The sequence below is a fragment of the Parasphingomonas caseinilytica genome (assembly GCF_036663755.1).
GTDB lineage: Bacteria > Pseudomonadota > Alphaproteobacteria > Sphingomonadales > Sphingomonadaceae > Sphingomonas.
The window spans coordinates 57,672-115,342 of sequence record NZ_JAXOJL010000008.1 but is presented as its reverse complement, the minus strand read 5'-3'; the positions used below and the strand labels follow the sequence as shown (position 1 = coordinate 115,342).

Below are 57,671 nucleotides of genomic sequence, written 5' to 3'. Positions count from 1 at the left end.
CTCGACAATGCCCTGCAGCACACCCCGCGCGGCACCACGATCACGGTAACGCTCCGCTCAGATCAGGGGAAAGTCATTCTGATCGTCGCCGATGACGGGCCGGGTGTCGATGAAGACGATGCGGCGCGGCTCTTTCAGCGCTTCAGCCGTTCGGAACGCAGCCGTTCGACAGATGGGCATGGACTTGGTCTGGCGCTGGTGCAGGCAATCGCTACCGCGCATCACGGCCGCGCGCGCTTACTCCCGGCTCCAGGTTTCGCGATCGAAACACTGCTCGCGGACATACATTCTGACAAGAGCAACTGACTCCATGGATCGATGGCACGTTATTTCGTGTCACCGCTCCATTCGTGTCATTCGGTAATCAGTCGTAATCCGCAACTCGGCTAATCAAAGAAACAGTTCGGCGACCGCGTCGATGATTGCGTCGGTGTCGAGGCGATAGCGGCGATACAAATCGGGCAGGTCGCCGGTCTGGCCGAAGCGGTCGGTGCCGAGTGGGCTGACCCGCATGCCGCGCACGCCGCCGAGCCAGGACAATGTCGACGGCGCGCCGTCGATGATCGTCACCAGCCCCGCACCGGGCGCCAGCGCCTCCAACAGCGTTTCGACATGGCTTGGTCCAGGCGCGCCACCGGTCCAGCGCCGCGCCTGCCGGGCCGACCAGTCGCGGTGGAGCAGATCGGGCGACGTCACCATCAGCAGGCCGAGGCCGGGCAGATCCTCCGCCAGTTCGTCCCGCGCCGCCAGGACTTCGGGCGTGATGGCACCGGTGAAGACGATCGCGGCATCGCACGCCCCGCTCGGGCGTTGCAGCCAATAGCCTCCCTTCAGCATGTCCGCTTGCCAGGCGTCGTCGGTCCGCGCGATCTGGGGGATCGTTCGGGTCGTGAGGCGGAGATAGACCGATCCGCCAGCATCGTCCTGCATGTGCGCGAAAGCCCAGCGCATGATCAGCGCGAGTTCGTCGGCAAAGGCCGGTTCGAAATAGGTCAGGCCGGGTTGCCCGATGCCGATCAGCGGCGAGTTGATCGACTGGTGCGCGCCGCCCTCCGGCCCCAACGTCAACCCCGCCGGCGTGGCGACGAGCAGAAACCGCGCATCCTGATAACAGGCATAATTCAGCGCATCGAGCCCGCGCGCGATGAAGGGATCGTAGACCGTGCCGATCGGCATCAGCCGCGTGCCGAACAACGGCGCGGCGAGGCCGAGCGCGGCCAGCATCAGGAACAGATTGTTCTCCGCAATGCCGAGTTCGATATGCTGTCCGGCGCCATGCCCGGCCCATTTCTGCGCGGTGGGGATCCGCGCCTTGGAAAAGACGTCGGCCATTTCCTGCCGGCGGAACAGCCCGCGCTGGTTCACGAACGCGCCGAGATTGGTCGAGACCGTGACGTCCGGCGACGTGGTCACGATCCGGTCGGCGAGCGGATGGCCGGATTTGGCGAGATCGAGCAGGATGCGCCCGAACGCGGCCTGCGTGGACAGTTCGTCGCCATCGGGCACCGGCAACAGATCTGGCACCGGCACGGCCATGACGGGCGGCTTGACCGGCGGCGAGGCCAGCGCGCTCGCCTCGATCAGCGCCCTGGCTTGCGCCGCGACATTCGCGCCCATGCCGCCATAAGGCAGCCATTCGTCACCGGCAGCGATGCCGAGGCGATCGCGCAGCCCCTCGATCTGGCCCGGGTTCATCAGGCCGGAATGATTGTCCTTATGGCCGGCGAACGGCAGGCCGTAGCCCTTGACGGTATAGGCGATGAACAGCGTCGGCCGGTCGTCATCGGCGCGGGCGAAGGCATCGAGCAAAGTCTCGATGCAATGCCCGCCGAGATTGGTCATCAGCGATGCCAGCGCCTCGTCGTCCAGCTCTGCGATCAGGTTCAGCGTTTCGGGCGATCCGCCAAGGTCCGCCGTCAGTCGCTCGCGCCATGCCGTCCCGCCCTGATAGGTCAGCGCGGCGAATTCGGCATTCGGGCATTCGTCGATCCACGTCTCCAGCGCCTTGCCGCCCGGCAGGGCGAACGCCGCTTGCTGCCGCCGGCCATGCTTCAGCGTCTCGACCCGCCAGCCGCAGGTTTCGAAGATGTCGTCGAAGCGGCGAAACATGCGATCGGCCGTAGTGCTGTCGAGCGACTGGCGGTTGTAATCCACGATCCACCAGCAATTGCGGATATCGTGCTTGTACGCCTCGATCAGGCATTCGTAGATATTGCCCTCGTCCAGTTCGGCATCGCCCATCAGCGCGATCATGCGGCCGGCATCGGCCTCGGACAGATCGCCATGCGCGATGAGGTAATCCTGGATCAGGCTGGCAAAGGCGGTGATCGCGACGCCGAGGCCGACCGAGCCGGTCGAGAAATCGACCGGAATGCTGTCCTTCGTGCGGCTGGGATAGCTTTGCGCGCCGCCAAGGCTGCGATAGCGTTGCAACGCGTCCAAACTCTGCTGGCCGAGCAGATAATGGATCGCATGCAGCACCGGCCCGGCATGCGGCTTGACCGCAACCTTGTCGCCGGGCCGAAGCGCGCCGAAATATAGCGCGGTCATGATCGCGGTGATCGAGGCGCAGCTCGCCTGATGGCCACCGACCTTCAGCCCGTCCCGACTCTCGCGCAGATGGTTGGCATTATGGATCGTCCAGGACGACAGCCAGCGCAGCCGCGTCTCGATCGCTTCCAGAATCGCCACCAGGGCCGGGTCTGCATCCGATTTCGGGGAAGATTTCATCATGTCCATCCGGCATGGATAGAACTTCGCCAATCCCAAGCGAAATCAATTTCGGCATAAGCGACTTACGTCAGGTCATCGCCGACGATCGTCGCCCGCCGCGCGACGAACTGCGCGATCAGCCAGCTGCGGAACAGCGCGATCGACGGATCGGACAGATCCTCGGGCCGAAGCTTCAGATAATAGCCATAGCCGTCCTCGATCGCCGCATCATACGGCACGACCAGCTTGCCGGCGGCGATTTCGGACGAAAACATATCGACATCGGCCAGTGCCACGCCATCCGCATGCATCGCATATCCCACCGCGAGCGAGGCCGTGTCGAACGCCAGCCCGCGGCTGGCATCCAGATCGATGCGCGATTGCCGCGCGAACGTGCTCCACAACAACCCGCGCGGTTCGCCCGCCAGTGTGACGTGCAGCAGATCGTTGTCGACGAGAAAATCCTCCAGCGACTTTCCGGTATTCGCGCGGGCCACCTCGGGCGAGCACATCGGCGCGACGCGGACCATCCACAGCAGATCGGTAACGCGATCGTCGATATTGGGCCTGTCGAACACGATCGCCATGTCGGTCTCGTTGCTCGGCAGCCCGGTGACCGAGGAACTCGATATGTCGATCCTGATATCGGGATATTCGGTGTGGAACGCGCGCAGCATCGGCATCACGACATGCTGGAGCAGCGATGGCGGAATATGGATGCGGATCGGCCGGCTCGCATCGGGATTGGTGCTGATGGCATTCATCGTCTGTTCGAGCCGGTCGAACGAACGGCGCACCTCCGGCAGCAGCGACAGGCCCGCCGCGGTGAGTGCGAGCTTCTGGCCGGAGCGATCGAACAGCTTCTGCCCCAGCAATTCTTCCAGGCTGATGATATGCCGGCTGACCGCGCTCTGCGACACGTTCAGCGCCTGCGCACCTGCCGTGAAGCTCAGCCTTTGTCCGACCGCATCGAACGCACGCAAGGCGTTCAGGGGAAGCCAACGGCGATTGACGGCCTTACCGCGTGTTATCGTCAATCTCCCACCCCATGACTATTTACGATACCAACCGCGTTTTTCTATCTGACGCAACCGTTTGTCGAACGCCTTGTCGGACTTGCAGATTTTCACATGCCGTCATGCGCAAATGCGATTTTCCGCATGCGATGTCATCATGCACACCCGGTCCGATGAACAGTTTGGAACAAACTCTGGATCTGGGCAGAATATCGGCGCTGCTGCGCGATCGTCCGATCGGCCATTCGCTGCCTCAAGGCCTGTATAACGACGCCGCGACGTTCGATTTCGATCTGGCGGCGATTTTCGGCCAGCATTGGCTGCTCGCCGGGTTCGAGGTGGAGGTGCGCCGGCCCGGGGATTATCTGTCGTTCATGATCGGGCGTTGGCCGGTGCTGGTGGTGCGCGGCCGCGACGGCGCGCTGCGGGGTTTTCACAATAGTTGCCGTCATCGCGGATCGATCCTGTGCGCGCCCGGCAGCGGCAATTCCCCGCGCCTCACCTGCCCTTATCACCGCTGGACGTACGGGCTGGACGGTCGCCTGCTCGCGGCGGGAAAGATGCCGGACGGCTTCGACAAGGAAGCCTATCCGCTGGGGCAGGTGCATCTGGAGACGATTGCCGGCGCGATCTTCATCTGCCTCGCCGAAACGCCGCCCGACATCGCGACTCTGCGCGCCGAACTCACGCCGTTGCTGGCGCCGCACGATCTGCTCCGCGCCAAGGTGGCGCACAAGGCGGTGTTGGTCGAACAGGCGAACTGGAAGCTGGTGATGGAGAATGGGCGGGAATGCTACCATTGCGCCAGCGGCCATCCCGAATTGTCCCACACCTTCCCGATCGGCGCGTCGGAATATTTCGATCTGGAGGCGGAAAGCGCCAAGGTCTTCGAGGCGCGCATGAGCGATCTCGGCCTTCCGAGCGGGCCGGTGGGCGAGGATTGGTGGCAGGCGGTACGCTTCGCACTGAACCCCGGCACGGTCGCGATGACGACCAGCGGGGAGTTCGCGGTCGACAAACTGATGTGCGATGTCGGCGGGGGCGATACGGGATCGCTGCGCTGGGCGATCGAGCCGAACAATTTCTGCCATTCGACATCGGAATACACCTTCGCCTTCAACGCGATGCCGGTATCGCCGACCGAGACGCACGTCGTCTCGACCTGGCTGGTGCATGAGGATGCGGTGGAGGGCGTGGATTACGACGTCGAGACGCTGACGCATCTGTGGACGCAGACCAATGCCCAGGACAAGGATTTCGCTGAGAACAACCAGATCGGCGTGAATTCGCCGGGCTATCGGCCCGGGCCGTACAACCCGACCGCGGAATCGCTCACGCTCCGGTTCGTCGATTGGTATTGTGCGCGGGCAGGCGATTATATCGATCGCACTGCCGCATGAAGAAGGACGACATGACCGGCTGGCATCCCGAGACGCTCGCGGTACGCGCCGGCTACGATCCCGCCAGTGCATCGAACGCGGCCAAGCCGCCGATCTACATGACCTCGACTTTCGCTTATGCCTCGGCGCGGCAGGCGAAGGATATCCACGAGGCCTATTTCGACGGTACCGGTCCGGAAGTCGGCCGGCCGGGGCACATCTATTCGCGGCTCGGCCATCCCAATCTCGACATGGTGGAACAGCGGCTTGCCGCGCTCGACGGCGCGGAAGGCGCGGCGGTGTTCAACAGCGGCATGGCAACGCACTGCGCGATCGCGCTCGCCCATCTGCGGCCGGGCGACAGCATGGTGTTCAGCCGGCCGATCTATGGCGGCACCAACGGCCTCTACACCAATTTCATGCCGGGCTTCGGCGTGCATCACGCCGAGTTCGCCGACGGATGCGACCGTGCGAATGTCGAGGCGGCGGTGGATACGGCGCTGGCCGCCGGGCCGCTGAAGCTGATCGTGATCGAAAGCCCGGCCAATCCCACCGCCGCGATCGTCGATATCGCGATGATCGTGGCGATCGCCGATGCGGTCGGCGCGCGCACCGGGCTGCGCCCGCTAGTGGTGGTCGACAACACCCTGCTGGGGCCGATGATGCAGCGCCCGATCGAACTCGGCGCGGACCTGTGCATGACCAGCCTGACGAAATATTGCGGCGGGCATAGCGACCTGCTGGCCGGTGGCGTTTCGGGCAGCGAGGCGCTGGTGATGCCCCTGCGGCTGTTGCGCACGACGCTGGGCAGCCATCTCGATCCCTATACGAGCTGGCTGGTGCTGCGATCGATGGAAACGCTGCACCTGCGGGTCGAACGCGCGATGGACAATGCCCGCCGGGTCGCCGAATTCCTGCGCGCGTCCCCCAAGGTGGCGGGCATCACCTATCTCGGCTTCCTGGCCGAAGGAAGGCCGGAGCGCGCGGTCTACGACCGGCAGTGCAAGGCGGCGGGATCGACCTTTTCCTTTGCCGTGATAGGTGGCGAGCCGGAGGCGTTCCGCTTTCTCGATGCGCTAAAGCTGCTGCGCTTCGCGGTCAGCCTGGGTGGATCGGAGACGCTGATCACGCACCCGGCGACGACGACGCATTATGCCATTGCGGCGCAGGAACGCGCAGCAGGCGGCATCACCGATGCGACGCTGCGCCTGTCGGTCGGCATCGAACATGCCGACGATCTGATCGCGGACTTGGCGCAGGCGCTGGACGCGATCTGATGGTCACGGACGTTCACGCGCTCGACGGGAAGATTCCCGGGCCGGAAAGCCGCTTCGACGTGGTGGTCGTGGGCGCAGGACCGGCCGGCACGGCGGCAGCAATCGCCGCCGCGCACGGCGGGGCCAGCGTCCTGCTGATCGATGAGCATCCGGTGCCCGGTGCGCTGATCGGCACCGACGTGCCCTATCATTTCGGCGGGCGTGCGACGGCGGCGGTGCAGCAGCCGGCGCGTATGCTGGAACAGGTCTTCGCCGCCAATCCGGCGCTCGAACAGGCGTTCGAGGCTGGCGTTGATGTGCGGCTGGGAACGATTGCCTGGGGCCTGTACGTGAACGGCCCGGCAATGCGCGCCCTGCCCGAACCTCTGCTCGGCATTGCCGATGGCGAAAGCGCGGCGATGATCGGCTTCGACCGTCTCGTACTGGCGACGGGCGCTCGCGACGTGGTGCTGGGCTTTGCCGGCTGGGACCAGCCCGGCGTGATGGGCGCGCAGGGCTTTGCGGCATTGCTGACGCGCTACGATGCCTTGGCGAGCCGCCGGGTGGTGATCGTGGGCAGCGACCGGATCGGTCTGGAAACCGCGCTGCTGGCGGTTCGGCATGGCATCGAAGTGGCGGGAATCGTTGAAATTGCCGACATGGTGCAGGGGCCGGCGGACCTTGCCGATGCGGTCGCGGCGGCGGGCATCGCGATACATCTCGGCGCGACGATCGCGCGGGCCGAGGGCGGGATCGACGGCGTCGAGCGCGCGATTCTCTCACCACTGGCGGGTGGCGAAGCGTTCACGTTGGCGTGCGACACGGTCGTCCTCGCCATCGGCACGATCCCGGCGACCGAATTGCTGCTCGCGGCGGATGCCGCGCCGGGCGACCTCATCACGCTGGTCGGCGATTGTGCCGACCACACGCCCCCTGCGCCGGATCGCTTGCAGTCCTGGGCAATTGCGCTCGGCGCGCACGCGCCGGCGGACACGATCGTCTGCCAATGCGAGGACGTGACCCGCGCCGACCTGCTCGGGGTTCAGCCGCCCCATTATCTCCACCGCCCCGCACGGATGACCGCACGATCGCTCGCCTCGTTGCGGAACGACGGCCCGGCCCATCCCGACCAGATCAAGCGCCTCACCCGCGCCGGCATGGGGCAATGCCAGGGCCGCCGGTGCCGCGAACAGGTCCGTTGCCTGCTGGCCGAGGCCGATGGCGTGCCGGTCGATCGCGTGCCGGTCGCCAGCTTTCGCGCTCCGGTTCGGCCGGTGCCGCTCGGCATCCTCGCCGACTGGCAGGAACGGGCGGATATGGCCGCCGGCTGGGACGTGTGGTTCGGCATCCCGACGCAGTGGACGCCCTATGCCGTGATCGGCACGCCGGAAGAGGCGGAGATCGTCGCCGGCCTGGGCGGCAACATGCATGTCTGAGGCGGGCCTGCCCAAGGGTGCACAGGTCGTGGTGATCGGCGCGGGCGTCACCGGGCTGAGCGCGGCGTGGTGGCTGGCGCGATCCGGCATCGACGTCGTGGTGATCGACAAGGGGATCGTCGGCTGGGAAGCGTCGGGCCGCAACGGCGGCGGCGCCTCGCATTACCAGAGCCCGCTGTTCGCCGAGGAACAGCGGATGTGGCCGCAGATGGACGAGCTGCTCGGCTATCCGACCGAATACGCCCGGGAGCGGATCATCGTACAGCGCGATCCCGCTTTGCTCGATCATTACCGCGCGGTCGGGCGGATGTGCACCGCGATGGGCTACCGCGTCGACGATCTCGATTCGAAACAGGCGCAGGAGATGGTGCCGCTGACCGACGAGACCTGCCTCGGCGGCATCCATCTGCGCTTCGGCGGGCACGCCAATCCGCAGCGCACGGTGCAGGCCTATGCCTGGGCCTTGCAGGATCTGGGCGGGCGGGTGCTGCAACATTGCCCGGTTATTGAAATCGAGACCGAGGGCGGTCGCGCCAGCGCGGTCGTCACGCCGCGCGGGCGCATCGCGTGCGATGCGCTGGTCGTCGCGGCGGGTCCGCAGACCCAGGCTTTGGTCGCGCCGCTCGGTATCGATTTCCCGCTGGCGGCGGCGCGCGCGGAGATGATCGTCACCGAACCCGCACCGCTGATGCCGATCGGCGGCGTGGACGGCAACGGGCTGTACGGCCGCCAGACGCTGCGCGGCAACCTCGCCTTCGGCGGCGGCCCGCACGAATGGATCACAACCGCGGCGGAAGGCCCGCCGGGCCGCCCGACCTCCCCGCTGGTGCGCAACCTGGCGCGGCGCGTGGCGGAGATGTTTCCGAAAGCGGCGGGGTTGAACGTCATCCGCTCCTGGGCCGGGGTGATCGAGAACACACCGGATGGCCGCCCGATCCTCGATCGTCCCGCCGACCCCGGCAACGTCACCGTGGCGACGATGTCGGGCGTCGGCTTCGGCCTGTCGCCGGCCAGTGGCCATGCGATCCGCGATCTGGTGATCGACGGCACCTGTTCCTTCGCCGAAATCTCCAAGCTCGGCCTGGCGCGCTTCGCCGGCCTCGAACCCGACTGGCGCGAACGGCGCGGCTGGGCTGCGGAGCATGCGGCATGAAGCGCTATTCGGCGCTGGCGCTGCTCAAGGCCGGGCTCAACGGACAGCGCGGCTGGGATCGGGCGTGGCGCGACCCTGCGCCGAAATCGCAATACGACGTCATCGTCATCGGCGGCGGCGGGCACGGCCTGTCCACGGCCTATTACCTCGCCAAGGTCCACGGCATCCGCAACGTCGCGGTGCTGGAAAAGGGCTGGATCGGCGGGGGAAATACCGGTCGCAACACCACCATCGTGCGCTCCAACTACCGCCAGAAACCGCTGCACGATCTGTTCGAATTCTCGCTGAAACTGTGGGAGGGGATGAGCGACGAACTGAACTACAATGTGATGTTCTCGCCGCGTGGCGCGCTGTTTCTCGGCCATTCGGACAGCGACATGACGCAGCTTGCCCAGCGTGGCGATGCGCTGCGCTGTTCGGGCATCGATGCCGATCTGCTGGACAAGGCGGCGGTGCGCAGGCTCGTACCGCTGCTCGACATGTCGGAGAACGCACGCTTTCCGATTCACGGTGGGCTGATCCAGAAGCGTGGCGGCACCGCGCGGCACGATGCGGTAGCCTGGGGCTATGCCCGCGCCGCCGATGCGCTGGGCGTCGATGTTATCCAGAATTGCGAAGTCACCGGATTCACGATGGCCGGAGGGCGCGTCACCGGGGTGCGGACCACGCGCGGCGATATCGGCGCGGGCCGTGTCGGCATCTGCGTCGCGGGCAATAGCGGACCCGTGGCCGCGATGGCGGGGATCAAATTGCCGATCGAAGCGCAGACGCTGCAGGCGTTCGTCACCGAACCGGTCAAGCCGATGATCGACACGGTCATCATGTCGCAATCGCTGCATTGCTATATCAGCCAGTCGGACAAGGGCGGCATCGTGCTGGGCGGCGACCCCGACCAGTTTCCGAGCTATGCGCAACGCGGCCTGCCGGTGCGGATCGAGAAGGCGGCGGCCGAGGCGATCGCCCTTGTTCCGGCGCTGTCGCGGCTCCGCATGGTGCGCTGCTGGTCGGGCACGACCGATATGAGCTTCGACGGATCGCCGATCATCTCCGCGCTGCCGGTGGACGGCCTCTTCCTCAACGGCGGCTGGTGTTATGGCGGGTTCAAGGCGACCCCGGCCTCGGGCTGGGCTTATGCGCAATTGCTGGCGAGCGGGCAGAGCCATCCGCTCGCCGCGCCATTCGCCTTCGACCGTTTCGCGCGCGGCGCGACGATCGACGAAGCGGGGGTCGGCTTCATGCCGCAGCTGCGCTGATGATGCGGATCGATTGCCCATATTGCGGCGCGCGCGCGCAGGCCGAATTCACCTACGAGCGCACGCTCGATTCGATCGTGACGCTCGGCATGCCAGCGGAGGAGGCGATGGGGCGGCTGTACGCGCGGGCCAATCCGCGGGGGCTGGACGACGAATTGTGGCGGCATTCCTATGGTTGCCGGCAATGGATCGTGCTGCGCCGGCATCGCCAGACGCACGAGATCGTCTCGGTCGCGGACTATGTTCCATGAGCGGGCCTTCCCGGATCGGTGGCGATCGAGGCCAGTTGCGCTTCACCTTCGACGGGCAGACGATGCTGGCGCGCGAGGGCGATACGCTGGCCGCCGCCTTGCTCGCCAACGGCGTGTCGCTGGTCGCCCGCAGTTTCAAATACCACCGCCCGCGCGGCATCATGAGCGCAGGGATCGAGGAACCCAACGCCCTGGTCACGGTGGGCGAAGGCGGCCGCACCGAGCCCAACACGCGCGCAACCGATGTCTTCGTCTATGACGGACTGGTCGCCCGCAGCCAGAATGCGTGGCCGTCGCTGGCCTTCGATATCGGCGCGGTGAACGGGCTGGTCTCGCGCTTCCTGCCAGCCGGCTTCTATTACAAGACCTTCTTCGGCCCGCCCTCGCGCTGGATGCTGTACGAGAAGGTCATCCGCCGCGCGGCCGGGCTGGGCAAGGCACCGACAGAGGCCGACCCCGATCGATTCGAACATCGCAGCGCCTTCTGCGAAACGCTCGTGGTGGGTGGAGGAATGGCGGGCATTTCGGCGGCGCTCGACGCTGCGCGGAATGGTGGCCGGGTGATATTGGTCGAGCAGGATGCGATCCTGGGGGGCAGCGCTTGGCAGGATGGCGTCGCCATCGAGCGCGCCGCGCTGGCCGACGCGGGAGTGCGCGTGTTGCTGCGCACGACGGCCTCGGGCGTATGGGATCACGGCTTCGTCACCCTGGCCGAGCGCATCGCCGAACCGGGCCAGCCCCCAGCCCCCGGCCTACCGGCCCAGCGGCTGTGGCATGTGCGGGCCGACCGGATCATCCTGGCGACCGGCGCGATCGAGCGGCCATTGACCTTTGCGGGTAACGATCGCCCCGGCGTGATGCTGGCCGGCGCGGTGCGGGACTATATTCGGCGGCACGACGTGCTGCCGGGTCGCCGCGTGGTGATCGCGACCAACAATGACGACGCTTATCGCACCGCCGATGCCGTCGCCGAAGCGGGTGGCGATGTCGTCGCGATTCTGGATTCGCGGCCTGAACTGAGCGCCGTCGCAGCGAAAACGCGGTTTGCGGTCTTCACCAATGCTTTTCCACTGGAAGCCAAAGGCGGCGCCAAGGGCCTGACGAGCGTCGAAGCGGATATCTGGACGGAAAAATTCAGTTACGATGCCGATCTGCTCGCCATGTCGGGCGGATTCACCCCGACCATCCACCTGCACAGCCAGGCCGGCGGCAAGCTCGACTGGCGCGCGGATATCCAGGCGTTCGTGCCCGGTGCCGGACCGGACTGGATCGCCAGTGTCGGCGCGGCGGCGGGCGATGTCGCGGCGATCGCGCCGACGCAAGCCGACCTGCCCGATCCCAAGCACAGTTTCATCGATTTCCAGAACGACGTGACGGCGTCCGACGTCGATCTCGCCTGGACCGAGGGCTATCGCTCGGTCGAGCATCTCAAGCGCTACACCACGCTCGGTATGGCGACCGACCAGGGCAAGACCAGCAACATGGCGGCCCTGTCGCGGCTGGCCGGGGCGGCGGGGGTGACGATTCCCCAGGCCGGGCTGACGACGTTCCGCCCGCCCTACACGCCGCTGACGCTGGGCACGCTGGCCGGGGCGGATGGCGGCGGGCATGCCGCGCCGAACCGGCGGCTCGCACTGTACGACCGGCATCAGCGGCTCGCCCCCCTGTGGCAGCCGCTCGGCCTGTGGCACCGGCCCCGCGCCTATCCGATCGGGCAGGAAACATTGCATCAGGCGGCCATGCGCGAGGCGCGGGCGGTGCGCACCACTGCCGGGATCGTCGATGTCTCGACATTGGGCAAGTTCGCGGTGAAGGGGCCGGACGCCGCCGCCCTGCTCGAGATCGTCTGCGCCACGGGCATCGCCAAGCTGGCGGTCGGGCGCGGGCGCTACACCTTCATGTTGCGCGAAGACGGCATGGTGATGGACGACGGCACGGTCTGGCGGCTGGACGAAACCGACTATCTGCTGACCAGTTCGACCGGCGGCGCGGAACGGATGGAAGCGCATCTGTCCTATTGCCACCGAGTGCTCGCGCCGCACCTCAGGGTCTCGATCGTCGGGCAGCAGGAGCATTTTGCCGGAATCGCCCTGGCCGGACCTTCCGCGCGGGAGATATTGGGGGCGCTCACCGGGATCGAAACGCCGGCGCATATGGGGCTGGTGCAGGCGACGATCGCGGGGGTCGCGGTGTTGGTGCTGGCCGCCAGCTATAGCGGGGAACGCGCGTTCGAAGTCTATGCGCGCGGGCACGATGCCGGTCCGGTATGGGCGGCGCTGGAAGACGCGGTGCGGGCCGCGGGCGGCTGCCCTTACGGGCTGGAAGCGCTGGAATTCCTGCGCATCGAAAAAGGCCATGTCGTGATCGGTGCCGAGGCGGATGGACGCACCACGCCGCACGATCTGGGCATGGCGAAGATGGTGCGCAAGGCGGGCGGGTTCGTCGGGGCGCAGGGGCTTGCGCGCCCGGCTCTAGCCATGCCGGATCGCTGCCAACTCGTCGGGCTGGTGTCCGACGATGCGATCCCCGAGGGCGCGATGCTCGTCGCGCACGCGGGCGCTGCGGTCGAGGGGCATGTGACGTCCGCAGGGCCGCGCGTCCTCGAAGCGGGATCGGTCGCTTTGGCCTTGCTCGCAGGCGGCACGGCGCGGCTGGGCGAGACGCTCATCGCCACATCGCCGACGCGCGGGCAGGACGCGAGGGTGATCGTCACCGCGCCAATGTTCTACGATGCGGAAGGCACGCGTTACCGTGATTGACGCCCGGATCACCTTCGCGCCGGCCGGCGATCTCGTGTCGCTCGATCTGTGGGAGGGCGACCTGCCCGATCTCGCCAATGTGCGCGCGCTGCAAGTCGAACCGCGCCGCTGGTGGCTGGTCGATTCCGGCGCGGCTTTGTCCACGATCGCCGCGCAAATAGGTGATCGCGGTGCGCTGACGGCGTTCGGCGGCGGGTTCGTAAGTGCGACGATCACCGGCGACTGGCGCACGTTATTGTCGATCAGCAGTTTGATCGACACGGACGCGCCCGCTCTGGCCGTCGGCAGCGTCACGAGCACGGTGATCCACCATGTTCCGGTGCGCATCGCGGTGATCGCAGAGGAAACGTGCCGGCTATTCTACGCGGCGAGCTATGCCGCTACGTTGGAAGAGCTTTGGCTGGGGGCGGTTTCGGGGGGATGACGGGATGATCGAAGGTTCGCCAAAGCTGTCATCGGCGCGTTGGTACGTCGTGTTCATCCTGGGGCTGGTGTACGCGGTCAACATCGCCGACCGCTACGTCGTCTCCACCGTCCTCGAACCGATCCGCATCGAATTCAACCTGTCGGATTCGGGCGTGGGGTGGCTGACCGGCGTATCCCTCGCGTTCTTCTACATCACCATGGGCCTGCCGATCGCGCGCATCGCGGATCGCTCCAACCGGCGCAACATCGTCGCCGGGGCGATGATCCTGTGGTCGGCGATGACCGCCCTGCTCGGCTTCACGCAAAACTATTGGCAATTCCTGCTGGCGCGGATCGGCGTCGGCATCGGCGAAGCGGGCGGCACGCCGCCCTCCACCTCGATCATCGCCGACAATTTCCCGCGCGGTCGCCGCGCCTTTGCGCTGACCATCTACGCGCTCGGCCTGCCGCTCGGCGCATGGCTGGGGTCGAGCGTGGCCGGTGCGATCGTCGAACATTTCCACAGCTGGCGCGCGGCGTTCATCGCGCTCGGCGTGCCGGGGGTGATCTTCGGCCTCATCATCCTTTTGACGGTGCGCGAACCCGTCCGGGGAAGGTTCGAAATGGTGACCGAAAATGTCGCCCGCCCCGCCACCTTCACCGAAACCTGCCGCTTCCTGTGGACGCAGCGATCGGCCTGGCACATCAATGCCGCCGGCACGATCATCTGCCTGTGGGGATGGGGCATGCTGTTCTGGACCCAGACGTTCCTGGAGCGCGCCTACGGCCTGTCGACCGCAGACGCCGGCGCGCGGTTGGGCACGATCTATTTCTGGGCCGGGACGGCGGCGACGATCGCGACCGGTGCCGTGCTCGCCTTGCCGCAGATGCAGGACGCCAAGCGCATCGCGCGTTTCCTGGGCGTCATCGTGATCGCATCGACGATACCGTCCTTCATAATCTTCCATACGCATTCGCTGTCCGTCGCGACCGCGATGCTGTGGATCGTGGTGCCGGCGGTGTATCTGTATGTCGGCCCTACCATGGCGCTGCTGCTCAACTTCCTGCCGCCGACGATGCGGGCGCAGGGCATGGCGATCAGCCTGCTGACCGCCAACGTCGCGAACCTGATCGTCGCACCGACCGCCGTCGGCTGGGCCAGCGACATGCTGGCGATCCGGCTCGGCAACAATACCGAATCGCTACGCTATGCGCTGATGGGCCTGTCGCTGACCGGATTCTGGGCCGCCTATCATTATCTCACCAGCGTGCGGACCTACGGCCCGGACGACGATCGCGTCCGCCAGGCCAGCAGCGCCCCGGCAATTCAATAGGAATCGAGACACCGTGCCGCATTACATCCTGATCCTGTCCTGCCCGGACCGGCCCGGCGTCGTCGCCGCGGTATCGGCGCATATCTTCGCGTGCGGCGGCAATATCTCGGAATCGAGCCAGTATAACGACCCCGACAGCGACCGCTTCTTCCTGCGCACCGCCTTCGTGCTGGCCGACGATGCGCGCGCGGACGATCTGCGCGCGGGCTTCGACGTTCTGGGCGCCGACTATGCGATGGATATCACGCTGCGGCCCTGCGGCACCCGGCAGCGCGTGCTGATCCTGGTATCGAAATTCGACCATTGCCTGGTCGATCTGCTGTATCGCCAGCGGATCGGCGAGCTCGACATGGACGTGGTCGGGCTGGTTTCGAACCATTCGCGCGAGGCGCTCGGCCAGCCCGATTTCGGCGACATCCCGTTCCACCACCTTCCCGTCACGCGCGAGACGAAGCGCGACCAGGAGCAGCGCATCCTCGCGCTGGTCGAGGAGAGCGATGCCGATCTGGTGATCCTCGCACGCTATATGCAGATCCTGTCGGACGAACTGGCGGCGGCGCTGTCGGGGCGGTGCATCAACATCCACCACAGCTTCCTGCCCGGTTTCAAAGGCGCGAAACCCTATCATCAGGCGCATGCGCGCGGCGTTAAGGTGATCGGCGCGACGGCGCACTACGTCACCAGCGATCTCGACGAGGGGCCGATCATCGAACAGGATGTCGAGCGGATCAGCCATGCCGACACGCCCGAGGATCTGGTGCGCAAGGGCCGCGATATCGAACGCCGCGTATTGTCGCGCGCGGTCGGGCTGCATCTCGACGGGCGCGTGCTGATCAATGGTGCACGGACGGTCGTGTTCAGGGACTGACCAAGCGTTGCTGCGGCAACCCCGGCGGAGCGATCCGCCGGGGTTGAAGCTTCAGAACTTCACCTTCACGCGCACGCCGATCGTGCGGGGACGGGCATAGGTCACGCGGCTGCCCGCCTGATAGACCTGATAATAGGTCGCCCGGGCGATGTTCACCACGCCGACGCCGTTGGCGAGATTGTTGCCGTACAGGCCCAGTTCGAACTTCCCGATATCATAGGCGATCGCCGCGCTGAGATTGTGCGATTCGGGGATCACGGCAAACGTCTGGCTCGGCCCGGTCGAGGTCAGTTTACCGCTCACCAGCGTCGTCGTGAAATTGTTGAACGTGGTGTTCTGGGTCGACTGGTATTGATAGCCGGCCTGCAGGTGCAGCGCGCCCGCCCCCATCGGACGATCGTAGAAGATCTGCGCGTTGGCGGTGAACCTGGGGTAATAGGGCGTGCGATCGCCGTCGAACGCGCCAACCGTGGGAATATCCCCCTTAGCCTTCGAATCGTTATACGAACCGCTGAGCGACAGCGTCACCTCGGGCGTGGCCTTGATCATCGTTTCGAGCTCCAGCCCCTTGCTGGTGATCTTGCCCTTGTTGTCGGTGAAGAAGTACGAACAATTGAGCCGCAACCGGGTCTGCACATCGGTCCAGTTGATATAATAGGCACTGGCGTTGAGCGTTACGCGGCCACCCGCGAGCTTGGCCTTTTCACCGATCGTATAGTTCCAGATCTTGTCGGGGCCGAAGGTGAGCGGCGCGGCCGTGTACCCGTAACCGGCGAGATTCTGGGTGCATTGCCCGGCGATGCCGGTCGATCCCAGCGGCACCGGCTGGTTGCCGCCGCCATAGCGGAAGCCCTTGGCCACTTCGCCATAGATCATGAAATCGTCGTCGACGTGATAGGACACGTTGGCGCGCGGATTGACGCCGTTCGATTTCAGCCGGGCGTTCGTGGTGAGCGGGATGTGATTGACCACGCCGTACACGCCGCTTTCGTACAGGTAATATTTTTCCTTGAAGTTGAAATAACGCAGGCCCGCCGTCAGATCGAGCTTGTTGGTCGCATGCCAGGTGCCGTCGGCATAGGCGGCGAACTGATGTTCGTTGACGTCCTGCAGGCCGGAAAAGATGTCGTCCTTCTGGAACGCCTTGTCGACCAGTTGCGAATCGTATTTGCCGTTGGGCGTCGCGAACGGGCCGTAGAAATAGTTCATGTACGACAGGGTATCGAAGCCCGCGACCGGGATATCCTGACGCAGGTGGCGATCCTGCTTTTCGTAGAACGCGCCGACCGTCCAGCTGACCGGGCCGCCCGGCTTGGACGTCAGCCTCGCTTCCAGCATGTAGTCCTTCAGCTTCTGGTCGATCTGATAGAGTTCGGCCGGCAACGAGCGGGCCAGCGCGTCGCTATACGCCGTCGGTGCGTTGAAGATCGGATAAGAATTGGCCTGGGGCGTCGGCAATCCCCCGTAATTCTGGAAGAAATACCCGATCGTCGGCTCGGTGCTGGCGTCGAACCCGATCGCGCGATCGGTATAGGCGCCGGTCACGATCAGATTGGCGAAGCCGGCGTCGTAATCCGCGCCCAGCGTGTAAAGGCGGAAGCGATCGTCCGTGCCCTCCGGTCCGTTCGTCAGGATCGTATAGGGTTTCAGGCCGTCGAATGCGGCATTCAGGCCGTTCGCGATGCTGCGCTCGTACGTGATGCTGCCGTCGATGGTCAAATCGGGGCTCGGCGTCCAGCGCAACGCGATGCGGCCCTGATAGGTGTTGTTGCGGTTGGCGTTATCCTTGTTGCGCTTGCCGATATTGTCGATGAAGCCGCCATCGCGCCCGACATAGAAATTGGCGCGGAGCGCCAGCGTATCGGCGACGATCGGCAGGTTGACCATGCCGCGCGCATTGTAGCTCGCCTCGCCGTGATCGGTCGTCGCCGCGCCGGTTTCCGCCGTGCCGTAGAAGGTCTTGAGATCGGGCTTGGTGGTGACGAAGCGCACCGTGCCGGCCATCGATCCGGCACCGAACAACGTGCCCTGCGGCCCGCGCAGGATTTCGACGCGCTCGAGATCGTAGATCTTCAGGTCGGGCGTCTGGCCCTGTACCGAGATCGGCGTATCATCGAGATAGACCGCGACGAGCGAGCGATCGGACGTATCCGAGGTGTTGTACGTGCCGGTAGACAGGCCGCGCATATTGAATTTGTTGAAGCCCGGCCCGCCTTCGGTGATCGACAGCGACGGCGTGAATTTGGCGAGATCGACGAGGTTGCCCTGGCCCGATTTGGTGATCTGGTCGACGTTCACCACGGCGATCGCGATCGGCACGTTCTGCAGCGCCTGCGCGCCGGAACGGCTGGCGGTGACAACGATCTCGCCGAGCTGCGAATCCGCATCGGACGGGGCGGCCTGCACCGGTGGCGGTGCGGTCTGAGCGGCGGCCGGGCCCGTCAGGGCAAGGGCGGACAGGCCGCTCAGGATGGCGGTGGACACCATCCACCGCGTGCGGCGCGTGGCGACGACCTTCATTCCAGAATCGGCATCGAACGGTATCATCATATAGCCCCCCATCCAAAATCCCTCAGTGAAGTGGCCATGGGACCATCGGTTCGCGCGCACTGTGCGTCTTCGAAGGCCGGTCCCTGCCCCCCAGAGGCAAGGTCACCCCTAATACCGAAACCGAAAAACACTATAATCGGATGAAGCCATCCAATATTGTCATCAGCCTGACCGAAAGCCGTCATCGTTCCGACGCGCGATTGCCTCGAACAATGGCCCGAGCCAGGGCTCGAATTGCCGCCAGCGTCCGATCGCGCCCCGATATAGCGGGCGTCGGACCTGTTCGGAACTGGCGGTGCGAACCGCGCGGGGCGTTTCGAAGAAACGCAGGCAGGCCGGATCGAATTCCAGCCCGCAATGATCGAGCAGACGGCGCGTCTCGCCCTCGGCATCGTCGATCAGCGTCTCATACTCGATCCGCAGCACCCGGCCGGGCAGCACCGTGTCGAAATGCGTCATCAATTCGAGGTAGCCGTTATAGTAAAGACCAAGATCGCCGAGATCGTAGCTATACCCCTGCCCGGCAGCAAAACTCTGCGAAAACAGCGACACGCAGCAATCGCGCGGATCGCGCCGCACGTCGATGATCCGCGCCTCCGGCAGCATCAGATGGATCAGACCGATATGCAGGAAATTGCCGGGAAACTTATCGACGAAGTGCGGTCGATCGGTGCGACGGCGCGCTTTGGTGCGCGCGACATACTCCGCGCCCAGCCGGGCGAACGCATCGCCGGGCAATCGGGCGAGATCGTCCGGATAGACGATATCCCGGGCCAGCGCGCGGGCGATCGCGGTGAGATCCGGTAGCTCGGACGCCCCTTCGACCGCTGGGTGGGAGGCGAGGATCTGCTCGACCAGGCTGGAGCCGGAACGCGGCATGCCGAGCACGAAGATCGGGCTCGGCGTGGAGAAGCCGGCACCGGCACGGTCGGCAAGGAATTGCGCGTCGAACGTCGCGATCGTGCGACGGATGAAGTCGGCATGCGCATCAGCATCGTACGGCACGCTCGGCCGGCGCAGGGCGTTGGCGGCGCTGTAATTCGCGAAGGCCGTGTCCGCGTCGCCGCGATCCTCGTACGCACGGCCCAGCGCGAAGTGGATATAGGATCGCGCCGCCGCGTCGATCCCAGTACTTGACGTCAGGCGATGCATGGCGGCGACCTCTTCGGCGGTAAGCGCGCCGGTCTTCAGGTCGGCCATGCTCCAATAGGCTTCTCCGAAGGAAGGGTCGGTCAGGATCGCCTTGCGATATGCGGCCAGCGCTTCGTCCCGCCGACCGACGACCCGCAAGGCGTGACCGTAACCTTGCCACACCCCCGCGTCGTCACCCGCGAGCAGGGACGCCCGGGCAAGCATTTCGACGGCTTCGTTCTCGCGCGCGAGGCCGATCAAGATCGCCGCGCGCAAGGTGAGCGCCACGACGAGATCGGGGCACGCCAGCAGGAAGCGATCGATGGCGATAAGCGCTTGTGCATCCTCACCGCACCGATGCAGCGCTTCCGCATGACGCAGGATCGCGGGCGGATAGGCCGGCGCCTTGACGAGGGCCGTGCCCAACAGGCCGGCAACCGCATCGTGCAACCCGAGCGTCATGCAGATATCGGCAACAAAATTCGCGCCAGCGATATCGCCGATATCCAGATCGAACCGTTCGCCCGCGGCCTCGTCGCCTCGCAGCACGGCGGCGACAGCGGTGTGCAATGCAGGGTCCGCCATCGCGGCGCTCAACCGATCGTCCGCCAGCCGCTCCCCGGCCACCGTCGCCAGATCGCGCAAGGCATGCGCGGCGAGCAACGACCGGGGGTTGCGATCGATCGCGCGCCGCAGCGCCGCGATCGCGTCCATCACATTACCCGTAGCGCCCAGCGCCAGCCCATGTTCGAAATGCACGCCCCAAGCCCGGGGCAACCTGGTCGCCAACGATCCGAGCAACGCCACCGCGCCCGCGCCATCGCCACATCGACGCCTGGCGGACGCCAGCAGCAGCATGGCCTCGTCCGAAGGCCGTTGCCGATACGCCTGCTCCGCCAGCCGCAAGGCACGGGCCGGATCGCGGCGCAGCACGCTTTTGGCCATGGTCAGGGAATCGGTCGGGATCATAGGCCATGGTCGCGATTATTCTCGCCGGGCTCAAGCGACGTGCGAATTTGTCATCGACCGTGATGCAAATGATATTTGCCGCTGTGGAGATGTTCGATCGATACCGGCACGGCGAGGCTGCACAGCGCATTCGAACCCAAGGAGCCCAACATGACCTCATCGGCAATCGGGTATGCGACGCAATCCGCCGAAGCGCCGCTTGCGCCGTTCAGTTTCGAGCGACGCGACCTTCAGCCGAAGGATGTCGCGATCGATGTCCTGTTCTGCGGCGTGTGCCATTCCGATCTGCATACGGTGCGTGGCGAATGGGGCAGCACGCACTATCCCTGCGTTCCCGGCCATGAGATCGTCGGGCGCGTCACCGCAATCGGGGAAGAGGCCGGTAAATTCTTGATCGGCGATATCGTCGGCGTGGGCTGCATGGTCGACAGTTGCGGTTCGTGCCCGTCCTGTACCGAGGGCGAGGAGCAATATTGCGAAACCACCGGCATGGTGGGCACCTATAACGGTGCGGATCCGGTGCTGGGCGGGCATACCTTCGGCGGCTATTCGGACCATATCGTGGTCGATCGGGATTTCGTGCTGAACATCGGCCATGCCGAAAGCGATCTCGCCGCCGTCGCGCCGTTGCTGTGCGCGGGGATCACAACCTATTCGCCGCTGCGACACTGGAAGGTCGGGCCGGGGCAGAAGGTCGGCGTGGTCGGTCTCGGCGGGCTCGGCCATATGGGCGTGAAGATCGCCGCCGCGATGGGGGCCGACGTCTATGTCTTCAGCACGTCGCCCAACAAGCGCGAGGACGCCAGGCGGCTCGGTGCCAAGGATCTGATCGTCTCCAGCGACAAGGACGAAATGGCCAAGCATGGCGACAGCTTCGACTTCATCCTCAACACCGTCGCGGCCTCGCACGATCTCGACCAGTTCCTCGTATTGCTGAAACGCGATGCGGCGATGACGCTGGTGGGCATCCCCGAGACGCCCCACCCCTCGCCCTATGTCGGCAATCTGGCTTTCAAGCGGCGGATTCTTACCGGCTCGTTGATCGGCGGTATCGCCGAAACGCAGGAGATGCTCGATTTCTGCCTGGAACATGGGCTGACATCGGATGTCGAAGTGATTCCCATCGCCGACATCGAGATCGCTTACACTCGCATGCTGAAGGGTGACGTGAAATATCGCTTCGTCATCGACATGCGGTCCCTGAACGCCGCGGCCTGATTCGCCCGACGGCGACCACAGTCACCGATAGCGCAACGTCTTCTCGAAGCCGTCATTCGTCTTGGTCATCTTGGCGATCCGCCTCAGATGCCCGCGAACGTGGCGTTCGAAACGCACGTCGTCGTAGATCCCCGTCGCGCGATAATCGTCCATGCCGATCAGGGCCTTCACTCGCGCGGCGAATACGGCCTGCCCGTCTGCCCAATCCCCCTTGAGCGCGCTGCAGACCCATTCCTCCGCCGCCGCCAGATCATAATCGTCGCGCGCCTCGTACCCGCGCCTGTCCGCCGCCGCCTGATCCAGTTTCGCCGCGGCGGCGCGGCGATCCAGCCACGTTCGGACCAGCGCCGCATTCCAGGGCTTGGGGGTATCGCTCATACCGGGCGCTCGCCCATGCGCTCACCAAGCTGCACCAATCGCTCCGGCGTCCAGCTCGCATCGAAAGTGATCGTGCCCGGCCGGAACAGCATCACGATCGTCGAGCCGAGCAGGAAGCGGCCCATTTCCTCGCCCTGTGCCAGAACGATGTCCCGGTCGGCGTAGCGCCATTCGGCCACGGCACCGTTGCGCACCGGATTGACGATTCCGTGCCAGGGGGTGGCCATGCTCCCGACGATGGTCGCGCCGACCAGCACCAGCACGAACGGGCCGTGGTCCGGGCTGTCGAACACGCATACCACGCGCTCGTTCCGCGCGAATAGATTGGGCACGCCGCGCGCGGTGACCGGGTTCACCGAGAACAGGCTGCCGGGAATGTAGATCATGCGCCTCAGCCTGCCCGCGCACGGCATGTGGAGGCGGTGATAATCCCGTGGCGACAGATAGAGGTTCGCGAAGCTGCCATGGCGGAACTCGGCCGCCAGCGCGGCGTCGCCACCGATCAATTCGGTGGTGGTGAAACGATGACCCTTGGCCTGCACGATGTGATGATCGTCGATCGCGCCGAGCTGGCTGATCGCGCCATCCACCGGGCAGACGAAATCGGCCGGGGCCAACGGGCGGGCGCCGACCTTTAGCGGGCGCGTGAAGAAGTCGTTGAAACTGGCATAGCTGGCGACGTCCGGGTCGGCGGCCTCGCTCATGTCGACGCTGTATCTGGCGACGAACCAGCGGATCAGCCGCGTCGTCATCGCGCCGCCCCGCGCCCGCGCGACCCGGCCGGCCAAAAGGGTGAGATGCCGTTTGGGCAACGCATATTGCAGCAGGACGGTGAAGCGATCGGACATCTTGAACCCTTGGGTGTCGGCCAGCCGCCGTAACAGTCGATCGCGCCGATGCACGAGTTTTTCTGAAGTTCTTCGGCCATTTGCGCCCCTTGCCTCGGCGCGCCGAAGCGAGCAGATCGGCGGCGCAGCGCAGGAGCATGTCATGACCATCAAGATCGTCGCCTTCATCACCGTCAAGCCGGGCGAGGAAGATACCTTCATCGCGGCGGCCCGGATCTGCGTCGCGGCATCGCGTGCCGAACCCGGCGTGCTGCATTACGATCTGTGGCGCGAGACCGAGGGCGAGCGCCGGTTCGTGTTCAACGAACTCTATACCGATGACGATGCCATCAAGGCGCACATGGCATCCGACCATTTCAAGGCGTTCGGCCAGGCCGCGCGCGGCTTCGCGGCCGCCCGACCCGAAATCATCGCGACGGAAGCGATCGACGTCGCCGACTGACGCCTGTCCGGACGGGAGACTATCGTGCTGACCATCCATCACCTCGGCAAATCGCAATCCGAGCGGATCGTCTGGCTCTGCGAAGAGCTCGGCATTCCCTATGACCTGAAGCGCTACGAACGGGATGGCCGCACGATGCTCGCGCCCGCCGACTACAGGGCGCTGCACGCGCTCGGCGCAGCCCCGGTCATCACCGATGGCGACGTCGTGCTCGCGGAATCGGCCGCGATCGTCGAATACGTCATCGCCCGGCATGGCGGCGGTCGCCTCGCTATGGGACCGGACGCGCCGGGCTATGCCGATTTCCTGTACTGGTTCCATTTCGTCAACGGCACGCTGCAACCGGCCCTTGGCCGTCGCATGGTGCTGACCCTTGCCTCGGTCGCCGACGATAACCGGATGATTCTCGCCACGACAGCCCGCATTCGCCTGGCGCTCGGGTCGATCGAGGAACGGCTGGCCGGCAACCCGTTCCTGGCAGGCGACGATCTGACCGCGGCCGATATCATGATGGTCTTCACGCTGACGACGATGCGCTATTTCGCTCCGTTCGATCTGTCGCCCTACCCCGCGATCCTGACATATCTGCGGCGGATCGCCGATCGGCCGGCCTACCGCGCGGCGATGGCGAAGGGCGATCCCGGCATGACGCTGCTGTTGGACTGATCGATCAGAAGGCGCCGGTCGGCGGCCGGGTCACTCTCCCCAGCCGGCCACATCGTTTCCGCCGAAGATCATGCGGCGGATGAACGGTTGCGCCAGCGACGCGCTGAATCCCGGTGCCGGCGCGCTGGCGGTATCGAGCCGTGCCATCTGGTCTTCGGAAAGGCGGATGTCGGTGGCGGCGATGTTGCTGTCCAGCTGCGACACCTTGCTCGCGCCGATCAGCGTCGAGGCGACACCCGGGCGCGCCAGCGTCCACGCCAGCGCAACCTGCGCCGCCGGCCGATCGAGTTCGCTCGCGACCGCCTGCAGCACGTCGAGAATGTCCCAGTTGCGATCGACGAACTTGCTGTCGCCGAACGGGTTCGCGCCGCTCAGCCGCCCGGTATCGGCGGTATTTCCGCGCGCATATTTTCCGGTCAGGAAGCCGCCGGCGAGCGGGCTCCAAGGCATGATGCCCATCGCGCCCTCGTGTGCCGCCGGGAAGTGCTCGGCCTCCACGTCGCGGGCGACCAGCGAATATTCGAGTTGCAGCGCGATCGGCCCGGGCACGCGGCGTTCGGTGGCGATCGTCGCCGCCTTCATCGCCAGCCAGGCGGGCATGTCCGACAGGCCGTAATAGCGGATCTTCCCCGCGCGGACGAGATCGCCGAGCGTCTGGACGATCTCGTCGACCGGGGTCACGCCGTCCCAGATATGCATCCAGTAGAGATCGATATAGTCGGTGCCGAGCCGCTTCAGCGAAGCGTCGAGCGCGCGGTGGATGTTCTTCGCCCCCGCCCCGCCGGCATTGGGGTTGCCGCGCCCGGCCTGCGCGGCGCTCAGCGGGCTGGCCGAGCCGTTGAACGCGAACTTGGTCGCCAGCACGATCTCGTCGCGGGTGCCGCTGTCGGCGATGAACCGGCCCACCAGGCGCTCGCTGTCGCCGCCCGAATAGATGTCGGCGGTGTCGACGAAATTGCCGCCGGCCGCGCGATAGGCATCGAAGATCGCCCGCGATGTCGCCTCGTCGGCACCCCATGCGCCCGGCCCGAAGGTCATGGTCCCCAGCGCAAGCGGGCTGACGACGAGGCCGGAACGGCCCAGCGTGCGGAAGTCGGTGAGGGACATGAGGCTACTTTCCTAGCGTTCGATACGAAAGTCATGCTATCGGGTTCGCACCGAGTCAATTGATTTCAGAGTGATCATTATGAAATCGTCCGAAGCTGTCGAGACGCACCGCCGCAAATCTGGCCGCCCCTTGTCGTTCGACCGCGATGCCGCACTCGAACAGGCGATGCTGGCCTTCTGGCGACACGGCTATGAAACCACGTCCATCGTCGATCTCACCACCGCGATGGGGGTGACGGCGCCCAGTCTGTACGGCGCATTCGGCGACAAGAAGCGGTTGTTCCTCGAAGCGGTACGCCTCTATGCCGGAGACCCCGGGGAGATGTCGCGGGAGATCGATGGCGCGGCCAGTGCTTATGACGCGGCAAGCATGCTGCTGAACGGCGCCGCGATCGCCTATACCGGCGACACGACCCCCCGGGGTTGCCTCCTCGCCAGCGCGACCGCCAGCGGTTCGGCCGCGTCCTGCGATGTGCAGGAGGCGATCGCGGACATCCGGCGATCGATGGCGGCCAGCCTCGAAGCACGGATCGCGCGGGACATGGCGGATGGCAAACTTGCGACCGCCACGGATGCCGCCGCGCTGGCGGGGTTGGTCATGGCGGTTGCGCAGGGGATGTCGGTGCTGGCGCGCGACGGGGCATCGCGGGCGACGCTGCGAGCGATCGTAGCGACCGCGCTTGCCGCATGGCCGCGGCGTTGAGAGCCGTCAGAGCCAGCCCTTCTCCCTCGCGATACGGCTGGCCTCGACCCGGTTGTTGGCCCCGATCTTGGCGGCCGCTTCGGACAGATAATTGCGCACGGTGCCCGGCGAGAGCGACAGCCTGCGCCCGATCTCTTTGTTGGACAGCCCCTCCTCCGCGAGCCTGAGCGACACCCTCTCGCGCTCGGTCAGCGGATCGTCCCCTTCCCAGGCGGTCGCGGCGAGATCGGGTGCGATCGCCCGGCCACCGCCTGCGACCGTGCGGATCGCGGCGGCCAGTTGCTCGACCGGGCTGTCCTTGAGCAGATAGCCCTTCACCCCGGCGGTCTGCGCGCGCCGGAGATACCCGGCCCGGCCGAAGGTGGTGACGATCACCACGCGGGTCGCCAGACCTTCGTCCGCTATGCCCTGCGCCACCTCGATCCCGGAGCGTTTCGGCATCTCGATATCGGACAGCAGGATGTCGGGCAGCAGCCTGCACACCAGGTCCAGCGCCTCGTCGCCATCCGTCGCGCGCCCGACGACCTCGATATCGGTCTCGTATCCGAGCAACGTCGCGATCGCGCCGAGCACCAGCGCCTGATCCTCGGCGACGACCACCCGGATCATGCGGCACCCGCGGGCACGGATGCGGCAAGCCTGGTGCCCGGCATCGTGTGTTCGAGCATCAGGCTCCCGCCCGCCGCCGTCAGCCGCTGCCGCATCCCCGCCAGACCGGTCCCCTCGGTGAACGATCCGCCGCGACCGTCATCCTCGACGGTCAGCCGCGCCATATCGTCGAGGATCGAGACCGCCATCCGGCAATGCCGTGCGCCGGCGTGGCGGATGACGTTGGTCACCGCCTCGCGCAGCGTCATCGCCAGCACCGCGCCGGCCTGCGGCGGCACGCTGTCCGGATCGCCGGCGAACTCGGCCGTCACCCCCGCCGCCGCCAACGCGCCGCGCGACACCTCGGCCTCCCGCGCGAGCGATCCCCCGGCCATACCGGCCAGCGCCGCGCGCAACTCCCCCAGCCCTTCGCGCGCGACACCGGCGACGCTGCGCATCTCCTCGGCCGCCGCGCCCGGATCGTCGGCCGCCAAGCGGGCGGCGATATCGGATTTCAGCGCGACGAGCGTCAACGTCCGCCCCACCACGTCGTGCAGGTCGCGCGTGATGCGCTCGCGCTCCGCCGTCTGGCTCAGCCGCCGCACCTCCTCCTGCGCCACCAGCAGCGCGTCGTTCCGGTCCAGCACCGCCTCGCGCGACATCACGCCGAACCCGGTCGTCCCGATCAGCAGGACGCCGGGCAGCCACCAGATCAACGGGTGCGAGAGCGTCAGCCCGACCACGACGGTAAGGGCGGCGAACGTGAAGATCGTCCATCCGGCAAACCGGCTTGGGCGCAGGGCACCGGCCATCGCCCCGGCATAGATCGCGAACACCGTCCAATTGCCGCCCCAGGGCGCGAGCGCGACGGCCACAACCATCACCAGACAGGCGGCGGCGAACAATCCCCAGCCAGTCACCCAAGCTCGGCTCAGGTACAGCGGGAGGAAGAGGATCAGCCCGATCGCGGAGGCGATGACGCCGGTGCGCGTCGGCTTCACCCACAGCCACGGCAGCACGTAGAACGGCAGATAGGCGAGCCATGGCAGCGGGCCATTGAGAAAGCGCCGCAAACCGGTTTCGTTGCGCATCGATGGCCGTGCCTGGGTCATGGAACGAGCGTCTCCGTTGCGCAGGTCCACGTCAAGCCGGGCTGCGTCGCCAGCCGGTCCATGCCCAGACGGTGGCCACGCCGACCATCGCCATCACGACCGCGACGTGAACCACCGTGTCGCCGATGAAGGGTGCGCCGACGATTGCGCGTCCGATCTGGCCGAGATGATAGGCCGGCACGACCTCGCCGAGCGCACGCATCCAGGCCGGGAGCAAGGTGGACGGGATCCACAATCCCCCGATCACCGCCGATCCCAGGAACAGCGCATTCGCCATCGCGACGGCCCCCTTTCCGCCCATGCGCATGCCGATCCCGAAGCCGATCAGCGCATAAGGCACCGTCGAGACGAGATGCAGGCCGACGAGCAGCGCCCAGCGCTCCGGCGCGAGCCGGACGCCGGCGACCAGCGACAGCGCATAGATCAGCGTGATCGCGGCGGCGGTCGCGGCGACCGCGGCCGCCAGCTTGGCCGCGACATACGCCGCCGGCGGCATCGGCGACACGCGTTTCAGCTCGATCAATCCCTGCTCCCGCTCCATCGCCACGCCGGCACCGAACCCGAACAAAGCGGGGCCGATCGACGCGAACACGCCGTACCCCGCCAAAGATGCCGCCGCCGCCTCGGGCGACGGTTTGCCGAGCGCGAGCGTGAACAGCGCGTAGAAGGCCGCCGGAGTCAGCACCGAGGGCAGCATGAATTGCGGCAATCGCCACGATCGGCGCAGTTCGGCAACACATTCGCGGCGCCATACGCCGGCGGGTTGGGCAATCGCGCTCATGCCGCGATCCTTTCATCGGCGTGGAGCAAAACGGACAGTGCGTCCTCAAGCGACGCGTCGGCGATCCGCAGATCGGCCAGTTCCGGGTCCGCGCCGAGCAGCGCGCGAACGGTGGCGATGGCGTTGCCCGACTGGACGATGCACTCGGCCCCCGCGCGCTCGATCCGGCGGACCGCAGGCAGCGCCATGAGGTTGGCATCGGCCAAGACCGTGCGGCAGCGCAGGGTCGATCCGCCGACCTGCGCACGGATCGCCGCCGGCGTGTCGTCGGCGATCACCCGGCCCTTCGCCATCACCAGGACGCGATCGGCCAAGGCGTCGGCCTCGGCGAGATCGTGGCTGGTGAGCAGCACCGCCGCGCCCGAATCCGCCGCATCGCGTACCGTGGCCCACAGCGCCATCCGCGCCTCCCGGTCCATCGCCGCGGTCGGCTCGTCTAGCACCAGCAGATCGGGCCGTCCGCAGATCGCCAGCGCATATTGCACCCGCCGCGCCTGACCGCCCGACAGCGCGCCGCAGCGACGTTCCGCCAGATCGCCGAGGCCCGCGATCGCCAGCGTCTCGGCAACCGGCCGGGGATCGGCATAATAGCCCGATTGCAGCGTCACCACCTCGCGGATCGTCAGCACGTCGGGCAGGCCCGCCGCCTGCAGCATGACGCCCATCCGCGCGCGCGCCGCCGGCCGGATCGGATCGAGACCGAACAACACCGCCTTGCCACTGTCCGGGCGCACGCGCCCGGTGAGCAGGCTGACCGACGTCGTCTTCCCCGCACCATTGGGTCCGAGCAACGCGGTCACTTCCCCTGCTCTGACCTTCAGATCCAGCCCCGCCAGCACGGCATTGCCGCCGAGCGCCTTAGACACCCCGACCAGCGCCGCCACGACCGATAAATCCTCGCGCTCCATGTGCATCTCCTTGCTATGAAACAGGTGATGCACCCGGATGCCGCGCGGCGTCAGTGCGCGATGTCATGCGCGGCGGGTGACAGATGTCACTGTTCGCGGACCGGGAATTCCGCGCATCTGTCCCCAGCAATTGGAGGCATGCATGAGAGACTTTCACATCGGATCGCTGGCTTTCACACTCGGGGCTGCGGCGTCGCTCGCACTGGCCATGCCGACACCGGCTTCAGCCCAGAACACGACGACCGCGCCGGCACGGCTCTATGCGGACAGCAAGTTCGTCTCCACCGATCGCATCTCGGTCGAGATCGTCGGGACCGGGCCGGACGTCGTCCTCATCCCCGGCCTCGCTTCGTCGCGCGAGACGTGGCGGCGCACCGCGGATCGGCTCCGCGCCCATTTCCGGCTGCATCTCGTGCAGATCAACGGGTTCGCCGGCACGCCGGCACAGGCGAATGCCAGCGGCCCGATGTTCGATCCGGTCGCAGAAGCGATTGGCGCGTATATCGGCACGTTCAAGCGGCCGATCCCGGTGGTCGGGCACAGCCTTGGCGGTACGCTGGGGCTGGCGATCGCAGAGCGGCATCCGGGGCTGATCTCGAAGCTCATGCTGGTGGATACCCTGCCCTTTTTCGGGGTCGTGATGGGCGGGCCGAATGCGACGCCGGACACGATCAGGCCGATGGCGACGGCGATGAAGGCGGGCATGACCCGCGCGATGCCCGACGACCGCGCGCAGCAGATGGCCGCCTCGATGATCACCGCGCCGGCCGATGTCACCCGGCTGGTCGGCTGGATGCAGGCCAGCGACCCGGCGGTGGTCGCGGCCGCGATGATCGACGACATGCTGGCCGATCTGCGACCCGGCCTCGGCGCGGTCGGCATCCCGGTGACGGTGCTTTACGAGACTCCCCTCGGCGACCCTGTGAAGACCGGTTATGCCGCTTTGCCCAAGAAGACGCTGATCGAAGTGCCCGGCGCCAAGCACTTCATCATGTACGACCAACCCGTGCTGTTCGACAACGCGCTGGACGCCTTTCTGCGCGCCAAGCCCTGACCAGCGCCCCGACAACCCAACGATCTCCGGCCCACCGAAAATCGAGGATTGCTCCGTTCCAGGCGTCACAGCCCGCGACAATTGCAAAGCTACCGGCTAGGCGGACCTGATGAATAGCGAAGTGCAGCCCGCGGGCATGAAGCGGCGGGAATTCGTGGCGTTCATCGCCGCGGTGATGGCCGTGAACGCCCTGGGCGTGGATCTGATGCTGCCCGCGCTCGCCGATATCGGGCGCGAGCTGAGCGTCGGCGCGGCCAATAACCGGCAGTGGATCATCACCGCCTACATGCTCGGTTTCGGGGCCGGGCAACTCGTCTATGGTCCGCTGGCGGATCGCTATGGGCGGAAGCCCATTCTGGTCGTGACGCTGGCCGGCTTCGTCGCGGCGAGCATCTTCGCCGCCGGATCGCCCACATTCGAGGCGTTGCTCGGCGCGCGCGTGTTGCAGGGGCTGATGTCGGCGTCCACCCGCGTGCTGGCGGTGGCGATCGTGCGGGACGGCCAGTCCGGGCGTCAGATGGCGCGCACCCTGTCGCTCGCGCAGATGATCTTCTTCCTCGTGCCGATCCTCGCCCCCAGCCTGGGGCAGATTCTGCTGGAATTCGGGCCGTGGCGCTTCATTTTCTATGCTTTGGCCGGTTTCTCGGCGTTGGTGCTCGCCTGGTCGGCCCTCCGCCTGGCTGAGACCCTACCGACGGCGCGGCGCATTCCGCTGTCGCTCGCCACGCTGAAACAGGGCTATCGCCTCACGCTGACCAACCGTTTCTCGCTCGGCTATGCCGTCGCGGCTTCGATGACGTTCGGCGGGATCATCGCGTTCGTGTCCTCCGCACAGCAGATTTTCGTCGACGAATTCCATGCCGGCAGCCGGTTCACCTGGCTCTTCGCCTTATGCGCCTTCGCCATGGGCTGCGCGTCGTTCCTGAACAGCCGGCTGGTCGAGCGGCTCGGCACGAGGCTGATTTCGCAAACCGCACTGATCGCCCTGATCGTCCTGTCGCTGCTGCATCTGGTCGTCATCGCCGCCGGCGAGGAGTCGCTGTGGACCTATATGATCTTTCAGGCCGTGTGCATGACATGCATCGGCCTGTGCGGATCGAATTTCGGTGCGATGGCGATGGAGCCGGTCGGGCATATCGCCGGCACCGCATCGTCAATTCAGGGATTCATCACCAGCATCGGTGCCGTGCTGGTCGGATCGGCGATCGGCCAATCCTATGACGGAACGACTTTTCCATTGGCGATCGGCTATCTCGCCATCGGCCTCGCGGTGCTCGCGATCGTCTATGTGATCGAAGGCGGACAATTGTTTCAGGCGCGCATGTCGCCGCCGTCGATCCAGCCGGAAGCGTGAGCCGCTAAAGTCGCATATGGTCGGCACAGCAAAAAGCCGCCGACCTTTCGGCCGGCGGCTTTCCGTTCGCGTGACGAAGCGAACTTATGCGTAGGTGACGGTCGTCGAAACCTTCGCACGGCGACGCATGCCGAAGCCGACCATGCCGAAGCCGGTGAGCATCAGGCCCCAGGTTGCGGGCTCGGGAACGGCGGCGGCCACCTGGCTGAACGAGAACTGGCCGGTGTAATCCGACGGATCACCGCCCGATACGGCGCGGAATGCGCTGACGTTGTCGGCCGGGCTACGATCCCAGCCGAAACCGGTCAGCGTATAGGTCACGCCGCCTGCGGTCGCGCTGGTGCCACCGGTGAAGGTGCTGCCGACATACTGGCCCGAGATCGTCGCACCGTCAGCGAAGATCAGCGTCAGCGTGTAGAACGGATCGGAGTTGGTCGAGGTGCCGCCCGGGAAGCCATCGCCTGCGATCGAATAGTTGTTCGAACCCAGCGTGGTCGCCGACGACGTGAAATTGTCGGTCGGGTTGATCACGTTGCCGAACGGGCGGACCAGGAACAGCGTGTAGAAGGTGTCGGCGGAATTGGTGTTCCAGACCGTGCCGCTCGGGCCGTTCACGCTCGCGCTGATCAGATTCGCGGCGTTGGCACCGGTCGTCATGCCGATTGCTGCAATCCCCGCCAGAATATATTTTTTCATCATCGTTCCTACTTTTTAAGCCAACAAAGTTTTTTTGCGCCGCGATCGCAATCCTCGCTCGCACGTTGCGAGAGCAAACCACGCTGCAGACACTCCGGAACTAAAGCATGTTCCGTGCCAATCCCGCTTTTCGGCCATTCCGAAATGGCCAAAATTCAAACTGTAACATTGAGCGACATGCCACCGCATATCTCTGAAATATCGGGCATTTTTGTGCGGCGCAACGAACTCTCGCCACTATGTTTTCGTTCCCGCGAAAATGCGGATTTTTTCGGCTCGGCTGATTGCCGGGTCGCCCCGTCCCGAAACGGCACGGCGACAACCCGACGCGAGGGTCAACGGTCGCGGGTCAACCGATCGATCTCGGCCTTCATCGCGTCGGCCCAAATCTGATACCCTCGGGCGTTGGGATGAAGGTAATCCGGCATAAGATCACCGGGCAGCGTGCCATCGGCGGCGAGGAATTTGGGGCCGACGTCCAGGTAGAACACCGTCTTGCGGTCGGCCAATCCGGCGATGATCGTGTTTGTGGCATTCACCGCCAGACGCAACGGATCGTCGCTACGATTGCCGCGCGGAAAGATGCCGAGCAGCAGGATTTTGGCGGCGGGCAGTCTGCGCCGGATCGCCCCGACCAAAGCCGCCACGCCATCGGCGGTTTCCGCAGCACCCATCCGATTGGCATTGGCGAGGTTGTTCGTGCCGATCATCAGCACGACCAGCTTTGGTGTCAGGCCATCGAGTTCGCCATGATTGATGCGCCACAACACGTGCTGCGTCTCGTCCCCGGCGATGCCGATATTATAGGGGCGGAAGCGTCCGAAATAATCCTCGAATATCTCGCGCTGCGGGTCGTTTCGCCACCAATCGGTGATCGAATCGCCGACAAAGACCAGATCGGTCCCGCCGGTTTTGATCAGCCGATCCTTGCGCGCGAGGAATGCTAAATGCCGGTCGAGATCCTTTTCAGCCGGCATGCGTCCGCGCTGTTGCGACGGTTGCGGATCGGCTTGGGGCAACGCGGTGGCGGGCGATAGCGCGGGGGTGGCGATCAGTCCGGCGATCAGGACCAACCGGGCCAGAACCGATCTTTTGCGTGTTGCGAGCAGATGCATGGGCCTCTCCTTTATCCGTGGTGTGGACGTCCATTGCCCGGCACCGGGACGTCCGCCTTGGTCGGGCGGGCGAAAACCGGAGTGCCGCTCGGCGACCATCCGACGCGCTGGATCCGGGGCGCGCGCCTTGCGGTGCACTTCATGTCCGGCCCGGGATTGGCGTGATACACGATCCACGTCTCAAGGCCGTCGGGCGAGGTGAAGAAGCCGTTATGGCCGGGTGCGAACACGCTTTGGTCCGGCGCCTTGGCGATCACGGCGTGCGGCGTCTTGGTCCAGACTTTTGGGTCGAGCGGGTCGCTGCCGGGCGGCGCACTAAGCAGGCCGATGGCGTAATCGTCCGACCAGCAGGCGCTGGCGGAATAGCTGAGTAACAGATCGCCGTTCGGCCCGGCGAGATATTCCGGGCCTTCCAGAATCTGCCGCCCGCCCTGCCGCTCCCAGGGCCGGTCGGGCCGGGCGATGATCGTCTCCGGGCCGGTCAGCGTCCACGGATCGGACATCTCCACGATCGCCAGATCGCTGTCCGGGCCGACATAGGGCGAGTAGACGAAATAGCGCTTACCGCCATGCGCGAAGGTGGTGCCGTCGATGCCGGTATGGGCGGTCTTCAGCCGACCACGATCGACCCATGTTCCCTCGGTGGGATCGTCGCCGGTGTTTTCCAGCACGAAGATGCCGCGATGCGCATCGTCGTCATGCCCGTTCTCCGCCGCAGTATAATAGATGTACCATATGCGACCGATGCGATGCAGTTCCGGTGCCCAGATCGATTGCGCGTTCGGCCCAGTAGCGGGCGGGGTCCAGACCGTCGTTTCGGGTGCCTCGGCCAGCCGGGCCAGATCCCCGGTCTTGCGGATCGCCAGCCGGTTGCCGAGCGTGTTCATGTAATAATAGGTGTCGTCCTGCCGCACGATCCACGGATCGGCGCCGGAGGGCAGCAGCGGATTGGCGATCGTCGCCTCGGGTCGGCGCGCATCGGCTGGCGAGGGCGACGCAAGTCCCAACCCGATCGCACCGACCAGCGCCAGCGCGACCGAGCGGCCGGGCGCACTCGTCATCATCAGCGCTTCAGGCCGAGCGTATCGACCGCTGTGGCGAAGGCGCGTGCGTTGATCCCGACCTGCTCCGCTGTGTCCCCCGGCCGGTACAGCGCCGATCCGAGCCCGAACCCCGCCGCTCCCGCCGCGACCCAGGGCTGCATCGTCACGGGCGTGATCCCGCCGACCACCAGCTTCGGCACGGCTGGCGGCAGCACCGCCGCCAGCGCTTTGACGACACCGGGGCTCATCGCCTCGGCGGGGAAGAATTTCAGCGCGTGCGCGCCAGCCTGCAGCGCGGCGAACGCCTCGGTCGCGGTCCAGCACCCGGGCAGCGAGGCGAGGCCGGCCGAGACCGATGCGGCGATGACCTCAGGGTTGGTGTTGGGGGAGACGATCATTCGCCCGCCGGCGTTCGCGACGGCGGAGACCTGATCGGTCGACAGCACCGTGCCCGCGCCGACCATCGCCACGCCCTCCAGATGCCGCGCCAGCCGCTCGATCGACACCAGCGGGTCGGGAGAATTCAGCGGCACTTCGATCAGCGTGAAACCCGCGCCGACCAGCACGTCGCCGACCGCCTCGACCTCGTCCGGCGTGATGCCACGCAGGATGGCGACCAGCGGAAAACGGTCGAAGGCATGCCTGAAGTCTTGCGCGATGCTCATGACAATCGGTTCCAGATGCTGGTGATGCCGCCGACAAAAGCGGCCTGGCTGTCGATCAGGCGGGGTCGCCCGCCAACGGCATCGATCGCGGCGGCATAAAGGCCGCCGAGTTGCGGATCCGCCAGTAGGAAGACTTCGAGATCCTTGCCGTCCAGCTGGGCGCGAACGTCAGTCCCGATCAGCAGCCCGCTGACATAGGATGCCGCGCCGGCACCGTCGCGCGACCCGGTGACGAAATCCGCCCGCACGCCGAACAGGCGCGTGAGCAGCGCATCGTCGGCGGCGTCGCGCACGCCACGCAGAAAATCCGGCCCGGCCTCGACCTCGTCGGTCATTTGCGTGGCGAGCAGGCTGTGCTTCTGCAGCAGGGCAAACACCTCACCGGTCATCGCCGTCGCAAAGTGCGTGATCGCCCCGCCCGTCACCGTCGCCCATTTGCAGTGCGTGCCGGGCTGGCAAAGATAGGCGTCGTCCGGCACCAGCCCAGCCGCGACCGCACCGAGCAATTGCACCTCCTCGCCGCGCATCACATCGCTGCGTCCGGGTCTGCGTAGCGCCACACCGGGGACGATTCCGGTACGCTCCGGTTCGACCCAGACAATCTTGTCGGCCAGCGCCGCCAGATCGGCCGGGCAATCCGCATAGGGCACATCGATCCAGCCCCGGTTCGACCCGACCATCCCCGCGCACAGCATCGGCAGGTCACCCATCCGTGCGCGGATTTCGGCCACGTCGGCCGCGAAGCCACCCTGCCCCACCGCCAGGATGCCGCGATCGTCCCGCTGCGTTTCCTCCACCGCGCCATCGACCACGCGGTACACCCGGCGATTGGTGGTGCCCCAATCGACCGCCAGGAAAGGATTGCGCGTCCGCTCAGTCATGGAACGCTTCGGTCGTCTCGCGCCGGCCGCGCAGGAACGCGTCGGCCACCAGTCGCAACGGATCGGTATCGACATCGCTGCGCCCGCCATGGATCAGCGAGGCGAAGCGTGCGTACAGGCCGGGATATTCGCGATCCTCGCTATGATCAGTGCCGGTCGGCAGCGACAGCACCGCACCGCCGTTCGACAGCTTCATCGTGCCGGCATCGGTCTCGACGATGATGTCCCAGCTTTGCGGGCCGGTCTGGCGCCAGTCGAGATCCATCATGATCGGCGCGCCGCTCGTATCGCGGAACTCGATATCGGCGGCGATCGGCGCGGCGCGGTTGGCGGGAATCGTCAGCGTCGCTGCCTTGAGGAAGAACGGGCGCGGCAGGATGTGCGTCGCGATCGACAGCGCGTTGATGCCGGGATCGAATACGCCGAGGCCACCCGGTTCCCAGATCCACGCCTGTCCCGGATGCCACACGCGCACGTCTTCGCGCCAGACGATCGCGACCCGGTCGATCCGCCGTTCGGCCAGCCACGCCCGCGCCGGGGCGACCCCGGCGGCGAAACGCGAATGCCATGCGGCAAACAACGTCACGCCCACCTTGCGTGCCTGATCGTCGAGCGCGGCCACCTCCGCCAAAGTCGCGCCGGGTGGTTTTTCGAGGAATACATGCACACCCCGCGCCAGCGCCTGCGTCGCGAGATCGTAACGCACCTGTGGCGGCGTGCAGAGCGCGACCGCATCGACCGCCGGTCCCTCGGCCAGCAGAGCATCCAGGCTGCGGTGATGCGCCACCCCCGCCACACCCGGATCGTGCGGCGACACCGTCGCGGCCAGCCCGAATGCGGCATTGCCGGCGATCGCGGGCAGATGCTGGTCGCGCGCGATCTTACCCATGCCGACCACGGCGATGCGGATCGGGTCCATCACAGCGCCCGGATGCTGACGGGTGCCGCCGCCGCGCGGGCCAGCGGATTGCGCACCGGCAGCGTGAACGGTGCGGCCTCGATCTCGAACACGTCGCCGACCTCCGTCCGCACCGCATCGCTGAAGGACAAGGTCGCCGTGCCGAAGAAATGCACATGAATGTCGCCGGGGCGGCGGAACAGCGCATATTTGAAATGATGCGCCTCGAGATTGGCGATGCTGTGCGACATATTGTCCTCGCCCGACAAGAACGGCTTTTCCCACAAGGTCTCGCCGTTCCGCACGATCCGACTGGCACCCTCGACATGGCTTGGCGGCGGACCGACCAGCAATTCCGGCCCGAGGGCCGCCTGGCGCAATTTGGAATGGGCGAGCCACAGATAATTGTGCCGCTCGGTCACATGATCGCTGAATTCGTTGGCCAAGCACAGGCCCAGGCGGAACGGCGTGCCGTCCGGTCCGATCAGATAGATGCCGGCAAGCTCCGGTTCCTCGCCGCCATCCTTGGCGAATTCGGGCATGGTCAGCGGCGCGCCCGGCGCGACCAGTTGCGATCCATCGCCTTTGTAGAACCATTCCGGCTGCTGCCCGGTCTCGCCCGCCGCCGGCTTGCCGCCTTCGACGCCTTCCAGGAACATGCGCATCGAATCGGTCTTCGCCTCGGTCGCGGATGTCTCGCGGTGCATCTTGTCGCGCCCCTCGGCCGATCCGAGATGCGTCAGGCCGGTGCCGGTGAGCAGGACATGCGCATCGTCGTCATGATCGATCGGCGCGATCAACCGGCCCGCCGCATATTCGGCGGCCAGATCGACCGCGTCACCGGTGCCGCAGGACGCCACCGCCTGTTCCAGCGTCACGCCGTCGGCAATCGCACGCGCCGCCAGCGCGCGAACGCTCGCCACGCCGGACACGAACGCCGCATTGTCGTCACGCGCCGCGATCACCGATCGCGTGCCATCGGCGGCGCGATGCTGCAGCAGACGGAATGCCATAAACTCTCTCCCTGAACCCGTGCCGTCGTTGCGGCTTGTTACCGAACCTCAGCCCAGGCTGAGCGTGCCATCCTGCAAGCGCGGAATGCCGTCGCCCTTGGCATCGTCGCGCAACTCGACCGGCAACACCCCTTGCGCGAGATTCTGATACGAGACCGGGCGCAGGAACCGGTCGATCGCGAGACTGCCGACCGATGTGGTCCTCGCATCCGACGTCGCCGGATACGGCCCGCCATGCACCATCGCATGCGCGACCTCGACCCCGGTGGGCCAGCCATTGGCGAGGATCCGCCCGACCCGCCGTTCGAGCGCCGGCAGCAATCGCGTGGCAATCGGCTCCTCCTGCGGGTCCATATGCAAGGTGGCGGTCAACTGGCCCTCCAGCCCCTCGATCACGCGCCGCACCTCAGCCTCGTCGCGGCACTTCACCAATATCGAGGACGCGCCGAACACTTCATGGCCGAGCGCCTTTTCCGCCAGGAACGCATCGGCGGTCGTCGCGAAGAACGCCGCCTGACCGCGCGTGACGCCATTGCCCGCTTTGCCGCGCGCGACCGTCTCGACGCCCTCGCTGCCGGCCAGCGTATCGACACCCTGCTGATAGGCGGCCTGGATGCCGGTGGTCAGCATCGTCCCAGCCTCGGCCTCGACCAAAGCATCGCCGGCCGCGGCGACGAACGCATCGAGACCTTCGCCCTCGATCGCGAGCACGAGGCCGGGATTGGTGCAGAACTGCCCCGCCCCCATCGTCAGCGATCCAACGAACGCCGTGCCCAACGCCGCGCCGCGCGCCGCCAGCGCCGCCGGCAGCAACACGACCGGATTGATGCTCGACATCTCGGCATAGACCGGGATCGGCACCGGGCGAGCCTGCGCCAGTGCGACCAGCGCGAGGCCACCGCCACGCGATCCGGTGAAACCGACCGCGGCGATGCGCGGATCCTTGACCAAGGCACCGCCCAGATCGTTGCCGGGGCCGACGAGATGCGAGAACACGCCCTCGGGCAAGCCGCAGGCCGCGACCGCGCGCCGGATCGCATCCGCCACCAGCCCGCCGGTCTGCGGATGCGCCGGATGGCCCTTCACCACCACCGGGCATCCGGCCGCCAGCGCCGATGCGGTGTCGCCACCGGCGGTCGAGAAAGCGAGCGGGAAGTTCGACGCGCCGAACACCGCCACCGGGCCGAGCGGAATCATCCGCAGCCGCAGATCGGGGCGCGGCAAAGGCTGGCGTTCCGGCAGCGCGGGATCGATCCGCAGGCCGAGCCACGCCCCGCTGCGTACAACGCCGGCGAACAGCTTCAACTGCCCGACGGTACGGCCACGCTCGCCCTCCAGACGCGCCCGTGGCAGGCCGCTCTCGCGCATCGCCGCGACGATCAGATCGTCGCCGATACCCAGAATCTCTTCGGCGATCTTTTCCAGGAACTGCGCGCGCGCTTCCCGGTCGGTCGCGCGATACGCGTCGAACGCCGCATCAGCCGCCGCGCACGCCGCCGCGACATCGTCCAGACCATGTACCGCGAAGGCATCGCCGACGGGTTCGCCGGTTTCGGCAGTGACGGAACGGAAGTCGGACGTGTCGGCGCGAGTCATCGTGGCAGTATCGGCGGTCATCTGGCTCTCCTAATTACTCCGACATATGATGCGAAGGTCCGAAACGCAATGATTTGTCGTTCCACACCGGGGATGCGCCTGTTAGGTACTCGCGGAGGAGGCCGGCACATGAGCGAAGAGACTGCGAAGGACGGCACGATCGAAGACCAGCCCACGCCACGCAAACCGCGCGGTACCGGTCGCCGCCTGAACGGCGCCGTCGCGCACAAACTCGGCCTAGCGATCCTTTCGGGCGAATATGCCCCCGGCGACACATTGTCGGGCGAGATCGCCTTCGCCGAGGAACTCGAAGTCTCGCGCAGCGCATATCGCGAGGCGGTGCAGGTGCTGATGGCCAAGGGTCTGGTCGAAAGTCGCACCAAGACGGGAACACGCGTCCTGCCGCGCAGCCGCTGGAACCTGCTCGATCCCGAAGTGCTGGCCTGGGCCTTTGCCGGCGAGCCGGACGTGGATTTCGTGCGCGACCTGTTCGAGCTGCGCGCGATCGTCGAACCGGCGGCGGCGGGGCTGGCGGCGCAAAGGCGCGACAAGGCGGATCTGAAGGTGATGAAGGACGCGCTGGCGGCAATGCGCCGCCACACGCTATCGACCGAAGTGGGCCGCGCGGCCGACCGCGATTTCCATACCGCCATCCTCCAGGCGACGCGCAACGACGCGCTGCTGACGCTCAGCGCCAGCATCGGCGCGGCGGTCAACTGGACCACGCAGTTCAAACAACGTGGCCGCACGCTGCCGCGCAATCCGCTGCCCGATCATCTGCGCGTCTACGAAGCGATCCTCGCGGGCGACGCCACGGCCGCGAGCGACGCGATGCGCGTGCTGGTCGATCTGGCACTGGACGACACCCGGACCGCTATGCGGCGGCCGTGAGGGTCAATTTATTCACGCTAAATTACCCTACCCCGTTCGCCCTGGGTCTGTCGAAGGGCGTGTTCGAGGCACGTGCTTCGACAAGCTCAGCACGAACGGGGCATGTGGATCACTCTGACCCGCAAAGTGTGGCCAGGAGTGCCGAGAATTACCGCGCCGGAAACGCCGCGACGATCGCATCGTATTGCGCGCGCGTGATCCCGATCATCGATCCGTGGCGAGTGCCGGTCGGCATCTCGTAACGGTTCCAGTCCGGCACGCCGCTATTGCCCGACACCTGATACCATGGCCCCTTCAATGTCGGTGCCATCGACAGGCCGTAACTCGTCCCGGCATATTGCTCGTAATAGAGCAGCCAGTCCGCCCCGTTCGGTGCGCGCACGATCGTCGGTGCCTCGCGGAAATTGGGGCTGAGCGGCGGGCCGGGCAGCGGATAAGGGCCGAGCAGGTTTTTCGCGCAACTGATCCGGATCGTCTTGCCGGTCGGCCAGTCGTAGGACGGATAGCGTTCGTCCTTGATCACGACGCAATAGCCGTTCCTGCAGTTCGGCTGCACAATCGTGTCGATCGTCGCCATGTCCCACGCGAACAGCCGGCGCGGCGGCGCGGCGAAGGTCTTGAGATCGGGCGACCGGACGTAGAGCGTGCGCTGGCTGCCCCAATAGCGTTCGGGATCCTGCGCCGAACCGTCGAGATTGGGCGTGTGCCACGTCAGCAGGAATTGCCGCGAGGACGCGTCGTAGAACAGTTTCGGCGCGCCGATCCGCGCCAGCGTATGCGGATGACCGGGGATATTCTTCAGATCAGGCCGGTAGGTACCGAAGCTCGTCCAGCGCACCAGATCGTCGGACACCCAGAAGCGGACCAGTGGATCGTCGTCGCCCTTGTTGCCGACGAGATAATAGCGCCCATCTCGGCCGCGCGCGATCGAGGCATGGCCGTGATAGTCCGCCGAGACGGGCGTGCCACCGTTCAGCCGCGTCCAGTGCAACCCGTCGAGGCTGACCGAATAATAGAGCTCGCCGTAATGCTCCTTGGTCATGTGGGCGAACAGATACGCCTTGGCCGGATCGACATAGGGCGTCACCGGCCCGCCCGGCGCGACCTGCGCGCCCGACGTGGTCGCGAGCATCGCCAGCGCACCGATCAGGCTCTGCGCGACCCGGCGCATGGTCAGCGCCGTTTGCGCGGCGGCGTGGCGATCGGCTCGGCGGGCGGCACTACGCCCTTGGGCGCGGCGGACAGGCGGCGGATCAAATCGGTTTCCGCCTTGCGATACGGCGTGCCGTCGTTCCGAAACACCTCGTGGAACCAGATCGTCGGTTCCGACGTCACGTACGGCTTCTGCCAGCTGTCCCAGGGAAGGCGCGTCTGCGTTCGGCCATCTACGAAGCCCCAGTTCATCGCCGCGACATTGTAGCGCTTGGCGATCGGCAGCGATCCGTCGAACGTCGATCCGTTGCCGCGCGCCATATATTCGGTGCACAGGATCGGCCGGTTGTACGGCAGCAATTGCTTGATCCGGCCCTCGAACGTCTCCGGCCAATTGTAATCGTGAAACGTCACGATGTCCGATTGCGCGAGTTGCAGTTTCTCCATCGGCGACGCCTTGCCGCCCGGCGTCCAGTCGTCACCCAGCCATACGCCCGATGTCAGCGGCTGGCTCGGCTCGGCGTCGCGCGCCCAGCCGAACACCTGCGCCAGCATCGCGCGGACCAAGGGCTCCTTGCCCTCCTGCCCCTTATACTGGTCCGCACCGTTGTCCGGCTCGTTCCACACATCCCAGCCGAGGATGCGATCGTCCTTGGCGAACGCGCCGATCACGCCCTGCACATAGGCCTTGTACGCCGGATAGCGCGCGCGATCGCGCAGGCCCGGCATGCCCGGCCCCTGCACCCAGCCCGAATTGTGCACGCCGGGAATCGGCGGATGCTGCGGCCCGAGCTTGGGATCCGGATCCCAGCAACTGTCGAACAGCACGAACAACGGCTTGATCCCGTGGGCTTTCGCGATCGTCAGGAATTCGTTGATCCGCCGCTTGAAGCCTTCCTGGTCCTGCTGCCAGAGCTGGTCGTGCAGGAACACGCGCATCGTGTTCATGCCGATGCCCTGGGCCAGGTTCAGCTCGTAATCGATCCGCTTGGGATCCCAGGTCGCCTCCTGCCACATCTCCAGCTGGTTGATCGCGCTGGCTGGCGTGTAGTTCGACCCGACCAGCCACGGCTGCTTCGCGTACCAGCCATTGGCCTGCGCCTCGGTCCAGCGATCCCGCGCCTCGGCGGGGCTGGTGAAAGCGGCGGCGGTCGCGAACAAGGCGATGACGAATGGTTTCATGTCGGTCTTTCGCAAAACGGATCGGGTCAGCGCTGTACGGACAGCTTGTAGACCATCGTGTTCTTGTAGGTCTGACCGGGATTGAGCCGCACCGAGGGGAAGTTCGGCTGGTTGGGCGCATCCGGGAACAGCTGCGGTTCCATCACGATCGCGTCGCCCATGCGGTATATCTGGCCCTTCTTGCCGGTGATCGTGGCGTTGAAGAAATTGCCCGAATAGAATTGCAGCCCCGGCTGGTTCGACCACAGTTCGAAGCTGCGCCCCGACACCGGCTCCACCACGCGCGACATCATATGCAGCGTCGGCGTCACCGCATTGCCGATCACCCAATTGTGATCGTAGCCGCGGCCGTAAGCGATCTGCGGATCGCGGGCATCGCGCACCCGGTCGCCGATCGCGCGCGGCGTGCGGAAATCGAACACGGTGCCGGCGACCGGCACGTGCTGCCCGGTCGGGATCGCGGTCGCATCGGTCGGCGTGTAGCGCTCCGCCGGAATCGTCACGACATGGCCCATCGCGCCACGCGGCGATCCGACACCGGCAAGGTTCCAATACGCATGGTTCGAGATATTGACGACCGTCGGCTTGTCCGTGGTCGCGTGATACTCGATTGTCAGCTGGTTTTTCTCGTCCAGCGAATAGGTAGCGTAGGTGGTGACCGTGCCCGGATAGCCCATGTCACCGTCCGGGCTGACATAGCGCAACGTCACCGAAGCGGCCGGACCGCTCTTCACGTCCGTCACCTCCCACAGCACCTTATCGAATCCCTTGCTGCCGCCATGCAGCGAATTCGGCCCGTCATTGGTCGGCGTGGTGTAGGTCTTGCCGTCCAGGGTGAAACGGCCCTTGGCGATGCGATTGGCGACGCGGCCGACGGTGGCACCGAAGAACTCCGGCTTGGCGAGATAGCCGGCGAGCGTGTCGTAACCGATCTGCACGTCCTCAACCTTGCCGGCCTTGTCGGGCATCATCAGCGCCTGCAGCGACGCGCCGAGCGCGATCACGGTGGCGGAAACGCCGCGCCCGTTCGTCAGCGTCACCGCCGGCACGTCGCGACCGTCGGGCATCGTGCCGAAGCTCGTCTTCTTCGCGCTCGCCGCCAACGCCGGGGTCGCGGCCACGGTGCCGATCGCGAGCGCCGCGAGCGCGGTCGCGGCAAGGAAATTGCGGTTCATGATGTCATCCTCTTGTCCGGTATCTCGTGGGTATCGGCCGCTCTGTCAGTCGGTCATCCGAACGGGCAGTATCGTCCCGTCCTTGGCATAGTTCAGCCGATCGATCGCGATCTGCCGCTCGCCCTTGAACGGCGCGCCGCCGGCCGGCTTCTCCCAGCGGTGATAGACGATCAGCCACTGCCCCGTCTTGGGATCCTGCACGAAGCTGTGATGCCCCGGCCCCTTGTGCCGCGCATCGCTGGACAGGATCACGCCGCGATATTTCCACGGCCCGGTCGGCGAGCTGGCGGTGGCGTAATGCACCGAATAATCCGGCCCGTTCCAATGCCCGTGGCTGTAGGACAGGTAATAGACGCCGTTGCGCTCATGCATGAACGCGCCTTCGGTGAATTCAGGCGGCGTGGCGACAATGATCTCGTGATCGACATTGATCATGTCGGGCGTCAGCTCGAACACGCGCAACTTCGCGCCGGCACTGCCGCCGGCATAGAGATAGGCCTTGCCCGATTTCGGATCGACGAAGGTCATCGGATCGATCGCCTCGAAACCGCGCCCGTCCTTGACCAGTTCGCCGGTCAACAGCGGCTTGCCGCTGTCGATATATGGTCCCTCGGGGCGGGAGGCGACCGCGACGCCGATGCGGCTGGGCGTCGGGTTCTGCGGGCCGACCGAATAATAGAGATACCATTTGCCGCCGCGCGTCGCGACGCCCGGTGCCCATAGGAAATGCTCGCGCGCACCGTCGTCACCGATCCATGTAATCTGATCGCGCCGGATCAGTTCGCCGCGGCTCTTCCAATGCTTGCGATCGGTCGAGGAAAAGGCGCCGAACCGGTCCGCTTCCCAGCTTCCACCCGGGCCGCCGGTCGGGAACACCCACAATTCGCCGTCGACATACATCGCGTGCGGATCGGCGCCCTGGAATTGCGGATTGTCGGCCAGCGCACCGGTCGGCGTGACCGATGCCAGCGCGACGGCGGCGAGCAGCAGATATCTCACTGGCCGTAATCCAGCACGAACACCGGCCCGATATCGATGATTTGCTTGGCGCAGGCGAGATGAAACGCCGCGTTCAGCCCACCGGCCGGATAGGCGCGATCGGCCTTGCCCATCAGCTTGTACATCTTCCACTCCGGCGTGATGTCGAAGGGCTGTTCGAAGATCGTCCGCACCACCGGCGTCGCTTCGAGCTGGACGCGGCAGATCTTGCCCGGCGCATTCGCCTCCGTCCGCTGCGCGCGCGCCCAGAAGGCAACGACGACGCGGTCACCCGCCTTCACCGGCTTCAGCGTCGGCGTGACCACCCCGACGCGGCCGAACTCGGCTGTCGGGCTGCTGATCGGAATGCGAAGCGCCTTGCCGAACTGGACCGATTTGTCCGAGCGGACCTCGGGCGGGATCGGCTGGCCGTACGGGCGCAGCGCCTCCGCTCGCGGATCATTGACCAGACGTTCGGCGAACGCCGCTTCCGGCGATTTGGGCGCCTCTGCCGTCTGGGCGATCACGGGTGCGGCCAAAGCCGCCGCACCCAACAGAACGAAAAGCTTCATGCCCTGTCCTTTCGATCAGAAGCGGAACCGTACGCCGAGCGAATAAGCGCGTTCGAGATAGATCGTCTGCCGCGTATAGGTGCCGGCATTGAATTCGCGCGTACGCTGCAAGGGATTGCCGAGCAGATTGATGATGTCGAACGCGACCGTGATATTCGGCACAGGGGTGATCGAAGTCGAGAAATCGACCTGGCCACGACCCTTTTCAATAACGGCGTGCCCAAACGGATCGAGCGGCTCGTTGCTGTAGTAGGACACGAAGTCGGAACGATAATTGTACGCGACGCGCGCCGAGAACATCGGCCTCTCGTACAGCGCAACCACGTTGTAGGCCCATTTCGACACGCCCGGGAAATCTCCCCGAGTGCTGCCACGGGTTGCCGCGATGTTGGGCGGAAGATCGCCGATGGCATCGATATACGTGCCGTTGGCTTGAATACCGAAGCCCTTTGCCCATGTCGGCAGGCTGTCGATATCCAGGAAGCTGGTGAAGGTGACTTCCGCACCCTGAAGGCGTGTCTTGCCGAGATTTATCGGCTGAAATGCGCGAAGGAGGCCATATACCGGATCGGTGTAGAAGTTCTCCTGAGCCACGACGAACCCTTGTGCGTCATGGCGGAAAACCGCCGCGGTGAACGATCCGGTCCGCGAGAAATAATATTCCGCACTCACATCATAGTTATTCGAGGTAAGCGGCTTCAGGTTCGGATTGCCACCGGACGCGGGGCGAGCCAGGCGGACGATGCAGTCCGGAGTACCTCTATTCGCTACCGGCTTGCAGGGATCGCCGTCAGGAAGAGTGGCGGGATCCAGCGCCTGCCCCAGCGACAGATTCGGACGAAGATCGATGAAGTTCGGGCGCGTGCGGGTTTGCGTGTAGGCCAGGCGCAATTGGAGCTTGTCGTTCAGGGCAATACGCGCACTGACGTTCGGCAGATAGTCATTGTATTCGCTCTCGCGGGCAAGCGGCGTGAGCACACCATCGACGGATCCGAAGCTGCTGATCCGGGTCTTGGTCTTGACGGCACGCAACCCCGCAACGCCATCCACAACGACATTACCCAGATCGAAGCCGTATTTCAGCTGCGCATAAGCGGCGTAGGACTTCTCGTTGGCGCGGAAATTATCGCCGGGATTATTGGTCGGGATACCGGTTGGCGTCCCGAAGAAGGTGCGTAACGCTACCAGATTATCGCGGATGCTGTCGCGCGTGATCGCAGCATATGTTTTGTTGGGCTGCGCATCGTTATAGGTGAAGCCTGGCAGCGTTGCTCTGACGTCCGCCCCTGGCAGCGAGGTCAACGGAATTCGCAGGCCTTCGTTGTTGAAGTACGAATTACCGAAATCGCGTGTGGCCTTGCGATCACCATAGCGTAGGCCGACCTGCAATCGCTTCAAGAAACTCCAATCGATGTCATATGTCAGGTCGGTCCGCGCCTGCCAGTCCTGACCGCTCACCACCAGCCGCTCCTGATAAAGGCCACGGCTGATGTAATTGGCGGGATCGGAGATATTGTAATTGACGTAACTTTGCGATGCTCCGCCATCTTGCGGCGCATTGAACTGAACGTTGCGCACCGGCGAGCTGGCCATCGCATAATCGACGTTGACGAGATCCGCCGTGTACTTGCTATCCGTATAGGCCACATCGGCCGAGATCTGCAGGCGATCCCGCTTCCAGATCGCGCCGCCGCCTGCCTGATAGGTATCGGTCTTGCCGTTGAACGAGCCGCTAAAACCATCCGGCCGCACCGCGCCGCTGACCGTCGCGGTCGAGATCTGGTTGGTGCCGGGGATCGTCGTCACGTTCGACAGCGTGATGCCGCCGAAGATCGGCACGAACATGTACCGGTTGTAATCCTTCGACCGGAAACCCTGATACAGGCCGTCGGCGTAGATTTCGAGTTCCGGCGTCGGCTTCCACTGGAACGCGGCATTGGCCGACGGGCGATAGCGCGCTCCGTAGCCCAGGAAATTGCCCTGCGCATCGGGGAAGCGGAGGCCGGGCTGTACGCCGGGCGCATTGTTCGCATCGGTCGTGGCGATCACCAGCGATTGCTCGCGGGTCGAATCCATGAAGTTGATGCCGACATAGGAGACGTTGAGCAACAGCCCCATCTCGCCGACACCGGTGTTCCAGCGGTCGCTGATCAACAGGTTGCCGTTCGGCACGATCTTCTCGGATTGCTGCGAGAGTACGCCGTTGATCGACCCGGAAAGTTCGAAGCCGTTGAAGTCGAACGGCTTGCGTCCGCGCACGTTGATCGCACCGGCGATGCCGCCCTCGATCTGCGGCGCGAGGCCCGATTTGTACACTTCGAGCGCCGCGACCGTGCCGGCGGGAAAGTCCTGGATCTGGACGTAGCGCCCTTCGGCGGTGAAGATCTGGCGGCCGTTATAGGTGGTGGTCAGATCGGGCAGGCCGCGAACGGTGACGCCCGCCGCTTCGCCGCCGCCACGCGTGACGGCCACGCCAGCGACGCGCTGCAGCGCGGAGGATGCGAACGTATCGGGCAGCTTGCCGATATCCTCGGCGACGACCGCATCGACGATGCCGTCGGACAGGCGCTTGATGTTCTGCGCGGACTGGAGGCTGCGGCGGAAGCCGGTGACGGTGATGCTGGAGCCGTCATCGGGCGTTTCCTGGACGGCGGCGTCGGGTGAGGCGGGATTCGCGCTCTGGTCGGTCGGGGCGTCGGGCTTCGGCGCGTCCTGCGCATCGGTCGCCGGCTTGGCGGGTTTCGTCTGTGCCGCCGCTGGCGAAAGTCCGACAATCAGCGCGAATACCGCGACGGACGCACTCAATACCGACTTGCTCTTCATCACCCTCTTCCCCTTGTACGGCCGTCGGTATTCCGAGCGGCGTCGCCCCTGCTAGAATTTTAGCGCGGCCGAAGCAAGATGCATTTGTCGGAGAAATAGAACCCTGTTGCAATTTAGAAACATATGTCGCCGCAAGACGAACGCGGTAGGTGCGTAGATAGCGCCATGACACGCGTGCCGAACCAACGCGACCGCACCCGAATTACCGGGGTGGGTCGGCCATTTGGTTGTCTGACTATTGCGCGCACCGGGTTCAGCTTGTGTCGGCACGATGCAAGCAGCGATCGCCGTTACAGCCGCCCGTTGGCCAGCGGCACGCCGAAATCCGGGCTGCCGTCCGTGTGATAGTCGAACGGCTGCACGCGCGTGTGGCGGTTTGGGTCGAACAGCGGATCGCCCTTGATCGTCTCGTAATCGCGCCCGTGATAAACCAGCATGTCGCGGCCGCGCTCATCGACCGTGAAGCTGTTATGCCCCGGCCCCCACACCTTGTGTTCGGGTGAGGATTTGAACACCGGCTGCGGCGATTTCGTCCAGGCCGCCGGATCCATCAGATCGGCATCGTCCTTCGCGCGGAGCATGCCCATGCAATACCGCGCATCGGTCGCGCTGGCCGAATAGGTGATGAACACCTGCCCGTTGCGCGCGAGGAAAGCGGGGGCCTCGGCGACCTTGAAGCCGCGCACCTCCCAATCGAGCGTCGGCACGGTCAACCGCGCAGGCTTCGCCGCCAGCGTCAGCGGCGTCTTCAGCGGGGCGAGGTACAGGTTCGAATTGGTGTCGATCCCCTCCTCGCGCTGCGCCCAGCACAGATAGCGCGTGCCGCGATGCACGAAGCTGGTCGAATCGAGATTGAAGCTGTCCCATGCGGTCCGCAATTGCCCCAGCACGCTCCACGTGCCGGTCATCGGATCGGCCCCGTCGCACACCACTGCGTAGGTACGGATGCGAAACACGTCCTCGCCGCCGCCGCTCGGGCCCGCGGCGAAATACATGATCCACTTGCCATCGATCAGATGCAGTTCGGGCGCCCACAGGAAACCCGACATCGGCCCCTTGGCGAGATGCCGCCACAGCACGCGCTCGGGGGCGGTGGACAATCCGGCGATCGTCCGCGACCGGCGCAGCACCAGCCGGTCATATTCGGGCACCGATCCGGTCATGTAATACCAGCCGTCGGTGTGGCGGAACACCTGCGCATCGGCGCGATGGCGTACTAATGGGTTGACGATCGCCGCTGCTGGCGCGGCCTTGCGCGCGATGGCGGGCACTGCGGCCAGGGTCGCGGTGCCGGCGATGAAGCCACGTCGGGTCAAACTATCCATGATTCAATCCTCCGCTTTCGGCCAGCCGTCCGGCCCCCAAATCACCGACGCGATCCGCAGCGTCGGCACGCCTTTATTGTCACGGTCGTACGCGTGGTAGGCGACGTAATCCGTGCCGTCCTTGTCGTGCAGGAACCCGAGATGGCCCGGCCCGCGAAAGCGCTGCTTCTCGGCCAGATCGGCACGCAGGAAGGTCGTGCCGCCACCCTGCATCATGCTGCTGCCGTCCTTGCCGAGATACGGCCCGGTAATCGCCTTGGAACGGCCGACCACAGTGTAATAGGTGCTGTTCGCGCCTTTGCAGCAATAGTCGTACGACGCGAACAGCCAGTAATAGGCGCCGTGATCGATGATGAACGGTGCCTCGACCGGCGCAGGCGCGCCCATCGGCGCGGGGCGGCGCGCGATCGCATAAGGCTTGGCCTTGGGATCGGCGAGCTTGCCGGTCTTCGCATCCAGCGCGAACAGCTTCAGCCCGGTCCAGAAACTGCCGAGCGACAGCCAGTGGCGACCGTCGCGATCCATGATGAAATTGGGGTCGATCGCATTGAAATCGTCCTGCGCGGTTGACATCAGCACCATCCCCTCGTCGCGCCAGCCATAGCCGGGCGCGGCGGGGTCCAGCGTCTTGCTGGTGAACAGGCCGATCGCCGAGCGGTTGGAGCCGAAGGTGGAGGCGGCGTAGTATAGATGCCACCGGCCGTTCACGAACGCGATGTCCGGTGCCCACATGCCCTTGGCACCGGGCACGGCCCTGGCGGCCCAATCGGGCAGCGTGTTATCGACCAATGGCTTGGCCGACACCCAATGCACCAGATCCTTCGACGTGCGCGACGACATGCCGGTGCCGAACACGTAATAGGTGTCGCCCTCGCGCGCGATCACCGGATCGTGCGTCGGGGTCAGATCGCCGCTCAACCGGCTATTCAGCGTTGGAGCCTGTTGCGCACCCGCGGCGGTGGCGAGCGTCAGCGCGATCGCCGAAAAGATCGTCCGCCGCATCATTTCAGCTCCAACATCACCACCGATTTCGGCGGCAGCGTCACCGCCAGCGTACCGCCAGCGAGCCGCGCCCCGCTAAAGGCGACCGGCACGACCGTATTCGGCGCGTCGAAGCTGTTGAGCGCGGTCATCGCGCGCGCGGTCAGCACCTGTCCCGAAACGCTCTGTGCGGTCACGCCCGGCAAAGTGGCCGATACGTCATGCGCCCGGTTCGGATCGAGATTGGCGAGCGCGATCCGCACCACGCCGTCCTTGCCGCGCACCGCCGAAGCGCTGACCGCCGGCATCGTCCACTTGTCCTTGTTATACCACGGCGATTTAACGTCGATCGGCAGGACGGTGCCGTCCATATAGCCCTTGTACATCGCGAAGACGTGATACGTCGGCGTCAGCACCATCTTCCGGCCATCGGTCAGGATCATCGCCTGCAGCACGTTCACCATCTGCGCGATCGCGGTCATTTTCACCCGGTCGGCATGTTTGGCGAAAATATTAAGGTGGACGGCCGCGACCAGTGCATCGCGCAACGTATTCTGCTGGCGCAGGAACCCCGGATTGGTGCCCGGATCGCCAGCGTACCAAGTGCCCCATTCGTCCACCGCCAACCACACCCGCTTCTGCGGATCGGCCTTGTCCATGATCGCGCTGTGCCGGGTGATCAGATCGTCCATCCGCTCGGCTTCGGACAATGTCTCGGCCCAGCCCGCTTCGTCGAATACGCTGGCGGAGGCGCGCGGCGGCCAACTGCCCGGAATGGTGTAATAATGCAGCGACAGCGCATCGACCTGCCCGGTCACTTCGCGCATCATCGTCTCGGTCCAGCGGTAATCATCGACATTGGCACCGCTCGCGATCTTCATGATCCGGGTGTCCTTCGGAGCCTTGATGAAGGTGGCGTAGCGCCGCGTCAGATCCGCGGCATATTCGGGCCGCATATTGCCGCCGCAGCCCCACAATTCGTTGCCGACGCCGAAATACGGCACCGCCCAGGGCGCCTTGCGGCCGTTCTTCGCGCGCTCATCGGCCAGCGTGCCGGCGGGTGCGGTCATATATTCGACCCACTCGGCCATTTCCTGGGGGCTGCCGTTGCCGACATTGCCCGCGATATAGGCCTCCGCGCCAATCTGTTCGGCGAGGTCCATGAATTCGTGCGTGCCCACGGTATTGGGTTCGGTCACGCCGCCCCAATGCGTGTTGATCTTCACCGGGCGCTTGGCCTTCGGACCGATCCCCTCGCGCCAATGATATTCGTCGGCGAAGCAGCCGCCGGGCCAGCGGATCACCGGCACGGCGATACCCCTGAGCGCGGCGACCACGTCGTTGCGGAATCCCCGCGTATTGGGGATGTCGGAATTGGGGCCGACCCACAGCCCGCCATAGATTCCGGTGCCGAGATGCTCGGCGAACTGCGTGAAGATCCGACGGTCGTACACCGGGCCGGGGCGGTCGCCATGCACCGTCACCGTGACGGGCGCTTCGGTCTGCGCCGGCTGAGTGCCGGGCGCGACCTGTGCTCCGGCGATCGCGCTTGCCGACAGCAAAAGGGCTGCGGCGAAACCGCGCAAGGTCCGGGACATCGAATTCTCCTATTAGTCCGACATAACTTCTTGGACGAGGCTTAGCCGACGACCTGATCGGGCAGCACATGCGTCGGACGGGATCCCCACACCGCATAGAACAACACGTAGAGTTCGCACGCGGCGGTCAGCAGGAACGACGATTGGAGGCCGTAATGGTCGGCGAGCCAACCCTGTACGATCACCAGCGCGCCGCCGGCGATGGCCATGATGAGCAATCCAGATCCCTCCTCGGTCAAAGGCCCGAGCCCGCGAATGCCGAGCGTGAAGATCGTCGGGAACATGATCGAATGGAACAGACCGACCGAGATCAAAGCCCACATCGCGACATGGCCGGTGGTGAAGGCGGCGATCAGCATCACCACCGTCGCACCGATGCTGGCGAAGGCGAGCGCATGGCCGGCATCCACCTTCTGCATGACGAACGCGCCGACCAGCCGGCCGACCATCATCCCGCCCCACAACAGGAACAGATAGTTCGATGCCTGCTGGTGCGTGAGGTTGCCGATCTCCGGCTGGGACACGAAGTTGATGAACAGATTGCCGACGCCGATTTCCGCGATCAGGTAGATGAAGATCGCCGGAATGCCGAACACCAGATTGCGATGCTGCCACAGCGAATGCGACTTGCGCTCGGCCTTGGCGGCCCGTTGGGTCGACGCGCCCATCGCCGGCAACGGGAAGCGGGCAATGACGACGGCGAGCACCGCCAGTACGACCGCGACGATGACATAAGGCAGTACCACCGATTGCGCGTCGGCAAGACGCTCAACCGGCGTCAGCGCGGCGGCGCCGGCCGCGGCGGTGCCGGATGTCGTGCGACCGAGGATCAGATACCCGCCGAACAAGGGGGCCAAAGTCGCACCCGCCGAGTTGAACGCCTGCACCAGGTTCAGCCGCGAAGACGCCGTCTCCGGCTTGCCGACCACCGCGACATAGGGGTTTGCCGCGACCTGCAGCAACGTGATGCCGCTCGCGATCACGAACAATGCGAACAAAGTAACCTCATAGGACGGGATGCGCGCCGCCGGCACCATGACCAGCGCGCCGCCGGCCATCATCGCCAGCCCGATCACCATCGATTTCTGATAGCCGACCCGTTCGATCAGCTTTGCCGAAGGGATCGAGGCGAAGAAATAGGCGATGAACCAAACACTCTCGATCAGCGTCGTCTGGGTGTAGGACAGATCGAACACGCTGCGCAGGTGCGGCAGCAGCGTCCCGTTGATGACGGTGATGAAGCCCCACATGAAGAACAGGGTGGCGAGCAGGCTGAGCGCCGGCGCGTAGCTGAAGCTCTTTTGATCCGGCTGTGCGCCCGGATATCCCATCGTCGATGGCGGTAGTGCCATATCACCCTATCTCCACTGTTCTGCACGCCCGGCGCTCTGCGCGTCGCGGCTTGCGCTATATTTATTTGTCGGACTATATGGGTGCCAAGGATGCGTCAATGGCATCCGCGTCGGGGAGGCGACATGCCAAGATCAAGCGCAAGATCAGGCTGCATTCTGCGGACCGCAACCGCATCGCGGCTGCGTCCGCTGCCGCTACGGATCGCCGCGATCCGCGCCAACTCCTGATCCGCTCCGCATTCACCGCCTTTCCATTTCGCCGATAACGGGACCATCGATGACCTCCGACAGCAACGCCCCCTCCCCCAAGCTCCGGTCGCGCGCCTGGTTCGACAACCCCGACAATATCGACATGACCGCTTTGTATCTGGAGCGGTATCTGAACTTCGGGTTGAGCCTGGAAGAGTTGCGGTCGGGCCGGCCGATCATCGGCATCGCCCAGACCGGCAGTGACCTCTCCCCCTGCAACCGCCACCATCTGGTGCTGGCAGAACGCATCCGCGAGGGCATTCGCGAGGCGGGCGGCATCGCACTGGAATTTCCGGTCCACCCGATCCAGGAGACGGGCAAGCGCCCGACCGCCGGGCTGGATCGCAACCTGGCCTATCTCGGGCTGGTCGAATCGCTCTACGGCTACCCACTCGACGGCGTCGTCCTGACCACCGGCTGCGACAAGACGACGCCGGCGTGCCTGATGGCGGCGGCAACGGTCAATCTGCCCGCCATCGCGCTGTCGGTCGGGCCGATGCTCAACGGCTGGCACAAGGGCGAGCGCACCGGATCGGGCACGATCGTGTGGAAGGCGCGCCAATTGCTCGCGACCGGCGAGATCGACGACGAAGGCTTCATCAAGCTGGTGGCGAGTTCGGCCCCCTCGACCGGTTATTGCAACACGATGGGCACCGCCAGCACGATGAACTCGCTGGCCGAGGCGCTCGGCATGATGCTGCCCGGGTCCGCCGCGATCCCCGCGCCGTATCGCGACCGGCAGGAGGTCGCATACCTCACCGGCAAGCGCATCGTGGCGATGGTCGCCGAGGATCTGAAACCCTCCGACATCCTGACGCGCGAGGCGTTCCACAATGCGATCGTCGTCAATTCGGCGATCGGCGGATCGACCAACGCGCCGATCCACCTTGCCGCGATCGCGCGTCACATCGGGGTCGGACTGCCGTTGAAGGATTGGGAGACGGTCGGCCACAAGGTGCCGTTGCTGGTCAATCTGCAACCGGCGGGCGAATATCTCGGCGAGGATTATTATCGGGCCGGTGGCGTGCCGGCGGTGGTCGCCGAACTCATGGGCCAGGGCCTGATCCACGAAGGCGCGATGACCGTCAACGGCCGGACGATCGGCGACAATTGCCGAACGGCTACGATTGAGGACGACAAGGTCATCCGCACGTTCGATCGGCCGCTGAAGGAAGAGGCGGGGTTCCTGGTCCTGTCGGGCAATCTGTTCGACGCAGCTATCATGAAGACCAGCGTGATCGACGCCGAGTTCCGCGCCCGTTATCTGTCCAACCCGGACGATCCCGAAGCGTTCGAAGGGCCGGCCGTGGTGTTCGACGGGCCGGAGGATTATCACCACCGGATCGACGATCCCGCTCTGGGCATCACACCCGAAACGCTGATGTTCATGCGCGGCGCGGGGCCGATCGGTTATCCGGGAGCGGCCGAAGTCGTCAATATGCGCCCGCCGGCCTATCTCATCACCGAAGGCATCGGCGCACTGCCCTGCGTGGGGGACGGTCGCCAGTCGGGCACCAGCGGCAGCCCGTCGATCCTGAACGCCAGCCCGGAGGCGGCGGCGATGGGCGGCCTCGCGCTGCTGGAAACCGGTGATCGGGTGCGCATCGATCTCAAGCGCGGCACGGTGAATGTCGCTTTGTCGGACGACGAACTGGCGGCGCGGCGCGCGGCGCTCGAGGCGAAGGGCGGTTATGCCTATCCCGCTTCACAGACGCCGTGGCAGGAAATCCAGCGTGCGATCGTCGGGCAGATGGATACCGGCGCAATCCTAGAGGGTGCGGAAAAGTATCAGCGGATCGCCCAGACGATGGGCCTGCCGCGCGACAATCATTGAAAAGCTGACACTGAGAAGCTGGCACTAAGGAGCCGATCGTGGCGGAATGGCGGATCGTGGCGCGCGATGTGCGCGACCAATTGGGCGAAGGGGCATGTTGGTCCCCGCGCGACCAGGCGTTCTACTGGGTGGATATCCTCGCGCCGGCGCTAAATCGCTTGTCGATCTCCGACGGGACGATCACACGCTGGGCGATGCCCGAACCGATCGGCTGGGTCGTGCGGCGCAGCGGCGGCGGGCTGATAGGCGGTTTCCAGAGCGGAGTCGCCGAGATCGATCTCGATCCGCTCGCGATCCGTCCGATCGTCGATCCCGAGCCGCATTTGCCCGGCAACCGGATGAACGACGGCAAGGCCGATGCTCAGGGTCGCATCTGGTTCGGCACGATGGATATGGCCGAGGAGAATGATAGCGGCTCGCTCTACCGGCTCGATCCCGAACGGAGTTGGACGCGGATGGACGAGGGGTATCGCGTCCCCAACGGCCCGGCCTTTTCCCGTGACGGGCAATGGCTGTATCACAGCGACACCGCCCGGCGGACGATCTACCGCTTTGCTCTCACCGCCGACGGTTCGATTGCGGATCGCCAGCCGTTCATCCAATTCGCCGAAGCGGACGGCCATCCCGACGGCATGACGGTCGATTCCGCCGGCGGCTTATGGGTCGCGCACTGGGGCGGCAGCCGGATCAGCCGCTTCGCGCCCGACGGCACGCTCGACCACGCCATCGCGCTGCCGGCGCGCCAGATCACCAACATGGCCTTTGCCGGCGATGCGCTCGACCGCCTGTTCGTCACCTCGGCCGCCACCGGCTTGCCGGAGTCCGAATTCGACGGCGCTCTGTTCGAAGTCGAAACCGGTGCGACGGGCATGCCGACGTATGAATTTGCGGGGTGAGCAAGACCGCAGCAGCATCCAATTCGTCAAGAAAAGCCGCCACCGAGCAATCGGCCTGATCTTGTCATAAAAGGGTCGCGTGTTCGAAATAGGGGCTGCCCGAGCAAAGAATCGCGTCTTGCTGGGGGGACTTTGAATGCGTCGTCGAACAACGGTCTTGCTGACCGGTGCGTCTCTTTTGGCGGGTTTGCCGGCCGCATCCTTAGCGCAAGTCGCCCCGCAAGCGGAACCCATGGCATCGGAGGCAACGGATGCCGCCGACTCCGATATTGTCGTCACGGGCACTGCATTGGGCGAGCGGAAGGCGATCGCCGAAAAGCGCGCGGCCCTCAATTTCGTTGAAGCGCTCTACGCCAACGACGTGGGCAAGCTGCCCGATCAGAATGTCGCGGAAGCGGTGCGACGCCTGCCGGGCATCTCGGTCGCCAACGATCAGGGCGAAGGGCGCTACGTCATCATTCGCGGTATCAATCCGAACCTGGTCAACGTCGTGCTGAACGGATTGACGCTCCCCGCGCCCGAGCCCGACGGTCGCCAGGTCAAGCTGGACGACATTCCGTCTGCGCTGATAAATTCGGTCATCGTCACGAAATCGCTGACGGCGGACCAGGACGCCAACGCCATCGGCGGCGAGGTGAACATCCGCACGCTGACGGCATTCGACCGCAGCAAGCCGCTCTTCGCCGATGCGAGGTTGCAGTACGGATCGTATCATCTCAACGGCGGGCATCCTTACGAGGGCGACATTCAGGTCGGGGGACGGTTCGGCAAGGATCGCCAATTCGGCGCGGTGATCTCGTACAATTACTCGCAGCGGCCGATCGAATCCGAGAATTTCCAAGGGTCGACCAACTACCGCGTACCTGCCGTCTCTACGGGCGCGAACCAGGCCTATGTGGTGCCCGATACGGCTGCCTTGCGCGATTACAACCTCATCCGAACCCGGCAGGGCGTGGTGGCCAATCTCGACTGGCATCCGAGCGACGCGGTCAAGCTGTTCCTGCGCGGCACCTATTCGACCTTCGACGATAACGAGCGGCGCGACCAGTTCATCATCGACAGCCAGTCCGCCTTTACCAACCAGACCGCCACCACCGGAACTTTCAGGGGCCGCGGCATCCTGCG

At 65.5% G+C, this 57,671-nt stretch carries 49 protein-coding genes and 1 pseudogene (2 of these 50 cut by a window edge); 21 read left to right on the top strand and 29 right to left on the bottom strand.

All coding sequences use genetic code 11. From position 1 onward, the window contains the following. A protein-coding gene (locus tag U1738_RS16160) for a sensor histidine kinase (protein WP_332790076.1) crosses the window boundary here: on the top strand, positions 1–306 show its 3' portion. Its footprint begins 1,056 nt before the window's first position; 306 of the gene's 1,362 nt are visible here — the last part of the coding sequence; its start codon lies beyond the left edge, outside the window; the stop codon is at positions 304–306. Positions 307–390: 84 nt separating this feature from the next. Here the strand turns inward: U1738_RS16160 and U1738_RS16155 are convergent, their stop codons facing one another. Together U1738_RS16155 and U1738_RS16150 are read right to left on the bottom strand one after the other, a co-directional pair. Next, positions 391–2,733, bottom strand: coding sequence for a thiamine pyrophosphate-binding protein (locus U1738_RS16155; protein WP_443027037.1), 2,343 nt, complete (start codon positions 2,731–2,733; stop codon positions 391–393). Positions 2,734–2,795: 62 nt separating this feature from the next. Further along, positions 2,796–3,749 carry a LysR family transcriptional regulator gene (locus U1738_RS16150; protein WP_332790074.1) on the bottom strand — a complete coding sequence of 318 codons (954 nt, stop codon included), beginning with the start codon at positions 3,747–3,749 and terminating at the stop codon, positions 2,796–2,798. Between the two features lie 152 nt (positions 3,750–3,901). On the opposite strand from U1738_RS16150, the gene U1738_RS16145 reads away from it, so the two are divergent. The 10 genes from U1738_RS16145 to purU are packed head-to-tail and all read left to right on the top strand — an operon-like array spanning position 3,902 to position 15,822. Beyond that, positions 3,902–5,128 (top strand): aromatic ring-hydroxylating oxygenase subunit alpha, encoded by a 1,227-nt coding sequence (locus U1738_RS16145; protein ID WP_332790073.1) that lies wholly within the window; start codon positions 3,902–3,904, stop codon positions 5,126–5,128. Beyond that, positions 5,125–6,384: a cystathionine gamma-synthase family protein gene (locus U1738_RS16140; protein ID WP_332790072.1), complete on the top strand. Its 1,260-nt coding sequence runs from the start codon at positions 5,125–5,127 to the stop codon at positions 6,382–6,384. The genes U1738_RS16145 and U1738_RS16140 overlap by 4 nt, the downstream gene beginning before the upstream one ends. Further along, a complete protein-coding gene (locus U1738_RS16135; protein ID WP_332790071.1) occupies positions 6,384–7,799 on the top strand; it encodes an FAD/NAD(P)-dependent oxidoreductase in 1,416 nt (471 codons plus the stop codon). The genes U1738_RS16140 and U1738_RS16135 overlap by 1 nt, the downstream gene beginning before the upstream one ends. After that, positions 7,792–8,952 carry an NAD(P)/FAD-dependent oxidoreductase gene (locus U1738_RS16130; protein WP_332790070.1) on the top strand — a complete coding sequence of 387 codons (1,161 nt, stop codon included), beginning with the start codon at positions 7,792–7,794 and terminating at the stop codon, positions 8,950–8,952. The genes U1738_RS16135 and U1738_RS16130 overlap by 8 nt, the downstream gene beginning before the upstream one ends. Next, positions 8,949–10,205: a sarcosine oxidase subunit beta family protein gene (locus U1738_RS16125; protein ID WP_332790069.1), complete on the top strand. Its 1,257-nt coding sequence runs from the start codon at positions 8,949–8,951 to the stop codon at positions 10,203–10,205. The genes U1738_RS16130 and U1738_RS16125 overlap by 4 nt, the downstream gene beginning before the upstream one ends. Next, positions 10,205–10,456 carry a sarcosine oxidase subunit delta gene (locus U1738_RS16120; protein ID WP_332790068.1) on the top strand — a complete coding sequence of 84 codons (252 nt, stop codon included), beginning with the start codon at positions 10,205–10,207 and terminating at the stop codon, positions 10,454–10,456. The genes U1738_RS16125 and U1738_RS16120 overlap by 1 nt, the downstream gene beginning before the upstream one ends. After that, complete coding sequence (locus U1738_RS16115) at positions 10,453–13,215, top strand: 2Fe-2S iron-sulfur cluster-binding protein (RefSeq protein ID WP_332790067.1); 2,763 nt, start codon at positions 10,453–10,455, stop codon at positions 13,213–13,215. Before U1738_RS16120 ends, U1738_RS16115 begins: the two co-directional genes overlap by 4 nt. Next, the gene (locus U1738_RS16110; RefSeq protein WP_332790066.1) at positions 13,208–13,639 is read left to right on the top strand and encodes a sarcosine oxidase subunit gamma; all 432 of its coding nucleotides are present in this window, start codon (positions 13,208–13,210) and stop codon (positions 13,637–13,639) included. The genes U1738_RS16115 and U1738_RS16110 overlap by 8 nt, the downstream gene beginning before the upstream one ends. A gap of 4 nt (positions 13,640–13,643) precedes the next feature. Continuing rightward, positions 13,644–14,954, top strand: a complete 1,311-nt coding sequence (locus U1738_RS16105; RefSeq protein WP_332790065.1) for a spinster family MFS transporter — start codon at positions 13,644–13,646, stop codon at positions 14,952–14,954. A 13-nt stretch (positions 14,955–14,967) separates the two neighbouring features. Further along, positions 14,968–15,822: a formyltetrahydrofolate deformylase gene (gene purU / locus U1738_RS16100; RefSeq protein ID WP_332790064.1), complete on the top strand. Its 855-nt coding sequence runs from the start codon at positions 14,968–14,970 to the stop codon at positions 15,820–15,822. Between the two features lie 51 nt (positions 15,823–15,873). Here purU and U1738_RS16095 read toward each other — a convergent pair whose 3' ends face one another. Beyond that, complete coding sequence (locus tag U1738_RS16095) at positions 15,874–18,372, bottom strand: TonB-dependent receptor (protein ID WP_332790063.1); 2,499 nt, start codon at positions 18,370–18,372, stop codon at positions 15,874–15,876. 162 nt (positions 18,373–18,534) lie between these two features. Next, entirely contained in the window at positions 18,535–20,472 is a 1,938-nt protein-coding gene (locus U1738_RS16090) for a sulfotransferase (protein WP_332790062.1), read from the bottom strand. Between the two features lie 150 nt (positions 20,473–20,622). Between U1738_RS16090 and U1738_RS16085 the strand changes: the two genes are divergently transcribed. After that, positions 20,623–21,690 (top strand): NAD(P)-dependent alcohol dehydrogenase, encoded by a 1,068-nt coding sequence (locus U1738_RS16085; RefSeq protein ID WP_332790061.1) that lies wholly within the window; start codon positions 20,623–20,625, stop codon positions 21,688–21,690. A 21-nt stretch (positions 21,691–21,711) separates the two neighbouring features. Here the strand turns inward: U1738_RS16085 and U1738_RS16080 are convergent, their stop codons facing one another. After that, complete coding sequence (locus U1738_RS16080; protein ID WP_332790060.1) at positions 21,712–22,068, bottom strand: hypothetical protein; 357 nt, start codon at positions 22,066–22,068, stop codon at positions 21,712–21,714. Beyond that, the gene (gene asd, locus U1738_RS16075) at positions 22,065–22,916 is read right to left on the bottom strand and encodes an archaetidylserine decarboxylase (protein WP_332790059.1); all 852 of its coding nucleotides are present in this window, start codon (positions 22,914–22,916) and stop codon (positions 22,065–22,067) included. The genes U1738_RS16080 and asd overlap by 4 nt, the downstream gene beginning before the upstream one ends. Positions 22,917–23,058: 142 nt before the next feature. Between asd and U1738_RS16070 the strand changes: the two genes are divergently transcribed. Then, on the top strand, positions 23,059–23,358 hold the full coding sequence (locus tag U1738_RS16070; protein ID WP_332790058.1) for a putative quinol monooxygenase: 300 nt from the start codon (positions 23,059–23,061) through the stop codon (positions 23,356–23,358). 24 nt (positions 23,359–23,382) lie between these two features. Continuing rightward, the gene (locus U1738_RS16065) at positions 23,383–24,024 is read left to right on the top strand and encodes a glutathione S-transferase family protein (RefSeq protein WP_332790057.1); all 642 of its coding nucleotides are present in this window, start codon (positions 23,383–23,385) and stop codon (positions 24,022–24,024) included. A 30-nt stretch (positions 24,025–24,054) separates the two neighbouring features. Here U1738_RS16065 and U1738_RS16060 read toward each other — a convergent pair whose 3' ends face one another. Continuing rightward, complete coding sequence (locus U1738_RS16060; RefSeq protein ID WP_332790056.1) at positions 24,055–25,131, bottom strand: aldo/keto reductase; 1,077 nt, start codon at positions 25,129–25,131, stop codon at positions 24,055–24,057. Positions 25,132–25,210: 79 nt separating this feature from the next. Here U1738_RS16060 and U1738_RS16055 point away from each other — a divergent pair, with 79 nt between their 5' ends. Beyond that, positions 25,211–25,834 (top strand): TetR/AcrR family transcriptional regulator, encoded by a 624-nt coding sequence (locus U1738_RS16055; RefSeq protein WP_332790165.1) that lies wholly within the window; start codon positions 25,211–25,213, stop codon positions 25,832–25,834. Between the two features lie 6 nt (positions 25,835–25,840). Here the strand turns inward: U1738_RS16055 and U1738_RS16050 are convergent, their stop codons facing one another. From U1738_RS16050 to U1738_RS16035, 4 genes are read right to left on the bottom strand one after another with little or no spacing between them, the layout of a single operon-like run. Then, entirely contained in the window at positions 25,841–26,443 is a 603-nt protein-coding gene (locus tag U1738_RS16050; RefSeq protein WP_332790055.1) for a response regulator, read from the bottom strand. Next, entirely contained in the window at positions 26,440–27,534 is a 1,095-nt protein-coding gene (locus U1738_RS16045) for a sensor histidine kinase (RefSeq protein ID WP_332790054.1), read from the bottom strand. Before U1738_RS16045 ends, U1738_RS16050 begins: the two co-directional genes overlap by 4 nt. A gap of 31 nt (positions 27,535–27,565) precedes the next feature. After that, a complete protein-coding gene (locus U1738_RS16040) occupies positions 27,566–28,315 on the bottom strand; it encodes an ABC transporter permease (RefSeq protein ID WP_332790053.1) in 750 nt (249 codons plus the stop codon). Then, entirely contained in the window at positions 28,312–29,223 is a 912-nt protein-coding gene (locus U1738_RS16035; RefSeq protein WP_332790052.1) for an ABC transporter ATP-binding protein, read from the bottom strand. The genes U1738_RS16040 and U1738_RS16035 overlap by 4 nt, the downstream gene beginning before the upstream one ends. Positions 29,224–29,365: 142 nt before the next feature. Here U1738_RS16035 and U1738_RS16030 point away from each other — a divergent pair, with 142 nt between their 5' ends. Together U1738_RS16030 and U1738_RS16025 are read left to right on the top strand one after the other, a co-directional pair. After that, on the top strand, positions 29,366–30,277 hold the full coding sequence (locus U1738_RS16030; protein ID WP_332790051.1) for an alpha/beta fold hydrolase: 912 nt from the start codon (positions 29,366–29,368) through the stop codon (positions 30,275–30,277). Between the two features lie 136 nt (positions 30,278–30,413). Beyond that, complete coding sequence (locus U1738_RS16025; RefSeq protein WP_332790164.1) at positions 30,414–31,631, top strand: multidrug effflux MFS transporter; 1,218 nt, start codon at positions 30,414–30,416, stop codon at positions 31,629–31,631. An 84-nt stretch (positions 31,632–31,715) separates the two neighbouring features. On the opposite strand, the gene U1738_RS16020 is transcribed toward U1738_RS16025, so the two are convergent. From U1738_RS16020 to U1738_RS15985, 8 genes are all read right to left on the bottom strand, one after another. Further along, entirely contained in the window at positions 31,716–32,327 is a 612-nt protein-coding gene (locus tag U1738_RS16020; RefSeq protein ID WP_332790050.1) for a PEPxxWA-CTERM sorting domain-containing protein, read from the bottom strand. Positions 32,328–32,662: 335 nt separating this feature from the next. Further along, positions 32,663–33,442 carry a GDSL-type esterase/lipase family protein gene (locus tag U1738_RS16015; RefSeq protein ID WP_332790049.1) on the bottom strand — a complete coding sequence of 260 codons (780 nt, stop codon included), beginning with the start codon at positions 33,440–33,442 and terminating at the stop codon, positions 32,663–32,665. A gap of 11 nt (positions 33,443–33,453) precedes the next feature. Then, on the bottom strand, positions 33,454–34,503 hold the full coding sequence (locus U1738_RS16010; RefSeq protein WP_332790048.1) for a glycoside hydrolase family 43 protein: 1,050 nt from the start codon (positions 34,501–34,503) through the stop codon (positions 33,454–33,456). 2 nt (positions 34,504–34,505) lie between these two features. Then, complete coding sequence (locus tag U1738_RS16005) at positions 34,506–35,150, bottom strand: 2-dehydro-3-deoxy-6-phosphogalactonate aldolase (protein WP_332790047.1); 645 nt, start codon at positions 35,148–35,150, stop codon at positions 34,506–34,508. Next, positions 35,147–36,031 (bottom strand): 2-dehydro-3-deoxygalactonokinase, encoded by an 885-nt coding sequence (locus U1738_RS16000; protein ID WP_332790046.1) that lies wholly within the window; start codon positions 36,029–36,031, stop codon positions 35,147–35,149. Before U1738_RS16000 ends, U1738_RS16005 begins: the two co-directional genes overlap by 4 nt. After that, positions 36,024–36,950: a Gfo/Idh/MocA family protein gene (locus U1738_RS15995; protein WP_332790045.1), complete on the bottom strand. Its 927-nt coding sequence runs from the start codon at positions 36,948–36,950 to the stop codon at positions 36,024–36,026. The genes U1738_RS16000 and U1738_RS15995 overlap by 8 nt, the downstream gene beginning before the upstream one ends. Next, on the bottom strand, positions 36,950–37,942 hold the full coding sequence (araD1, locus tag U1738_RS15990; RefSeq protein WP_332790044.1) for an AraD1 family protein: 993 nt from the start codon (positions 37,940–37,942) through the stop codon (positions 36,950–36,952). The genes U1738_RS15995 and araD1 overlap by 1 nt, the downstream gene beginning before the upstream one ends. A 48-nt stretch (positions 37,943–37,990) precedes the next feature. Then, on the bottom strand, positions 37,991–39,559 hold the full coding sequence (locus tag U1738_RS15985; protein WP_443027036.1) for an aldehyde dehydrogenase (NADP(+)): 1,569 nt from the start codon (positions 39,557–39,559) through the stop codon (positions 37,991–37,993). 108 nt (positions 39,560–39,667) lie between these two features. On the opposite strand from U1738_RS15985, the gene U1738_RS15980 reads away from it, so the two are divergent. Beyond that, complete coding sequence (locus U1738_RS15980; protein ID WP_332790043.1) at positions 39,668–40,429, top strand: FadR/GntR family transcriptional regulator; 762 nt, start codon at positions 39,668–39,670, stop codon at positions 40,427–40,429. 148 nt (positions 40,430–40,577) lie between these two features. Here U1738_RS15980 and U1738_RS15975 read toward each other — a convergent pair whose 3' ends face one another. From U1738_RS15975 to U1738_RS15930, 10 genes and pseudogenes are all read right to left on the bottom strand, one after another. Next, entirely contained in the window at positions 40,578–41,600 is a 1,023-nt protein-coding gene (locus tag U1738_RS15975) for a glycoside hydrolase family protein (protein ID WP_332790042.1), read from the bottom strand. 2 nt (positions 41,601–41,602) lie between these two features. Next, the gene (locus U1738_RS15970) at positions 41,603–42,763 is read right to left on the bottom strand and encodes a glycoside hydrolase 5 family protein (RefSeq protein ID WP_332790041.1); all 1,161 of its coding nucleotides are present in this window, start codon (positions 42,761–42,763) and stop codon (positions 41,603–41,605) included. 26 nt (positions 42,764–42,789) lie between these two features. Then, on the bottom strand, positions 42,790–43,938 hold the full coding sequence (locus U1738_RS15965) for an aldose epimerase family protein (protein ID WP_332790040.1): 1,149 nt from the start codon (positions 43,936–43,938) through the stop codon (positions 42,790–42,792). Positions 43,939–43,983: 45 nt separating this feature from the next. Continuing rightward, positions 43,984–44,937, bottom strand: a complete 954-nt coding sequence (locus U1738_RS15960) for a family 43 glycosylhydrolase (RefSeq protein ID WP_332790039.1) — start codon at positions 44,935–44,937, stop codon at positions 43,984–43,986. Next, complete coding sequence (locus tag U1738_RS15955; RefSeq protein ID WP_332790038.1) at positions 44,934–45,488, bottom strand: hypothetical protein; 555 nt, start codon at positions 45,486–45,488, stop codon at positions 44,934–44,936. Before U1738_RS15955 ends, U1738_RS15960 begins: the two co-directional genes overlap by 4 nt. A 15-nt stretch (positions 45,489–45,503) precedes the next feature. Further along, a complete protein-coding gene (locus U1738_RS15950) occupies positions 45,504–48,311 on the bottom strand; it encodes a TonB-dependent receptor (RefSeq protein ID WP_332790037.1) in 2,808 nt (935 codons plus the stop codon). Between the two features lie 293 nt (positions 48,312–48,604). Next, positions 48,605–49,636 (bottom strand): annotated as a pseudogene (locus tag U1738_RS15945) (glycoside hydrolase family 43 protein); the annotation flags it as partial. 3 nt (positions 49,637–49,639) lie between these two features. Beyond that, the gene (locus U1738_RS15940; protein WP_332790162.1) at positions 49,640–50,638 is read right to left on the bottom strand and encodes an arabinan endo-1,5-alpha-L-arabinosidase; all 999 of its coding nucleotides are present in this window, start codon (positions 50,636–50,638) and stop codon (positions 49,640–49,642) included. Continuing rightward, positions 50,638–52,215 (bottom strand): alpha-N-arabinofuranosidase, encoded by a 1,578-nt coding sequence (locus U1738_RS15935; RefSeq protein ID WP_332790036.1) that lies wholly within the window; start codon positions 52,213–52,215, stop codon positions 50,638–50,640. Before U1738_RS15935 ends, U1738_RS15940 begins: the two co-directional genes overlap by 1 nt. A gap of 41 nt (positions 52,216–52,256) precedes the next feature. Then, a complete protein-coding gene (locus U1738_RS15930; RefSeq protein ID WP_332790161.1) occupies positions 52,257–53,546 on the bottom strand; it encodes a sugar MFS transporter in 1,290 nt (429 codons plus the stop codon). A gap of 298 nt (positions 53,547–53,844) precedes the next feature. Between U1738_RS15930 and U1738_RS15925 the strand changes: the two genes are divergently transcribed. The 3 genes from U1738_RS15925 to U1738_RS15915 form a co-directional block, all read left to right on the top strand. Further along, entirely contained in the window at positions 53,845–55,650 is a 1,806-nt protein-coding gene (locus U1738_RS15925; RefSeq protein ID WP_332790035.1) for an IlvD/Edd family dehydratase, read from the top strand. 38 nt (positions 55,651–55,688) lie between these two features. Continuing rightward, a complete protein-coding gene (locus U1738_RS15920; protein WP_332790034.1) occupies positions 55,689–56,546 on the top strand; it encodes an SMP-30/gluconolactonase/LRE family protein in 858 nt (285 codons plus the stop codon). A 232-nt stretch (positions 56,547–56,778) separates the two neighbouring features. After that, positions 56,779–57,671: the start of a TonB-dependent receptor gene (locus U1738_RS15915; protein WP_332790033.1), read on the top strand. It continues 1,636 nt past the right edge of the window; the window shows 893 of its 2,529 coding nt (coding positions 1–893); the start codon lies at positions 56,779–56,781; its stop codon lies beyond the right edge, outside the window.

Coding starts and splice junctions, on each gene's coding strand:
- U1738_RS16155 (WP_443027037.1), bottom strand. CDS start 2,733: ATGATGAAATCTTCCCCGAAATCGGATGCAGACCCGGCCCTGGTGGCG.
- U1738_RS16145 (WP_332790073.1), top strand. CDS start 3,902: ATGAACAGTTTGGAACAAACTCTGGATCTGGGCAGAATATCGGCGCTG.
- U1738_RS16140 (WP_332790072.1), top strand. CDS start 5,125: ATGAAGAAGGACGACATGACCGGCTGGCATCCCGAGACGCTCGCGGTA.
- U1738_RS16135 (WP_332790071.1), top strand. CDS start 6,384: ATGGTCACGGACGTTCACGCGCTCGACGGGAAGATTCCCGGGCCGGAA.
- U1738_RS16130 (WP_332790070.1), top strand. CDS start 7,792: ATGTCTGAGGCGGGCCTGCCCAAGGGTGCACAGGTCGTGGTGATCGGC.
- U1738_RS16125 (WP_332790069.1), top strand. CDS start 8,949: ATGAAGCGCTATTCGGCGCTGGCGCTGCTCAAGGCCGGGCTCAACGGA.
- U1738_RS16120 (WP_332790068.1), top strand. CDS start 10,205: ATGATGCGGATCGATTGCCCATATTGCGGCGCGCGCGCGCAGGCCGAA.
- U1738_RS16115 (WP_332790067.1), top strand. CDS start 10,453: ATGAGCGGGCCTTCCCGGATCGGTGGCGATCGAGGCCAGTTGCGCTTC.
- U1738_RS16105 (WP_332790065.1), top strand. CDS start 13,644: ATGATCGAAGGTTCGCCAAAGCTGTCATCGGCGCGTTGGTACGTCGTG.
- U1738_RS16095 (WP_332790063.1), bottom strand. CDS start 18,372: ATGATGATACCGTTCGATGCCGATTCTGGAATGAAGGTCGTCGCCACG.
- U1738_RS16090 (WP_332790062.1), bottom strand. CDS start 20,472: ATGATCCCGACCGATTCCCTGACCATGGCCAAAAGCGTGCTGCGCCGC.
- U1738_RS16085 (WP_332790061.1), top strand. CDS start 20,623: ATGACCTCATCGGCAATCGGGTATGCGACGCAATCCGCCGAAGCGCCG.
- U1738_RS16080 (WP_332790060.1), bottom strand. CDS start 22,068: ATGAGCGATACCCCCAAGCCCTGGAATGCGGCGCTGGTCCGAACGTGG.
- asd (WP_332790059.1), bottom strand. CDS start 22,916: ATGTCCGATCGCTTCACCGTCCTGCTGCAATATGCGTTGCCCAAACGG.
- U1738_RS16070 (WP_332790058.1), top strand. CDS start 23,059: ATGACCATCAAGATCGTCGCCTTCATCACCGTCAAGCCGGGCGAGGAA.
- U1738_RS16060 (WP_332790056.1), bottom strand. CDS start 25,131: ATGTCCCTCACCGACTTCCGCACGCTGGGCCGTTCCGGCCTCGTCGTC.
- U1738_RS16055 (WP_332790165.1), top strand. CDS start 25,211: ATGAAATCGTCCGAAGCTGTCGAGACGCACCGCCGCAAATCTGGCCGC.
- U1738_RS16050 (WP_332790055.1), bottom strand. CDS start 26,443: ATGATCCGGGTGGTCGTCGCCGAGGATCAGGCGCTGGTGCTCGGCGCG.
- U1738_RS16045 (WP_332790054.1), bottom strand. CDS start 27,534: ATGACCCAGGCACGGCCATCGATGCGCAACGAAACCGGTTTGCGGCGC.
- U1738_RS16040 (WP_332790053.1), bottom strand. CDS start 28,315: ATGAGCGCGATTGCCCAACCCGCCGGCGTATGGCGCCGCGAATGTGTT.
- U1738_RS16035 (WP_332790052.1), bottom strand. CDS start 29,223: ATGGAGCGCGAGGATTTATCGGTCGTGGCGGCGCTGGTCGGGGTGTCT.
- U1738_RS16030 (WP_332790051.1), top strand. CDS start 29,366: ATGAGAGACTTTCACATCGGATCGCTGGCTTTCACACTCGGGGCTGCG.
- U1738_RS16025 (WP_332790164.1), top strand. CDS start 30,414: ATGAAGCGGCGGGAATTCGTGGCGTTCATCGCCGCGGTGATGGCCGTG.
- U1738_RS16020 (WP_332790050.1), bottom strand. CDS start 32,327: ATGAAAAAATATATTCTGGCGGGGATTGCAGCAATCGGCATGACGACC.
- U1738_RS16015 (WP_332790049.1), bottom strand. CDS start 33,442: ATGCATCTGCTCGCAACACGCAAAAGATCGGTTCTGGCCCGGTTGGTC.
- U1738_RS16010 (WP_332790048.1), bottom strand. CDS start 34,503: ATGACGAGTGCGCCCGGCCGCTCGGTCGCGCTGGCGCTGGTCGGTGCG.
- U1738_RS16005 (WP_332790047.1), bottom strand. CDS start 35,150: ATGAGCATCGCGCAAGACTTCAGGCATGCCTTCGACCGTTTTCCGCTG.
- U1738_RS16000 (WP_332790046.1), bottom strand. CDS start 36,031: ATGACTGAGCGGACGCGCAATCCTTTCCTGGCGGTCGATTGGGGCACC.
- U1738_RS15995 (WP_332790045.1), bottom strand. CDS start 36,950: ATGGACCCGATCCGCATCGCCGTGGTCGGCATGGGTAAGATCGCGCGC.
- araD1 (WP_332790044.1), bottom strand. CDS start 37,942: ATGGCATTCCGTCTGCTGCAGCATCGCGCCGCCGATGGCACGCGATCG.
- U1738_RS15985 (WP_443027036.1), bottom strand. CDS start 39,559: ATGACCGCCGATACTGCCACGATGACTCGCGCCGACACGTCCGACTTC.
- U1738_RS15980 (WP_332790043.1), top strand. CDS start 39,668: ATGAGCGAAGAGACTGCGAAGGACGGCACGATCGAAGACCAGCCCACG.
- U1738_RS15975 (WP_332790042.1), bottom strand. CDS start 41,600: ATGCGCCGGGTCGCGCAGAGCCTGATCGGTGCGCTGGCGATGCTCGCG.
- U1738_RS15970 (WP_332790041.1), bottom strand. CDS start 42,763: ATGAAACCATTCGTCATCGCCTTGTTCGCGACCGCCGCCGCTTTCACC.
- U1738_RS15965 (WP_332790040.1), bottom strand. CDS start 43,938: ATGAACCGCAATTTCCTTGCCGCGACCGCGCTCGCGGCGCTCGCGATC.
- U1738_RS15955 (WP_332790038.1), bottom strand. CDS start 45,488: ATGAAGCTTTTCGTTCTGTTGGGTGCGGCGGCTTTGGCCGCACCCGTG.
- U1738_RS15950 (WP_332790037.1), bottom strand. CDS start 48,311: ATGAAGAGCAAGTCGGTATTGAGTGCGTCCGTCGCGGTATTCGCGCTG.
- U1738_RS15940 (WP_332790162.1), bottom strand. CDS start 50,638: ATGCGGCGGACGATCTTTTCGGCGATCGCGCTGACGCTCGCCACCGCC.
- U1738_RS15935 (WP_332790036.1), bottom strand. CDS start 52,215: ATGTCCCGGACCTTGCGCGGTTTCGCCGCAGCCCTTTTGCTGTCGGCA.
- U1738_RS15930 (WP_332790161.1), bottom strand. CDS start 53,546: ATGGGATATCCGGGCGCACAGCCGGATCAAAAGAGCTTCAGCTACGCG.
- U1738_RS15925 (WP_332790035.1), top strand. CDS start 53,845: ATGACCTCCGACAGCAACGCCCCCTCCCCCAAGCTCCGGTCGCGCGCC.